At 60.4% G+C, this 53,988-nt stretch carries 49 protein-coding genes; 23 read left to right on the forward strand and 26 right to left on the reverse strand.

Annotation, left to right across the window (positions count from 1 at the left end):
- From purQ to Q4Q11_RS11090, 3 genes are all read left to right on the forward strand, one after another.
- Positions 1-643: phosphoribosylformylglycinamidine synthase subunit PurQ (gene purQ / locus Q4Q11_RS11080; RefSeq protein ID WP_498569512.1), on the forward strand; the 643-nt coding region annotated here is incomplete at its 5' end.
- 203 nt (positions 644-846) lie between these two features.
- Positions 847-1,254: a hypothetical protein gene (locus Q4Q11_RS11085; RefSeq protein WP_112510825.1), complete on the forward strand. Its 408-nt coding sequence runs from the start codon at positions 847-849 to the stop codon at positions 1,252-1,254.
- A gap of 80 nt (positions 1,255-1,334) precedes the next feature.
- Positions 1,335-1,868, forward strand: a complete 534-nt coding sequence (locus Q4Q11_RS11090) for an AAA family ATPase (protein ID WP_113214209.1) — start codon at positions 1,335-1,337, stop codon at positions 1,866-1,868.
- A gap of 13 nt (positions 1,869-1,881) precedes the next feature.
- Here the strand turns inward: Q4Q11_RS11090 and Q4Q11_RS11095 are convergent, their stop codons facing one another.
- Positions 1,882-2,190: a DUF1127 domain-containing protein gene (locus tag Q4Q11_RS11095; protein ID WP_498569513.1), complete on the reverse strand. Its 309-nt coding sequence runs from the start codon at positions 2,188-2,190 to the stop codon at positions 1,882-1,884.
- A gap of 42 nt (positions 2,191-2,232) precedes the next feature.
- Here Q4Q11_RS11095 and Q4Q11_RS11100 point away from each other — a divergent pair, with 42 nt between their 5' ends.
- The 4 genes from Q4Q11_RS11100 to Q4Q11_RS11115 all read left to right on the forward strand — a co-directional run bounded on the left by Q4Q11_RS11100 (position 2,233) and on the right by Q4Q11_RS11115 (position 7,007).
- The gene (locus Q4Q11_RS11100; protein WP_113223602.1) at positions 2,233-3,651 is read left to right on the forward strand and encodes an aminotransferase-like domain-containing protein; all 1,419 of its coding nucleotides are present in this window, start codon (positions 2,233-2,235) and stop codon (positions 3,649-3,651) included.
- 123 nt (positions 3,652-3,774) lie between these two features.
- Positions 3,775-4,377, forward strand: coding sequence for an acyloxyacyl hydrolase (locus tag Q4Q11_RS11105; protein WP_498569514.1), 603 nt, complete (start codon positions 3,775-3,777; stop codon positions 4,375-4,377).
- A gap of 149 nt (positions 4,378-4,526) precedes the next feature.
- Positions 4,527-6,758, forward strand: coding sequence for a phosphoribosylformylglycinamidine synthase subunit PurL (gene purL / locus Q4Q11_RS11110; protein WP_498569515.1), 2,232 nt, complete (start codon positions 4,527-4,529; stop codon positions 6,756-6,758).
- Positions 6,759-6,773: 15 nt separating this feature from the next.
- Positions 6,774-7,007 carry a BolA family protein gene (locus tag Q4Q11_RS11115; RefSeq protein ID WP_004108912.1) on the forward strand — a complete coding sequence of 78 codons (234 nt, stop codon included), beginning with the start codon at positions 6,774-6,776 and terminating at the stop codon, positions 7,005-7,007.
- On the opposite strand, the gene Q4Q11_RS11120 is transcribed toward Q4Q11_RS11115, so the two are convergent.
- Entirely contained in the window at positions 6,993-8,192 is a 1,200-nt protein-coding gene (locus tag Q4Q11_RS11120) for a hypothetical protein (protein WP_498569516.1), read from the reverse strand. The two genes, Q4Q11_RS11115 and Q4Q11_RS11120, sit on opposite strands and share 15 nt — an antisense overlap.
- A 185-nt stretch (positions 8,193-8,377) precedes the next feature.
- A complete protein-coding gene (locus Q4Q11_RS11125; RefSeq protein ID WP_112510815.1) occupies positions 8,378-8,680 on the reverse strand; it encodes a hypothetical protein in 303 nt (100 codons plus the stop codon).
- A 380-nt stretch (positions 8,681-9,060) separates the two neighbouring features.
- Here Q4Q11_RS11125 and grxD point away from each other — a divergent pair, with 380 nt between their 5' ends.
- The 3 genes from grxD (at position 9,061) to Q4Q11_RS11140 (ending at position 12,101) form a co-directional block, all read left to right on the forward strand.
- Entirely contained in the window at positions 9,061-9,396 is a 336-nt protein-coding gene (grxD, locus tag Q4Q11_RS11130; RefSeq protein ID WP_498569517.1) for a Grx4 family monothiol glutaredoxin, read from the forward strand.
- A 139-nt stretch (positions 9,397-9,535) separates the two neighbouring features.
- The gene (locus Q4Q11_RS11135; protein ID WP_498569530.1) at positions 9,536-10,768 is read left to right on the forward strand and encodes a multidrug effflux MFS transporter; all 1,233 of its coding nucleotides are present in this window, start codon (positions 9,536-9,538) and stop codon (positions 10,766-10,768) included.
- Positions 10,769-10,781: 13 nt separating this feature from the next.
- On the forward strand, positions 10,782-12,101 hold the full coding sequence (locus Q4Q11_RS11140; protein ID WP_498569518.1) for a multidrug effflux MFS transporter: 1,320 nt from the start codon (positions 10,782-10,784) through the stop codon (positions 12,099-12,101).
- Positions 12,102-12,179: 78 nt separating this feature from the next.
- Here the strand turns inward: Q4Q11_RS11140 and Q4Q11_RS11145 are convergent, their stop codons facing one another.
- The 6 genes from Q4Q11_RS11145 to rpsD form a co-directional block, all read right to left on the reverse strand.
- Positions 12,180-13,124, reverse strand: a complete 945-nt coding sequence (locus tag Q4Q11_RS11145) for an adenylate/guanylate cyclase domain-containing protein (RefSeq protein ID WP_112510807.1) — start codon at positions 13,122-13,124, stop codon at positions 12,180-12,182.
- Between the two features lie 115 nt (positions 13,125-13,239).
- Positions 13,240-14,064: an inositol monophosphatase family protein gene (locus Q4Q11_RS11150; RefSeq protein WP_113214203.1), complete on the reverse strand. Its 825-nt coding sequence runs from the start codon at positions 14,062-14,064 to the stop codon at positions 13,240-13,242.
- Positions 14,065-14,079: 15 nt separating this feature from the next.
- Positions 14,080-14,907: an inositol monophosphatase family protein gene (locus Q4Q11_RS11155; protein WP_498569519.1), complete on the reverse strand. Its 828-nt coding sequence runs from the start codon at positions 14,905-14,907 to the stop codon at positions 14,080-14,082.
- 68 nt (positions 14,908-14,975) lie between these two features.
- Positions 14,976-15,872, reverse strand: a complete 897-nt coding sequence (ttcA, locus tag Q4Q11_RS11160) for a tRNA 2-thiocytidine(32) synthetase TtcA (RefSeq protein WP_498569520.1) — start codon at positions 15,870-15,872, stop codon at positions 14,976-14,978.
- 60 nt (positions 15,873-15,932) lie between these two features.
- Positions 15,933-16,862 carry a glutaminase gene (locus Q4Q11_RS11165; protein WP_112510799.1) on the reverse strand — a complete coding sequence of 310 codons (930 nt, stop codon included), beginning with the start codon at positions 16,860-16,862 and terminating at the stop codon, positions 15,933-15,935.
- Positions 16,863-16,933: 71 nt separating this feature from the next.
- On the reverse strand, positions 16,934-17,551 hold the full coding sequence (rpsD, locus tag Q4Q11_RS11170) for a 30S ribosomal protein S4 (protein ID WP_112510797.1): 618 nt from the start codon (positions 17,549-17,551) through the stop codon (positions 16,934-16,936).
- A gap of 281 nt (positions 17,552-17,832) precedes the next feature.
- Between rpsD and Q4Q11_RS11175 the strand changes: the two genes are divergently transcribed.
- Both Q4Q11_RS11175 and Q4Q11_RS11180 read left to right on the forward strand, forming a co-directional pair.
- Positions 17,833-18,060 carry a ribbon-helix-helix domain-containing protein gene (locus Q4Q11_RS11175; protein ID WP_113214224.1) on the forward strand — a complete coding sequence of 76 codons (228 nt, stop codon included), beginning with the start codon at positions 17,833-17,835 and terminating at the stop codon, positions 18,058-18,060.
- A complete protein-coding gene (locus Q4Q11_RS11180; RefSeq protein WP_113214199.1) occupies positions 18,057-18,497 on the forward strand; it encodes a TA system VapC family ribonuclease toxin in 441 nt (146 codons plus the stop codon). Before Q4Q11_RS11175 ends, Q4Q11_RS11180 begins: the two co-directional genes overlap by 4 nt.
- Positions 18,498-18,504: 7 nt before the next feature.
- On the opposite strand, the gene Q4Q11_RS11185 is transcribed toward Q4Q11_RS11180, so the two are convergent.
- The 6 genes from Q4Q11_RS11185 to Q4Q11_RS11210 form a co-directional block, all read right to left on the reverse strand.
- Positions 18,505-20,010, reverse strand: coding sequence for a helicase HerA domain-containing protein (locus tag Q4Q11_RS11185; protein WP_498569521.1), 1,506 nt, complete (start codon positions 20,008-20,010; stop codon positions 18,505-18,507).
- 129 nt (positions 20,011-20,139) lie between these two features.
- The gene (locus Q4Q11_RS11190) at positions 20,140-21,285 is read right to left on the reverse strand and encodes an alpha-hydroxy acid oxidase (protein ID WP_498569522.1); all 1,146 of its coding nucleotides are present in this window, start codon (positions 21,283-21,285) and stop codon (positions 20,140-20,142) included.
- 85 nt (positions 21,286-21,370) lie between these two features.
- Complete coding sequence (locus Q4Q11_RS11195) at positions 21,371-21,835, reverse strand: GNAT family N-acetyltransferase (RefSeq protein ID WP_112510913.1); 465 nt, start codon at positions 21,833-21,835, stop codon at positions 21,371-21,373.
- Between the two features lie 2 nt (positions 21,836-21,837).
- Entirely contained in the window at positions 21,838-22,638 is an 801-nt protein-coding gene (gene murI, locus Q4Q11_RS11200) for a glutamate racemase (protein WP_112510790.1), read from the reverse strand.
- Positions 22,619-23,461, reverse strand: a complete 843-nt coding sequence (locus Q4Q11_RS11205) for an RNA methyltransferase (RefSeq protein ID WP_112510911.1) — start codon at positions 23,459-23,461, stop codon at positions 22,619-22,621. The genes murI and Q4Q11_RS11205 overlap by 20 nt, the downstream gene beginning before the upstream one ends.
- A gap of 174 nt (positions 23,462-23,635) precedes the next feature.
- The gene (locus Q4Q11_RS11210; protein ID WP_112510909.1) at positions 23,636-24,241 is read right to left on the reverse strand and encodes a hypothetical protein; all 606 of its coding nucleotides are present in this window, start codon (positions 24,239-24,241) and stop codon (positions 23,636-23,638) included.
- Positions 24,242-24,463: 222 nt separating this feature from the next.
- Here Q4Q11_RS11210 and Q4Q11_RS11215 point away from each other — a divergent pair, with 222 nt between their 5' ends.
- Positions 24,464-25,678 (forward strand): NADP-dependent isocitrate dehydrogenase, encoded by a 1,215-nt coding sequence (locus tag Q4Q11_RS11215; RefSeq protein ID WP_004108975.1) that lies wholly within the window; start codon positions 24,464-24,466, stop codon positions 25,676-25,678.
- A gap of 119 nt (positions 25,679-25,797) precedes the next feature.
- Positions 25,798-26,424, forward strand: coding sequence for a glutathione S-transferase family protein (locus Q4Q11_RS11220; protein WP_498569523.1), 627 nt, complete (start codon positions 25,798-25,800; stop codon positions 26,422-26,424).
- A 46-nt stretch (positions 26,425-26,470) separates the two neighbouring features.
- Here the strand turns inward: Q4Q11_RS11220 and Q4Q11_RS11225 are convergent, their stop codons facing one another.
- The 3 genes from Q4Q11_RS11225 to recA form a co-directional block, all read right to left on the reverse strand.
- Positions 26,471-27,322, reverse strand: a complete 852-nt coding sequence (locus tag Q4Q11_RS11225) for an AraC family transcriptional regulator (protein ID WP_113337427.1) — start codon at positions 27,320-27,322, stop codon at positions 26,471-26,473.
- 137 nt (positions 27,323-27,459) lie between these two features.
- A complete protein-coding gene (gene alaS, locus Q4Q11_RS11230; protein WP_498569524.1) occupies positions 27,460-30,120 on the reverse strand; it encodes an alanine--tRNA ligase in 2,661 nt (886 codons plus the stop codon).
- A gap of 172 nt (positions 30,121-30,292) precedes the next feature.
- On the reverse strand, positions 30,293-31,381 hold the full coding sequence (gene recA / locus Q4Q11_RS11235; protein WP_112510782.1) for a recombinase RecA: 1,089 nt from the start codon (positions 31,379-31,381) through the stop codon (positions 30,293-30,295).
- A gap of 239 nt (positions 31,382-31,620) precedes the next feature.
- Between recA and Q4Q11_RS11240 the strand changes: the two genes are divergently transcribed.
- Both Q4Q11_RS11240 and Q4Q11_RS11245 read left to right on the forward strand, forming a co-directional pair.
- The gene (locus tag Q4Q11_RS11240) at positions 31,621-32,565 is read left to right on the forward strand and encodes a carbohydrate kinase family protein (RefSeq protein ID WP_498569525.1); all 945 of its coding nucleotides are present in this window, start codon (positions 31,621-31,623) and stop codon (positions 32,563-32,565) included.
- Positions 32,566-32,611: 46 nt separating this feature from the next.
- The gene (locus Q4Q11_RS11245; protein ID WP_112510779.1) at positions 32,612-33,538 is read left to right on the forward strand and encodes a pseudouridine-5'-phosphate glycosidase; all 927 of its coding nucleotides are present in this window, start codon (positions 32,612-32,614) and stop codon (positions 33,536-33,538) included.
- A 101-nt stretch (positions 33,539-33,639) separates the two neighbouring features.
- Here the strand turns inward: Q4Q11_RS11245 and trpS are convergent, their stop codons facing one another.
- Positions 33,640-34,659 (reverse strand): tryptophan--tRNA ligase, encoded by a 1,020-nt coding sequence (trpS, locus tag Q4Q11_RS11250; protein ID WP_113214192.1) that lies wholly within the window; start codon positions 34,657-34,659, stop codon positions 33,640-33,642.
- A gap of 233 nt (positions 34,660-34,892) precedes the next feature.
- Entirely contained in the window at positions 34,893-37,508 is a 2,616-nt protein-coding gene (cckA, locus tag Q4Q11_RS11255; RefSeq protein ID WP_113214191.1) for a cell cycle histidine kinase CckA, read from the reverse strand.
- A gap of 289 nt (positions 37,509-37,797) precedes the next feature.
- On the opposite strand from cckA, the gene Q4Q11_RS11260 reads away from it, so the two are divergent.
- Positions 37,798-38,727: a flagellar biosynthetic protein FliO gene (locus tag Q4Q11_RS11260; RefSeq protein ID WP_498569526.1), complete on the forward strand. Its 930-nt coding sequence runs from the start codon at positions 37,798-37,800 to the stop codon at positions 38,725-38,727.
- A 100-nt stretch (positions 38,728-38,827) separates the two neighbouring features.
- Here Q4Q11_RS11260 and dksA read toward each other — a convergent pair whose 3' ends face one another.
- Positions 38,828-39,247 (reverse strand): RNA polymerase-binding protein DksA, encoded by a 420-nt coding sequence (gene dksA, locus Q4Q11_RS11265; protein ID WP_004109001.1) that lies wholly within the window; start codon positions 39,245-39,247, stop codon positions 38,828-38,830.
- A gap of 280 nt (positions 39,248-39,527) precedes the next feature.
- On the opposite strand from dksA, the gene Q4Q11_RS11270 reads away from it, so the two are divergent.
- The 4 genes from Q4Q11_RS11270 to Q4Q11_RS11285 all read left to right on the forward strand — a co-directional run bounded on the left by Q4Q11_RS11270 (position 39,528) and on the right by Q4Q11_RS11285 (position 43,361).
- Positions 39,528-40,019: a SixA phosphatase family protein gene (locus Q4Q11_RS11270; RefSeq protein WP_113214189.1), complete on the forward strand. Its 492-nt coding sequence runs from the start codon at positions 39,528-39,530 to the stop codon at positions 40,017-40,019.
- A 122-nt stretch (positions 40,020-40,141) separates the two neighbouring features.
- Positions 40,142-41,617 (forward strand): YcjX family protein, encoded by a 1,476-nt coding sequence (locus tag Q4Q11_RS11275; protein ID WP_112510769.1) that lies wholly within the window; start codon positions 40,142-40,144, stop codon positions 41,615-41,617.
- Positions 41,614-42,705 carry a YcjF family protein gene (locus tag Q4Q11_RS11280; protein ID WP_498569527.1) on the forward strand — a complete coding sequence of 364 codons (1,092 nt, stop codon included), beginning with the start codon at positions 41,614-41,616 and terminating at the stop codon, positions 42,703-42,705. Before Q4Q11_RS11275 ends, Q4Q11_RS11280 begins: the two co-directional genes overlap by 4 nt.
- A 104-nt stretch (positions 42,706-42,809) precedes the next feature.
- On the forward strand, positions 42,810-43,361 hold the full coding sequence (locus tag Q4Q11_RS11285) for a hypothetical protein (protein ID WP_112510765.1): 552 nt from the start codon (positions 42,810-42,812) through the stop codon (positions 43,359-43,361).
- A 76-nt stretch (positions 43,362-43,437) separates the two neighbouring features.
- On the opposite strand, the gene folK is transcribed toward Q4Q11_RS11285, so the two are convergent.
- From folK to folP, 3 genes are all read right to left on the reverse strand, one after another.
- On the reverse strand, positions 43,438-43,956 hold the full coding sequence (gene folK / locus Q4Q11_RS11290) for a 2-amino-4-hydroxy-6-hydroxymethyldihydropteridine diphosphokinase (protein ID WP_498569531.1): 519 nt from the start codon (positions 43,954-43,956) through the stop codon (positions 43,438-43,440).
- Positions 43,949-44,320: a dihydroneopterin aldolase gene (gene folB, locus Q4Q11_RS11295; RefSeq protein WP_075850666.1), complete on the reverse strand. Its 372-nt coding sequence runs from the start codon at positions 44,318-44,320 to the stop codon at positions 43,949-43,951. Before folB ends, folK begins: the two co-directional genes overlap by 8 nt.
- Positions 44,321-44,381: 61 nt before the next feature.
- Positions 44,382-45,251, reverse strand: a complete 870-nt coding sequence (gene folP / locus Q4Q11_RS11300) for a dihydropteroate synthase (RefSeq protein ID WP_498569528.1) — start codon at positions 45,249-45,251, stop codon at positions 44,382-44,384.
- 92 nt (positions 45,252-45,343) lie between these two features.
- Here folP and Q4Q11_RS11305 point away from each other — a divergent pair, with 92 nt between their 5' ends.
- On the forward strand, positions 45,344-45,967 hold the full coding sequence (locus Q4Q11_RS11305; protein ID WP_113337417.1) for a DUF922 domain-containing protein: 624 nt from the start codon (positions 45,344-45,346) through the stop codon (positions 45,965-45,967).
- A 507-nt stretch (positions 45,968-46,474) separates the two neighbouring features.
- On the opposite strand, the gene Q4Q11_RS11310 is transcribed toward Q4Q11_RS11305, so the two are convergent.
- Together Q4Q11_RS11310 and Q4Q11_RS11315 are read right to left on the reverse strand one after the other, a co-directional pair.
- The gene (locus Q4Q11_RS11310; RefSeq protein ID WP_112510756.1) at positions 46,475-46,795 is read right to left on the reverse strand and encodes a 2Fe-2S iron-sulfur cluster-binding protein; all 321 of its coding nucleotides are present in this window, start codon (positions 46,793-46,795) and stop codon (positions 46,475-46,477) included.
- A 148-nt stretch (positions 46,796-46,943) separates the two neighbouring features.
- Positions 46,944-47,312: an Hpt domain-containing protein gene (locus Q4Q11_RS11315; RefSeq protein ID WP_113214183.1), complete on the reverse strand. Its 369-nt coding sequence runs from the start codon at positions 47,310-47,312 to the stop codon at positions 46,944-46,946.
- A 492-nt stretch (positions 47,313-47,804) separates the two neighbouring features.
- Here Q4Q11_RS11315 and Q4Q11_RS11320 point away from each other — a divergent pair.
- A partial coding sequence (locus Q4Q11_RS11320) for an apolipoprotein A-IV repeat region-like domain-containing protein (RefSeq protein WP_498569529.1) occupies positions 47,805-53,988 on the forward strand: 6,184 nt, incomplete at its 3' end.

Below are 53,988 nucleotides of genomic sequence, written 5' to 3' on the forward strand. Positions count from 1 at the left end.
CCTTAATCGCGACCGTGACATGATCGCGGCGCTGACCAAGATTTCCGGCCATGCGCCCGTAACGGTCTGGCAGACGGAGACGGAGATTCCGGATGTCGATCTGATCGTCATTCCCGGCGGCTTCTCCTACGGCGATTATCTGCGCTGCGGCGCGATCGCAGCCCGCATGCCGATCATGCAGGCGATCAAGGAGAAGGCTGACAAGGGCGTCAAGGTTTTGGGCGTCTGCAACGGTTTCCAGATCCTGCTCGAAGCCGGCATGCTGCCGGGCGCGCTGATGCGCAATGCCTCTCTGAAGTTCGTCTGCCGCGAAGTGAAGCTGGAAGTCGTCAATGCCGAGACGGACTTTACGGCCGCTTACGCCAAGGGCCAGGTCATCCGCAGCCCCGTGGCGCATCACGACGGCAACTATTTTGCCGATGCCAACACGCTGAAGGCGATCGAAGACAACGGTCAGGTGGTCTTCCGCTATGCCGAAGGCACCAATCCGAACGGCTCGGTCAACGACATTGCCGGCGTGATCAATGCCAAGGGCAACGTGCTGGGCATGATGCCGCACCCCGAAAACCTGATCGAGGCCGCCCATGGCGGCAGCGACGGGCGCGGCCTCTTCGCCTCTGCACTCGGCGTCGTCGCGGCCTGATAACTGGCCAATCCGAGACCGGACCATAAAATCGGCGTCTTTGCATCAAACAGCAGGGCGCGGAACGCGATCTGATAAATTTCGCCAGACCAGCCGTAGGGCCGAAATCCGGATCCGCTCCAGAATCAAATAAGTAGAGCATGATGTTCGCCCGAAAACCAATCACGGCATCATGCTCTAAACGCTTCATTGGAAAGAGATTGATGCGCACTCGCCTCCTGACAGGAACTTATTCCGCCGCCACCTTCGCGGTGCTCGGACTGCTGGTCACCTCGTGCGGCCCACGCCCGCCGAGTATCAACGCGACGGATCGCAGCGCCCTGTCGACGATGGAACGCATCATGCTCAATGCCAATGCCTGCTGGTTCAAATCGTCTGACCCGGCCTTTGCCGGTTATCAGCTGTCTCCGGAGCTCAACTCCTTCACCGGTCGCCCGCGCATCCTCGTGGTCGACAGGAAACATCCGACCGGCCGGCCGTCGCTCGTCGTGCAAGCGGAAGGCAATCCCGCACAGATGCAGGCCTTCGGTCCGATGATGTCAGGCGCCTCCGGCGGCCGCATTACGGGCGACGTCAATCGCTGGGCTGGAGGCTCGAAGGCGTGCAGCTGACGCTGCGGGCCTGAGATCTCCGTTTCCACGGCAATCCGCAGCCGGTGCATGACGTGCCCTCAATCTCAGGGATCATTGTCATGGACAAATTCGTCATTCTTTCGGGCTGCTCCGGCGGCGGCAAATCCACATTGTTGGAGGCGCTCAAGCGTCGCGGCCATCACACCGTCGAAGAGCCTGGGCGGCGCATCGTCATCGAGGAATTGCAGGGCGACGGTGCGGCCTTACCCTGGATCGACGCACCGGCATTTGCGCGCCGGGCGATCGCCCTATCGCTCGCCGATCGAGAGGCTGCAGCGGCAATTCCAGGCACCGTCTTCTTCGATAGGGGATTGATCGATGCCGCATCGGCCCTCGAGCATCTGACGGGCGAGCCGGTCCTAGCCTCGCTCGCCCGATTGCATCGCTATAACAGACATGTCTTCCTGACGCCGCCCTGGCCGGAGATCTATACCGGGGATCGCGAGCGGAGGCATGATTTTACGGCAGCGGTCGTGGAATACGATCGGCTAAGCGCCGTTTATCCAGCGCTCGGCTACGAAGTCCACGTGCTGCCGAAAATCGGCGTGGAGGAACGCGCCGATTCGGTATGTTCCGTTCTGAAGCTCGATTAGCTTGCCTGCCCGTTCAATCCCAAAAAAACGACTTCTTTGCTTCCGCTGCTGCTTGGCGCCGGGTCAGGCCGATGTCGTTCAGCTGATCGTCCGTCAAACCTCGAAGAACCCAGCGGCTCTCACGCTTCTCCAGCCAGTGCAGATAAACGGCCCAAAACCGACGCAACGGATGCGGCTTTGGCGGCGCCGTCCGGACCTTTGTGCTTGCCAAGGGCGCAGCTTGCGCCTCAGCTGTGCAGATTGTATCTATTGTGCTCATCTTCATTCTCTCAGGATGGTGACAATTTTCAAGTATCGAGCCAAACGATACAAATTGACTCATAATCTTGACTCGAAGACAGAGACAATCTAGGAAATTGTCATTATGACAAATTGGCTTCCTGACATCTCCAGCGGAACCGGCCCGGTCTATATCCGCGTTGCCGACGCCATCGAGAACGCGATTACGCATGGCGTCCTGCCGCCAGGCACCAAGCTGCCGCCGCAGCGAAATCTTGCTTATGATATAGGTGTGACCATCGGCACCGTGAGCAGAGCCTATGCCCTTGTGCATGAGCGCGGTCTAGTGGCCGGCGAAGTCGGCCGCGGCACCTATGTGCTGGAACGCTCGAACGGCAAGCAGATCGAACTCGTCGATCCGATCACGCAGGCGCTTGCCGGCACCCGAGGCCTGAATACTCCGGACGCCAAGATCCGCTTCGACACGACCGCCGCACCCGATATCGGCCAGGGTCAGATTATCGGCAAGCTCTTTGCCGACATCAGCAACGAGCACCAGACGGAAATCTCCTCCTATTCGCGGAATTTCCCGGCGAGCTGGTTCGAGGCCGGGCAAATATGGCTCGCCCGAAACGGGTGGCAGCCGGCAATCGAGACGATCGTGCCGACGCTCGGCGCCCATGCCGCCGCCATCGCGGTCATTTCAGCCGTTACCTCGCCGGGCGACAAGATCGTTTTCGAGAACCTCACCTATACGCAGATCAGCCGCGCGGCTCGCCTGCTCGGCCGCCGGACGATCCTGGTGGATTCCGATGAGCACGGCATGATCCCCGAGGATTTCGAGCGTCTCTGCCAGCAGCAGCATCCGCGCCTCGCCTTTCTGATGCCGACCGCTCATAATCCCACGCTCGTGACAATGCCCGAGGCGCGACGCCGGGCAATCGCCGCCATAGCACGCCGGCACAGCGTCTGGCTGATCGAAGATGATCTCTACGGCGGCATGACCGGCGACCAGAACCCGCTCATGGCAGCAATCGCGCCGGAGCGGACTTTCGTCGTCAGCAGCCTGTCGAAATCCGTAACGGCCGGCGTGCGCGGCGGCTGGGTCGCCTGCCCGCCGCATTTCGCCCAGCGCATCAAAGTCACGCACAAGATGACGACGGGCGGCCTACCCTTCATTCTGGCTGAAACCTGCGCCCGGCTCGTGCTGGGCGGCCATGCCCTGGAACTGCGCCGCCGGTCGGTGGAAGAAATCAAGGCCCGTGAGCAGTTGGCGCGCGAGGCCCTGTCGGGATTCGAGTTCAATTCACATCCGCATCTGCCGTTCCTGTGGCTGAAGCTGCCCGAGCCCTGGCTCTCGGGGACGTTCAAAAACGCCGCCCTCGCCGAGGGGGTGTTGATCGACGACGAAGATGAATTCAAGGCAGCCCGAATCGAAAGGGTCTATCACCGCGTTCGCGTCGCCTTTTCGTCGCCGCCACAGCGAAAAGATGTTGCAGCAGGCTTCATGACGTTACGCAGGTTGTTGGAAAACGGCTCCTCGGGATACGATAGTCACATTTAAGCAAGCCTTATTAATTTATCGACAGACATCTTGCGCAAATGCGACTTTGTCGTCTCGACTCTTAGCACGCTACCATTCTATCAATGCAAAGTGAAAATTCGCCCGCCATACCAGGGGGAGTGCATGGCTATTGCAGGCTTTGTAAGCAAGCGTCTAGTTCCGAGTTTTCTGGCAATCAGTTGCGTATTCATCGCAGGCCATTCGGCCGCCATCGCCGCGGACCAGGTGACGGCCGTCTCCAACACCAAGGTTTTCGACGAGCTGCGTTTCGGAGCGAGCGGCTCCATCCAGAACGGCAACGAGCACGAAAATGGCGTGTTTCCCGAAATCCAGGTGCTCTTCAATCCGTTCGGCTACAATCCGACTGCGGACTGGAAGGACCAGCTTGCCCATCCGCGCATCCATTTGGGAACGTCGATCGGCACGGCAGGCTCTGCGACCCAGGTCTATGGCGGCCTTTCCTGGACGCTTACGCACAGCAACGGCATCTTCACCGAACTTGGCTTCGGCGGCACGGTGCATACGGGCAATCTGGACGATTGGAGAGAACACGGGCCGATGCTCGGCTGTCGTCTTCTCTTCCACGAATATGCCGGTCTCGGCTATAATTTCGACAGCCACTGGAACATGATGGCCCAGATTGCACATTCGTCCCACGCCAATCTTTGCGACGGCCCGAATGGCGGCATGACACGCGTCGGCCTGATGGTCGGCTATAAATTCTGATCGCTGGAACGGCGACTTGACGATTGGAAATACCGGCCTGTTGTGAACGCCGGTATTTTCCTGTCGCACGACAGGGAGACTTGCGCTAAAGAGACCCCGATCCCTGACCGGCCTTCAAACCTTTTACAGGCAAGGACACTCGAGCGCCCATGACCATTTCCAATTCGATCCAGATCACCCCCGAACTGATTGCCGCCCACGGCCTCAAGCCGGATGAGTATCAGCGCATTCTGGATCTGATCGGTCGCGAGCCTTCTTTCACCGAGCTCGGTATCTTCTCGGCCATGTGGAACGAGCACTGCTCGTACAAATCTTCGAAGAAGTGGCTCCGCACGCTGCCGACCAAGGGGCCGCGCGTCATTCAAGGTCCCGGCGAGAATGCCGGCGTTGTCGATATCGATGACGGCGATTGCGTCGTCTTCAAGATGGAAAGCCACAACCACCCGTCCTACATCGAGCCTTACCAAGGTGCTGCCACAGGCGTCGGCGGTATCCTGCGCGACGTGTTCACCATGGGCGCCCGTCCCATCGCTGCCATGAACGCCCTGCGCTTCGGCGAGCCGGATCATCCGAAGACCCGCCATCTCGTTTCCGGCGTCGTTGCCGGCGTCGGCGGCTACGGCAATTCCTTCGGCGTCCCGACTGTCGGCGGTGAAGTCGAATTCGATGCCCGTTACAACGGCAATATCCTAGTCAACGCCTTTGCGGCCGGCCTTGCCAAGTCCAATGCCATATTCCTGTCGGAAGCCAAGGGTGTCGGCCTGCCGGTGGTCTATCTCGGTGCCAAGACCGGCCGTGACGGCGTCGGCGGCGCGACCATGGCTTCGGCCGAATTCGACGAATCGATCGAGGAAAAGCGCCCTACCGTTCAAGTCGGTGACCCCTTTACCGAAAAGTGCCTGCTCGAAGCCTGCCTGGAACTGATGCAGACCGGCGCGGTCATCGCCATCCAGGACATGGGTGCCGCCGGCCTCACCTGTTCTGCCGTCGAAATGGGCGCCAAGGGCGACCTCGGCATCGAGCTCGATCTCGACAAGGTGCCGGTACGCGAAGAGCAGATGACGGCTTACGAAATGATGCTGTCGGAAAGCCAGGAGCGCATGCTCATGGTGCTGCAGCCGGAAAAGGAAGCCGTTGCCAAGGCGATCTTCGTCAAGTGGGGCCTGGATTTTGCCATCGTCGGCAAAACGACCGACGATCTTCGTTTCCGCGTCATCCATCAGGGCGAAGAAGTCGCAAACCTGCCGATCAAGGATCTCGGCGACCAGGCTCCGGAATATGATCGCCCGTGGCGGGAATCCGACAAGCGCGCCGCCCTGCCCGCCGATCTGGTAGCCGCGCCGGAAGATTACGGTCAGACCCTGCTGAAGCTGGTCGGCTCCCCCAACCAGTCCAGCCGCCGCTGGGTCTACGAACAGTACGACACTCTGATCCAGGGTAATTCTCTGCAGCTTCCCGGTGGCGACGCCGGCGTCGTCCGCGTCGAGGGCCATGCCACCAAGGCGCTGGCCTTCTCCTCCGACGTCACCCCGCGCTATGTCGAAGCCGATCCGTTTGAGGGCGGGAAGCAGGCCGTGGCCGAATGCTGGCGCAACATCACGGCGACAGGTGCCGAACCGCTGGCCGCGACCGACAACCTGAACTTCGGCAACCCGGAAAAGCCAGAGATCATGGGCCAGTTCGTCGGCGCGATCAAAGGCATCGGCGAAGCCTGCCGCGCACTGGATTTCCCGATCGTTTCCGGCAACGTCTCGCTCTACAACGAAACCAATGGCATCGCAATCCTGCCGACCCCCACCATTGCCGGCGTCGGCCTGCTGCCGGACTGGAAGACGATGGCCCGCATCGGCTCGGCTTCCGAAGGCGATCACGTCGTGATGATCGGTGTCGACGGCAGCCATCTCGGCTCCTCGATCTATCTGCGTGATATCATCGGTTCGACGGATGGCCCTGCCCCGGAAGTCGATCTCTTCGCCGAACGCCGCAACGGTGATTTCGTGCGCTCCGCCATCCGCAACGCTCAGGTCACGGCCTGCCACGACATCTCCTCCGGCGGCCTGGCTCTCGCACTTGCCGAAATGGCGATGGCTTCCGGCAAGGGGCTGCGCATCGATCTCGGCGAATGCAGAACCCTGCCGCATGCAGCCCTCTTCGGTGAAGATCAGGCCCGCTACGTCATCACCGTCCCTGCCGATGTCGCCGATTTCGTCTGCATCAACGCGGAAAGCGCCGGCGTGCCCTTCCGCCGTCTCGGAACCGTCGGAGGCGATGCGCTGGCCATCGACGGCCTGTTAACGCTTCCGGTTGGACAGTTGCGCGAGGCGTATGAATCGTGGTTTCCTGCCTTCATGGACAGCGGCGCACTCGCTGCCGCTGAATAGATCGAGGTACCACTCATGCCAATGAACCCCGGCGATATCGAAGACATGATCAAGGCCGGCATTCCCGGCGCCAAGGTGACGATTCGCGACCTGGCTGGGGATGGTGATCACTATGCTGCAGAAGTTGTCGCGGAAGCCTTCCGCGGCAAGAGCCGCGTGCAGCAGCACCAGATGGTCTATGATGCCCTGAAGGGCAATATGGGCGGCGTGCTGCACGCCCTTGCGCTGCAGACCTCAGCGCCCGATTGAGAGCGCCTGGGCTTCCTCGCCGGAGTTGAACGTCAGCTCCGGCAGCTTTTGGAACGAGAATCCGGCGAAATCCGAGGCCGGCAGCGGACCGGCAGTCATCAGCGTAAAATCGAAAAAGGCCCTCACATCGGGACCGAGCACATATTGCCGGTGGACGCGGAGAAAATCGCGCTTGATCTTGGCATAATGCTTCGCCGTCAGCATCTGCTTGAAGCGCACGAACAGGATCGACGCCTGCTCGGCATCCGGATGACCGCAGACAGCTGCAACCTTCGCCTTATAGAAATGGATCGCGTCGGTCAGACAGTGCACGTCGAGCCAGGAGATATCCTGGCAGCGGGCGATCAGTCCGACACGTGAGCGCAGCACCGAGGCCGGCCGCAAGAGCGCGCATTGAAGGATGGCGCTGCCAAGTGTGGTGAAAATCACGCGCTTGCCCTGCAGCAGCTCCGGCTCTCGCTCGAGCAGCAGGCCGACGACATGGGCGGCGACGGACGAACCCATGCTGTGCGAGGAGATGACGAATTCGTCGGCATCGGGATCATCCAGCGCCTGACGCGTGCTGATCGCACTCGCCTCCAGCCATTGTTCGACGCCGAGCCCATTCAGCCCCGCCATCGCCACCGCCATTTCCCAGTCGGAAAAGAGATGCAACGTATGCAGTTTCTCGGCCTGCGGCAGAAAGACATAAACGAAGAAGGCGACGGCCAACGCGATGCTGCCGATATGGCTCCAGGCCGGCAGCCCGAACAGGAACGGCGCAAACGCGATCGATAGGCTGATCAGCAGCCCCCCTAGCATCAGCAAAAAGGGAAAGATGAAGAACAGGCCGAAGCGCCAGGCATGACGAAAGTAGCCAATCATGCCGCCCGCAGCAGCGACCTGCGCGGCCGCACGATAGCCCAGCAGCAGTCGCGTGAAGAACGGTCTGCCATTCAGAGCGCCAACCAGATCGTTGTGATCGACGATATGAACGCGGTTTTGCGTGTGCCAATCCGCACCCGTCGCAGCCACATCGAAATAAGGAGCCCGGCCAAAATTGTTGAGTTCACCGATTTCGGCGGAAAAATCCCAGACGCCGCCGCTCTGCCGTGCGGAACGCTCGTAACGCGCGCGATGCGCAGCAGCATCCAACGGTTCGAAGCCAGGGAAGTGGAGAACCACCCTCTTCTTGATGTTACCCATATTGTAGTCTGTCCCCGGGGCGCATTTACATATACGTCCAAGCGCCAAGATCATGAGCTGCGGGCTTTTTCAAGGCAGCTCATCGCAAAAGCGGGCGGACACCTAAATAGAAAATCGGAGCCGTGGGCCGTGTCGGCAGATAGCACGAAGGCGACGACAGATGTCACCTGCCCGACTCAAGGCAATCAGCATTCCCGCCTGGGATATGGCGAGACATCGGCGCAAGGATCCGTTGGCGGACCGGTCATGATCTTCTCGACGATTGGAATAGACGCCGGCTGCTGTTTCGGCGCGGTCGAGGCGCGATAGCCGAAAGCAATACTCAGAATAACAACGATAGCCGTCACCGTGACGGTGCTGTTCAATATCGATGCGCGCGGGGTGCGCACATGCTCATAATACTCCCGCTCGCCTTCGCTCGTATCTTCCGAGCCATAAAATTCCCGCTCTTCACCAACCTGCCCGTCTGAATAGTGATGGTGGCTCATGGTGTCCGCTCCCTCAAAAGTCCGAATGCAATGTTCACAAGGGACCGATACGTGCCAAATCGCATCAATCGACAAACTCTAACAAACATACCGACCGCTTGTAAATTAAGTAGCAGCCTAATATTAATCATCCCTTGCTTTAAATATATGTGTGTTGTTCAGGAGCGAAGTTGAAGTGGCGTTTCCAAAACGCACTGTTCAGAAAAGCCAGCCAATTCGCAGATTTCATCACAGCCTCGATAGCTCACGAAGGAACCCATTCATGCGATGAAAAAAACGGCGCCGACGTTTTGCGGCTGGAAATCGCGCCGGACGCTTGCTATTTAAGGAGCAGATGTAACGCTGCGGATCTTGACCCCGCATGTGAAAGGAACTGGACAATGAGCGGCATTCAGGAATTCATCGCCCACGAAGTTAAGAACAACGACGTCGTTCTTTTCATGAAGGGCACGCCCCAGTTCCCGCAGTGTGGTTTCTCCGGTCAGGTGGTTCAGATTCTCGACTATATCGGCGTCGACTACAAGGGCATCAACGTCCTTGCCGACGCTGAAATCCGTCAGGGAATCAAGGACTATTCCAACTGGCCGACCATACCGCAGCTTTACGTAAAGGGCGAATTCATCGGCGGCTGCGATATCGTGCGCGAAATGTTCCAGGCGGGCGAATTGCAGCAGCACCTCCAGGAAAACGGCATCAGCGTTCGCGGCGCCGCCTGACCGGGCACCGGGCTATCCGTCCGGTTTCCATAGTTAAATTCGATCGATAAGGCGCTGCCACCGGGCGGCGCCTTGACATGTTTATGGGAATAAAACCGTGACGACTACATCCCAGGCCATGACCCATGGGCAATTGCCCATGGGCAAGCGCGAGTTTATCGCACTCGCGGCCTTCCTGATGGCGACCAATTCGCTTGCAATTGACATCATGCTTCCCGCTCTCCAGCAGATCGGCTCGAGCCTTGGTGTGATGAACGAGAATCATCGGCAATATGTGGTGACGGCCTACCTGATCGGTTTCGGTTCGGCGCAGCTCATCTACGGTCCCCTGTCGGATCGATTCGGCCGTCGTATGCCCCTCTTGATCGGCATCACCGTCTACGTCGTCTCGGCATTCGGCATTGCACTCATTCCGTCCTTTGCCGGCCTTCTCACCCTGCGTTTCATACAGGGCCTTGGCTCGGCGGCGACCCGTGTCATCACCGTGTCCATCGTCCGCGACGTCTTCGGCGGTCGCCTGATGGCCGAAGTCATGTCGCTCATCATGATGGTCTTCATGATCGTTCCGGTCATCGCGCCGGGAAGCGGCCAGATCATCATGCTCGTCAGCACCTGGCACATGATCTTCGTTTTCATCGGCACCATGGCGACGCTGGTCGGTCTCTGGATGTATTTCCGGCTTCCTGAGACGCTGAAGCCTGAAAATGTCCGTCCCCTGACGATCCAATCGATCGCCTCCGGCTTCAAGATCGTTCTGAAGAACCGCGTAGCCCTCTGTTATACCCTTGCCAGCACGTTCCTGTTCGGGGCGCTGTTCGGCTTCATCAATTCGGCGCAGCAGATCTACAGCGGCATTTACGGACTTGGCGTGTATACGCCGGTCGCCTTTGGTGGCGTGGCGCTGTTCATGGCGCTGTCCTCCTTCATCAACTCGCAGTTGGTCGGCCGTTTCGGCATGCGACGGCTATCGCACGCCGCACTGCTCGGCTTCTCCCTCATTACCTCCGTTTGGCTGATGGTGCAGCTCTATGGCCCGGCGCCGATGCCTTTCCCGTTGTTCATGGTGTTTTTCGCTATGGCGATGTTCCAGTTCGGCTGGATCGGCTCGAATTTCAACTCGCTCGCCATGGAGCCGCTTGGCCATGTCGCCGGCACCGCTTCGTCGGTGCTCGGTTTCATGAGCACGGTCGGCGGCGCATCGATCGGCGCCGGTATCGGTCAATATTTCGACGGCACGGCGACGCCGATGGTCATCGGCTACTTCACCGTCTCCCTCATCGGCATCGTCTTCGTCTTGATCGCCGAAAAAGGAAAGCTGTTTCGCCCGCACAACGCACCACCTCCGGCTGACCAGTCGCTCGCTTTACATTGACAGGCATATCCGAATGACAACCCAGCCTCAGTCCCAGCAGCCGGCCCAGCAGCCGGCCCAGCAGCCGACCCAGCAGCCGACCCAGTCCGGCTCCAGCCGTATCGGCCTCGGCATTGTGGAATTCATTCTCACGATCGCTCTGATGACGGCCAGTATTTCCATGGGCATCGACAGCATGCTGCCTGCGCTGCCGAATATCGGCCAGTCGCTTCACGTCGCCAATCCGAACGACACCCAGCTCGTCATCGGCGTCTATTTCCTCGGTTTCGGCATTTGCCAGCTTTTCTTCGGCAGCCTGTCGGATACCTATGGCCGGCGGTACATCCTGCTCGGCGGTCTTGCATTCTATACGGTGACCCTGTTCGCAGCGGCCTGGAGCGGCAGCCTCTTTGCGCTGCTGACAATGCGCTTTGCGCAGGGTGTGGGCGCAGCAGCAGTCCGCATCACCACGCTTGCCATCGTCCGCGATTGCTTCGGCGGCCGCGAAATGGCCCGCGTCATGTCCTATGTGATGATCGTCTTCATGATCATGCCGATGGTCGCGCCCTTCGTCGGCCAGATGATCGTCGCCTATTCGAACTGGCAATGGATCTTCATTCTGCTCGGCATCGTCAGCGCCGGCCTTTTCCTCGTCGCCTTCTTCCGCATGAAGGAGACGCTGCCCGTCGAAGAGCGCCTGCCGCTCTCGGTCGCTTCGGTTCTTTCCGGCTTCAAGACGGTGCTGACCAACCGCATCACCTGCGGCTACATGATCGGCCTGACGCTCTATACCGGCGTCATCTGCGCCTACATCGTCTCCGTGCAGCAGGTTTTCGGCGAAGTCTACGGTCTCGGAGAAACGTTCCCGATCGCCTTTGCGGCAACGGCAGCCGGCACGGCCGTCGCGCAGTTTGCCAATGGCTATTTCGTCCGAAGCTTCGGCATGCGCCGTATTTCTCACGCCGCTATGATCGTTTTCACCGTTTTGGGTGCGGTGGGCTACGTGGTCGGCATGTTCGGTCAGCCGAGCTTCACGTTCATTTACGTGCTGATCTCGATCATGCTGATGATGTTCGCCGTCATCACCACCAACTGCATGGCGATCAGTCTTGAGCCGATGGGGCATCTGGCGGGCACTGCCGCCGCCATCACCAGCTCGGTCTCCACGACAGTGGGCGTTCTCATAGGCGGAGTCGTCGGCCAGATGTTCGATGGGACCGCGCAGCCCCTGCTCGCCGGTTTCACTGTATTCGGTGTGCTGTCGATCCTGGCGACGCTCTGGGCGGAGCGCGGCAAGCTCTTCACCCATCCAGGCGATACACCGGCCCTGGAAGCGGGCATGGGGCACGTTTAGTGCAATTCCAGGAAAAGTGACAAGCGGTTTTCCGTCCGGAATTGCATGACGACAACGACTCTAGGCGACGTGCGCTCCTCAGACGCCGCCGCGCGGACGGCTGACCCAGCGTACCGCCGCAGCGATCGCGAGGCCGAATAGCGGCCACATCGCCCATGGCGTTCCATGCCAGGTGAAGAGGTTGATCGCGACGATGCCGACGCCGGTGATGACAAAGCCGGCGATGGCCATATCGATCTGCCTGCTACTGCGCATAACGCGATATGCCGTAACCCACAGAATGATGAGTATCGGCCATTTCGCCCAGAACTCGCCATCCCAAGTCAGTCCGTTGAGCAAGGCAAGGCCGGCGCACACGACCAGTGGCGGACCATAGCTACGCCGCCAATCCAGCATCACAAGTTCTCTCGCCGCGATCTCGGGCGACCATGCCGGCTCTGGCTTCGGATTAGGGTTTGACTTCGGCTGGTAGGCGGAGGCGGCGGTATCGAGTACCTGCACGCCAGCGATCCGCAGCGCATAGCTCGGCACACCGCCCTCGATGTTCTTGACATCGAGCTGCCCAAGAAAATCGAAACCGACGGCAACCTTATTGCGGACCTGATCATAGACTGTGTTGGAAATGACGATGCCGCCAGGAACTGCCCGCGATTGCAGCCGGGCGGCGATGTTGACGCCATCGCCATAGAGGTCGTTGCCATCGGCGATGACGTCGCCGAGGTTAAGGCCGATGCGGAAGAGCATCTGCTTTTCGGGATCGATGGCGGCATTATAACCCGCCAATTCGTTCTGGATGTCGATGGCCGCCCGCACGGCTTCTACGACGCTCGGAAATTCGGCAAAGACGCCATCACCCCAGGTGTTGATCACCCTGCCGCCATGAGCCTCGATCAGCCGTGTCATCGCATCGCGGTAGCGTCGGAGGGTTTCAAGCGTGCCCTCTTCGTCCTTCCCCATAAGACGCGAATAGTCCTGCACATCGGCGCAGAAGATGGTAGTCAGCTTGCGGCTTGTCTCGGACATCGACCTCATCTCCGCGGCAGGCGCCCACCAAGGCTCCCGCCTGTTGCAAAAAAGATAGCTTTCCAGACGCCACTTTCCAAGTAGCAGCGACGATTATCAGGTCGATCCGCTCACCTTAGATGGTGAAGACCTCGCGCCGCAGCAATTCCCAGCTATCCTTGTCCACTGTAACCAGCAGTCCGCCATCGAGATGATGCGGCAAATAGGGCGAGCCGTCGAAACGACGGACATAGGCGCCGGCTTCGGCCGAGATCAGCGATCCGGCCAGATGATCCCAGGGCATCAGCTTGTTGTACATGAGGTAATGCACATAGCCGCCCGCGAGCGTACGGTATTCATGCGCCGCACAGCGATAGCAGGTCGTATAGCGCACCTTGGCGAGATTGCCCATGATTTCGGCGCGTTTTTCCTTGGGTAGATAACCCGTGGCTGCCATGCCGACCAGTTCGTCCAGCGGGACGGATGGAGCAACGTTGAGACGCAGCATCTCGCCATCGGGCCGGCGCAGCCACGCGCCGCTGCCGCGTTCCGCCAGCACCCAGTCGTCGCCCATCGGATCGAAGATGATGCCGGCAACAGTCTCGCCCTTCGAGACTACCGAAGCCATGACGCCGTAGGCCGGGATGCCGGCGGCGAAATTGAATGTCCCATCGACGGGATCGACGATGATGGCGAGATCGGCATTCTGCAGCTTCGTCAGCAGGTCCGGGTCGGCCGCGACCGATTCCTCGCCGACAAACAAGGCCTCGGGCCAGAGCCGGGCAACCTCGGCCTTGATCATGCGCTCGGCCCGCTCGTCGGCCTCCGTCACCAGATCCGTCGCCTCGCTCTTGGCGCGGATATCGTCGCTGCCGAGCCTGCGAAAGCGCGGCAGGATCTCCGTCTGCGCCGCGCGCCGCAGCACATGAGCAAGCGTGGTAACGTCAACGAGCGATGTCATGTTTTTCCTTTCGCGTCAGGCGCCGATGATCTCGCGGCGGATTATCCGCCAGCTTTCTTCATCCGGCGCAGAAATGATGCCGCCCGTCGTTTCGCCGGGCTTGTAGGGCGTACCATCGAATTTGGCTGTATAGCCACCGGCTTCCTGGTGCGCCAGCACGCCGGCAAGATGATCCCAAGGCATCAGCTTGGAATGGCCGATGAAATGCCACTTGCCAGACGCCACCATCCAATATTCGTAAGCCGAACAATTCAAGGAGAAAGCCATGCGTGTCTTCGACAGACTGCCGCAGATGCGCGACCGATCAGGCTCATCCATATGACCCCAGGATATGGCGCCCGTCATGGAGCTCAAGGGAGCGGAAGCGGCAACGGCAAGCCGCCTCGCCTGCCCGGTTTGCCGGCGAAGGAAAGTGCCGCCGCCCTTCATGGCAGTCAGGGTGTCACCAAGCACGGGATCATGGATGATGCTCGCGATCGTCTCGCCATTGGCAACAACGGCCACTATCGTCCCGAAGACCGGCAATCCCGCTGCGAAATTGAACGTGCCGTCGACCGGGTCAATGGTGAAAGCCAGCTCAGCATGAGCCAGCGCCGGCACGACGGACTTGTCAGCCTCATAGGCCTCCTCGCCTACGATCACGGCCATTGGAAAACGTGTCCTCAGCGCTGCTGTAATGTGCCGCTCGGCCAGAAGATCGGCCTCGGTCACAAGGTCGATAGCAGACGTCTTTTCCGATATGTCGCCATCATCCAGATTGCGGAAGCGCAGCATGATTTCCTTTGACGCCGCTTCGGCAACGATCGTCATTACATAGTCGAAATCTGCATCGGAAAAAGTCATCGGAAGCCTCTGTTCTGAAAGGGCTTCCTCTTATGCCCGATTCGATGACGGCGGTGTGGCAAAACCACTTAATCGGCGTCGGATCGTCCCGCCGAATGTCCGCCGGCCGTCAAGCCAGCAAAATCGAACAATTTCGGATCGAGCAGATGCGACGGATTCACATGCGCCAGCGCCCGCAGCATCGTATCCTTGCGCCCCGGCATGCGCCGCTCGATATCGGCAAGCATGTCCTTCATGGCATTGCGCTGCAGCCCGTCCTGCGAGCCGCAGAGGTCGCAAGGGATGATCGGAAACTGCATGGCGGCGGCGAACTTGGCGAGATCGTCCTCGGCCGCATAGGCGAGCGGACGCAGCACCATCAGATCCCCTTCATCATTCAGAAGCTTTGCCGGCATGGAGGCCAGCCGGCCGCCATGGAAGAAGTTCATGAAGAAGGTTTCGAGAATATCCTCACGATGATGGCCGAGCACCAGCGCATCGCAGCCTTCCTCGCGCGCAATGCGGTAGAGATTGCCGCGGCGCAGGCGCGAACAGAGCGAGCAATAGGTCGCCCCCTCCGGCACCTTTTCCTTCACAATTGAATAGGTGTCGCGATATTCGATGCGATGCTCAACGCCAATTTTCGTGAGGTATTCGGGCAGAATATGCTTCGGGAAATTCGGCTGGCCCTGATCGAGATTGCATGCGACCAACTCCACCGGCAGCAGGCCGCGCCATTTCAGATCAAGCAGCAGCGTCAGCAGGCCGTAGGAATCCTTGCCGCCGGAAAGGCCGACGAGCCAGCGCTTCTGGCCCTTCAGCATCTGGAAATCGTCCATCGCCTGGCGCACCTGCCGCAGCAGGCGCTTGCGAAGCTTGTTGAAGGAGACGGATCGCGGCGCATCGGAAAACATCGGATGCGCGGCAGAACCGCCATCTTCAGCCTCGGTATCGATGTCGTCTTTCACCGTGGTCGCGATATTCATTCCGTCGTTCCTTGCATCTCAACCCGCTGATAGCAGAAAGCAGGACGAGAAGACACCGTATCAATCGCCGAACACCGACCAGCCCGTGCGTGCCGCCAGCATTTCCAGCGCAACCGCACCGAGCTGCGAATTGCCGACCTTATTCAATCCTGGCGACCAGACGGCAATGGAGCCGATGCCCGGGGCTACGGCCAGAATGCCGCCGCCGACGCCGCTCTTGCCCGGCAGGCCGACATGATAAGCGAAGTCGCCGGAACCGTCATAATGCCCGCAGGTCAGCATCAGCGCATTGATACGCCGCGCCCGCTTCGGCGAAACGACAGAATGGCCAGTGATCGGATTGCTACCGCGCGCGGCGAGATAGAGCCCCGCCTTGGCAAGCTGCTGGCAGCTCATCGCGAGCGCGCATTGATGGAAATAGACGCCAAGCACGTGCTCGACCGGGTGATGGATATTGCCGTATGCCCGCATGAAATTGGCGAGCGCGAAATTGCGATAGCCGGTCTGCGTCTCCGAACGCGCCACCTTGTCATCGATGCTGATCGTCTCGTCGTCGGCCACATAGCGCACGAAGCGTAGCAGTTCGCCGATTGCCTCGCGCGGCTCGTGCCCAGCCAATACAACATCGCTGACGGCGATGGCACCCGCATTGACGAAGGGATTACGGGGAATACCCTCTTCCCGCTCGAGCTGGACGATGGAATTGAACGCGGTACCGGACGGCTCGCGCCCGACGCGCTTCCAGAGGCTCTCGCCTACCTTGCCGAGCGCCAGCGTCAGCATGAAGACCTTGGAGATGCTCTGGATGGAGAAGGGAACTGCGGCATCGCCGATGCTGTAGACATCGCCGTTGACCGCGGCGATCGCCATGCCGAACTGCTTCGGATCGACCTTCGCCAGTTCAGGAATGTAATCGGCAACCTTGCCTTCGCCGATGCGTGGCGAAAGCTCCGCATGAATGCCGTCGAGAATGGCCTGCAAATCCGTCATGAGGCGCTCCAAAGACAAAAAAGCCGCTCGAACCGAGCGGCTTTTCATTCATCAAGAAAGTTATCCGCTTATTAACGCGAATAGAATTCGACGACCAGCTGCGGTTCCATGACGACGGCGTAAGGCACATCGGCAAGAGTCGGGACGCGAGCGAAGGTCGCAACCATCTTGTTATGGTCGGCTTCGATATAGTCCGGAACGTCACGCTCAGCGAGACCAATCGATTCCAGAACGATCACGAGCTGCTTGGACTTTTCGCGAACTTCGATAACGTCTCCAGCCTTGCAGCGGTACGAACCGATGTTGACGCGAACGCCGTTGACCGTGACGTGACCGTGGTTGACGAACTGACGGGCAGCGAAGACCGTCGGAACGAACTTGGCGCGGTAGACGATCGCGTCGAGGCGCGATTCGAGCAGGCCGATCAGGTTTTCCGAAGTGTCGCCCTTGCGGCGGTTGGCTTCGTCGAAGATGGCGCGGAACTGCTTTTCACGCAGGTCGCCGTAATAGCCCTTCAGCTTCTGCTTGGCGCGCAGCTGCACACCGAAGTCGGAGAGCTTGCCCTTGCGGCGCTGGCCGTGCTGGCCCGGGCCGTATTCGCGGCGGTTGACCGGGGACTTCGGACGACCCCAGATGTTTTCGCCCATACGGCGGTCAATTTTGTACTTGGACGATTCGCGCTTGCTCATCGCATTTCCTTTCAAGTGTTATGGCGGCCCGTTGCCGAACCGCGAAGGAAACACGCCCTCCTCTGAACTCCGTTTTCGAGCTCTGACAGGCTTCTCACGTTAGCGAACGGACGAAGCCACGGGACATGTCAAATGAAACACCGGACATTTCTGCCCGGCGTTGGCGCGGTCTGTAAGGGGTCGTCATGAAAATGTCAACAGCCCACGCGGTGGCTGTTGAGAACGAAGCAACGAATGCTATATTTGATGCGTGATGACTGATGCTCAATCAAGGTGCAACGATGCGAACAACCCTGGCAATTGACGACGACGTGCTTGCCGCAGCAAAGGCGATGGCAGAACAACAGCGCCGCAGCATCGGCGATGTCATTTCCGACCTTGCTCGCCGATCGCTGAACCGTGCACAGCCGGCAAAGGAGCGGAATGGTATTCCGCTGCTCACGCCCAAGACGGGCAATCCCCCTGTTACGCTTGATCTTGTCAACAAACTTCGCGACGAACTTCCGTGACATTTCTGTTGGACGTCAACGTTCTAATCGCTTTATTCGACCCTAGCCATGTGTCGCATGATATCGCCCATGAGTGGTTTCACTCCCTAGCCGGGGATAATTGGGCAACATGCCCTTTAACGGAAAATGGCGTTGTCCGAATTCTCAGTCAACCGAGCTATCCCAACTCTCCAGGTCCACCGTCGACGGCCGCGCTTCTTGTTGCCCAACTTCGCGGCTTGCCGGGTCACCAATTCTGGGCCGACGATATCAGTCTGCTGGACGATACTTTGGTAGATTCGACACGCATTCTGACTCCTGGACAAATCACCGACACCTACCTGTTGGCATTGGCGAAATTCCATGGGGGTCAACTGGCAACGCTCGACCGGCGCCTATCGATTTCGGCCGTCAAGGACGGCAAAGCCGCACTCCACATCATCGGCAGCAATTCGTAACCGGAAGCTATTCCGCCGCAGCCTGCTCGCCGCTGTCGATATCGGGCGCATTGGCATCGCCGGGCGCGGTCTGCGAGCCCATATCCGGGAAGGCGACGATGCGCTTGCCGGAGAAATCCGTATGGACGACGACGCTGCCCTGCTCCTCGAAATAGCTCAATAGTCGCCGCGCGCGTCTGGCCGAATGGGTGCCATAGGCGCGGGCGATGCGGGCATCGGACGGGCACGGCTCGCCGCTGATCGCTGCCTTCGCCAGCATCAGAAAGACGCCCTGCAGGTCATCGGTGACGCCGGCAGAGAGCGACAGCGCCGTCGCCCACTGGTCCGTCGCCATGACCTCCTCGTCCGCACCGGAGCGCGCGATCGCCACACGACGGCGGAATTCCGACAGGCTCATGGGTGCGCCGGGAACACGACGCATACGCAGCCGTACGAGAAACTCCTGATAAAGCACCGAATCCGTGCGGAAGCCTGAGGCCGGGTCATCGAGAATTTCGGAGAGCACGGCACTCACCCTCGCCTCCCGATCCTCGCTCGATAGTTCCGGCTGGATGACCTTCGGCTCCGCCGGCGCCGGTACGGAGCGGGAAAGCTCTGCCAGGATATCGGTCGTCGGCCGCGGCGCCGGCGTGGTGCGGCGAACAACGGGACGCGTGAACTCTTCCGGGTCCGGCGTGAAAATCAGATCTTCGACATCCTGCGGTGCGTCCGGCAGCGGCATCAATTTAGGGCTGGAGGAGCGCGCCGAGGTTTCCACCGTGCCGATGGTGATCGGCAGCGGCCGACGCGAAAGTGCCGGCCCAAGCGCGACGAAATTGCCGCGCTTCAGGTCGCGGAACATCTCCGCTTGCCTGCGATCCATGCCAAGCAGATCGGCGGCACGCGCCATGTCGATATCGAGGAAGGTGCGGCCCATCAGGAAGTTGGAGGCTTCGGCCGCCACGTTCTTGGCGAGCTTCGCCAGACGCTGCGTGGCGATGACCCCGGCAAGGCCGCGCTTACGGCCACGGCACATCAGATTGGTCATGGCGCCGAGCGACATCTTGCGCGCATCTTCCGAGACGTCGCCGCCAACCGAGGGCGCAAACATCTGCGCCTCGTCCACTACGACAAGCACCGGATACCAGAATTCGCGGTCGGCATCGAACATGCCATTGAGAAAGGCAGCGGCAGCGCGCATCTGCTGCTCGATATCGAGCCCCTCCAGCGTCAGCACGCAGGAGACGCGATGCTGGCGGATACGATTGGCGATACCGGCAAGCTCGGCCTCCGTGCGCTCACCATCCACGACCACATGCCCGAATTTGTCGGCCAGCGTGACGAAATCGCCTTCGGGATCGATGATGACCTGCTGCACCCATTGCGCCGACTGTTCGAGCAGCCGCCGCAGGAGGTGCGATTTCCCCGAGCCGGAATTGCCCTGCACCAAAAGACGCGTTGCCAGCAGCTCCTCGATATCGAGCTGGGCGCTGGTCCCGCCGGACGCCGTTCCCATGTCGATGCCGACCTGCAATGCACTTCCCCTACGAGCAAGAATCAAACGTGGATGCGTCCCATCTTTCTGAAAGGACGCGCTTCCGTCTAGCAAAGATTTCCGGGCTTCGCGCCCGCGGATTGAAAAAACCCACAGGCGATTGCGATGTCAGCGAAACCGTAAGTTTGCCCGCGACAACTGACTGACCGAGGTGCAGCCCATCAGCTTCATATCGCGCTCGACTTCGGTGCGGAGATGCCGGAGCGCGCGCTCCACGCCCGCCTGACCGGCAGCGGCCAGCGGATAGAGATAGAAGCGGCCGAGACCGACGGCCTTGGCGCCGAGCGAAAGAGCCTTCAGCACATGCGTGCCGCGCTGGATGCCTCCGTCCATCATCACGTCGATGCGGTGGCCGACGGCATCGACGATTTCGGCCAGCTGATCGAATGCGGAGCGCGAGCCGTCGAGCTGCCGGCCGCCATGGTTCGAAAGCACGATGCCGGTGCATCCGATATCGACGGCACGTTTGGCGTCCTCGACCGACATGATGCCCTTCAGGCAAAACTGCCCGTTCCAGTGCTTCACCATTTCGGCGACGTCGTTCCAGTTCATCGACGGATCAAGCATTTCGGTGAAATATTTGCCGATCGACATGGCGCCACCGCTCATGTCCACATGCTCGTCAAGCTGCGGCAGGCGGAATTTTTCGTGCATGACATAGTTCAGCGCCCAGGCCGGCTTGATGGCGAATTGGGTAAGACCGGCCAGGTTGAGCTTGAACGGAATGGAAAATCCGGTGCGGAGATCGCGCTCGCGATTGCCGCCGGTAATGCTGTCGACCGTCAGCATCATGACGTTGACGCCGGCTTCCTTGGCCCGCTCCATCATCGCGCGGTTCAAGCCGCGGTCCTTATGGAAATAAAACTGATAGACCTGCGGCCCTTGATGCTTCTTACGGATCTCCTCAAGGCTGACGGTGCCGAGCGAGGAGACGCCGAACATAGTACCGAGCGAAGATGCCGCAGCAGCAACCGCATTCTCACCCTGGTGATGGAACAGCCGCTGCAGCGCCGTCGGCGAGCAATAGAAGGGCGTCGCGAGCTTTTGTCCCATGACGGTGACAGACATGTCGATCTCGCTGACCCCGCGCAGAACGTTGGGCACGAGATCGCAACTTTCGAAGCTCGACGTATTCCGCCGCAGCGTCACTTCGTCGTCGGCTGCGCCGTCGATATAGTTGAAAATGGGGCCGGGAAGGCGCTTTTTCGCAAGAAGGCGGAAATCATGGAAGTTGTGGCATTCACGCAGACGCATGGCTTGCCTCGACAACACTGCTATCATTCCCAAAAGACATCAAATATCGACCTCCCAATATCCTGCCGCTCAATCCGATCGTAAATTACAGCCGGTGCAAGCGCGCTTCCCATTTGTAAAGCACATCCGGCTCCTTTTCCTCATTGCCTGCCCCGTCCGACTCGTCAACCACGAAGAAGCCGTGCTTTTCGTAAAAACGGCGCGCCGGCTCGTTTCTCTGGAATGTCCAGAGCGACAGCGCCGGATAGACCGACTTGGCGATGTCGAGCAGACGGCTGCCGATGCCACGCCCCTGCGCCTCGGGCAGAACGTAGAGCTGGTCGATCCAATCCTCGAGAAAGGCAATGACACCGACGAGGCGGCCGCCCTCTTCCGCGCCCCAGATCTGACAATCCTTGAACACGACGGCGCTCCAGAAGCCGACATCTTCTTCCGGCGTATGAAGTCCGGCAAGCATCGGCAGCCGCTCGTTGAAAGAGGCCCGATGGACGGCGGCAGCAGCCGGCATGTCCGTCAGATCGAGTTTACGCAGCAAAACCTTGTCTTTCATCATCAAGCCTTGAGTCCAAAGCCCTGCATCAGCCGGCGGGTGGGAAAATCCGGCGCACCGGAGGTAAAGACCGCAAAGTCGAGATTGTCGGGATGGACGGCATCGGCCACCTGCGGCACCAGGCTGCGGGCACGCCTTGCGATCGCCTCGGCCGGATCGAGCCAGTCGACCGGCCAAGGCGCGAGCCGGCGGAAGATATTGGCCATGAAGGGATAATGCGTGCAGGCAAGCACGACGATATCGGTCTTGCGGCCGTCCATCTCGACAAAGCACTGGCCGATCTCGGTCATGACAGCTTCGTCCTCGACGACATCGCCGCGAATATAGGCCTCGGCGAGACGAGCAAGGTTCTGCGATCCGACAAGCCGGACATGGCATTGCGTGGCGAAGGACTGGATCAGATCGCGCGTATAGGCGCGCTTGACCGTGCCCGGCGTCGCCAGCACCGAAACGAGGCCGGAACGTGTGCGCTCTGCAGCCGGCTTGATCGCCGGCACGGTACCCACGAACGTCATCTGCGGAAAAGCTGCGCGCAGGTCGGCTCCTGCCAGCGTGAAAGCCGTGTTGCAGGCGATGATGCAGACTTCCGGATCATATTGAGCGAGCAGCTTTGCGAAAAGACCGACGATGCGCTCCTTCAGCGCTGCTTCTTCCCAACTGCCATAGGGAAAGCCTGCATCGTCGGCGATATAGATGAAACCGCGCTCCGGCATCAGCACACGCGCCTCGCGCAGCACGGTCAAACCGCCGATCCCAGAATCGAAGACGAGGACCGGTTTCAGCTCATTCGCCGCTGCTGTCATCGCTTGGGGCTTCCTTCGGTGCTTTCGAGGATCGGGGATGCGAGCCGCTGCCACGCGGGGACTTGCGTGAGAAGCGGTCGAGAGACGAGATCACTCCACGAAGGACGCTGATTTCCTGTTCCGTAAACGCCCGGCGCGAGAGGACAGCCCGGAGATTGTCGACCATTTTCGGCTTTTTCCCGGCAGGATGGAAATAATTGCGCGCATCCAGCGCCTCCTCGAGCTGTTCGAAGAGACCGAAGAGCTGCTCCTTGGTCGAGGGCCGCTGCTCGATCGCTTGGAACGGCACGGCGCCAAGATCCTCCATGCCCGATTTCATCCATTCATAGGACATCAAGAGCACGGCCTGCGCGATGTTCAGTGATGCAAACGCCGGATTGACGGGGAAAGTCACGATTTCATCGGCCAACGCCACCTCCTCGTTCGTGAGCCCCCAGCGCTCGCGCCCGAAGAGAATACCTGTGCCCTCGCCGGCTTTGAACTTCGTGCGAAGGGTTTCGGCCGCAACGACAGGCGAACGCACCGGCTTGTAACCGTCTCGTTCTCTCGCAGTGGTCGCATAGATGAAATTGAGGTCAGCGATCGCCTGCTCCAGCGTCTCGTAGACCTTGGTCGCCTCGATGATGTGATCCGCCTTGGAGGCCGTCGCTTGCGCCCTCTCGTTCGGCCAGCCATCGCGCGGATTGACCAGGCGCAGCTCGAAAAGCCCGAAATTCGCCATGGCACGCGCCACCATGCCGATATTCTCGCCCATCTGCGGCTCGACCAGGATGATGGCCGGCCCTTCGGCCAGAAGTTGACGCTCGCTATTCGTGCCTGCCATGCTGTTTAAATCTCCGCGCGTGCCCAGCCGCGCCAGTTCGAGCATGATGCCGAAAAGTGTTAGCGGCTTTCGGACGACATCGTGCTCTATTTCCTGAATCCGGAGCCGCAATAGCGAGACAGGCGGCGATCGGCAAGGTTTTTACGCACGGACGCGGCGATGCATCCTGCCCGACTACTGCGGATTGGCCGGCTTCGCCTTGTCCGAAGGTTGCTGCTGCTGATCGACCGGCTGTTGCTGCTGCTGTTTGACAAGATCCAGCATCACGCTTTTGAGCGAGCTTGGATTGCCGTTGTCGTCGTTCGTGACGATATCGTCGACCACAGGCCGTCCGCCCTCCTGGATCACCTCGAAGCGAACCGTAGTCGTTTTCTGATAATCGGCATCGGAGCCCATGCAGGTGGACTTCTTGAAAGTCGCCAATACCTCCGTGACATTGTTCTTCGGCGGCTGGGCGGCGATCTTCACGTCTTCCAGCGGACAAGCATCCTGCGCATTGACGATGACATCGTAGTCGAACGGCGAGATCCCATCTTCGTCCGCAGCGGGAAATTGCGCTGCCGCCTGGTATTTTGCGGCGAAATCCTTGCTGTAGACATCCTTCAGCTTGTCCTCGCCGAAAATATCCTGCCAGTCGCTGTCGCCGCCCGCCCAGTTCGAGACGGTCGCATCCATGATGACCTTGACCGGCGTCGTCGCATCGGCAGCCAGCGCCATATGCGCGCCGAGCGAAAACTGGAACAGCGTGAAAACAAGCGCGGATGCGGCAAATTTTTGCATGATATGATTCCGTTGCAACAGGCAAAGCATGCGCGACATTAGCTCCATCGACCGCTTTGGCAATGGCCCGATCGCAAAAAGCGGGTGATGTCACGAATGATCAAAAACGCGCCGCCAGCGGTTCTATCGGCTTTGCGTTCCGTACTTGCGGTGCTATAGCCCTCGGGACTTCCCATTACTCACAGGACCATCCGGTCCCATCAGCTTAAACGAGGCAGAAGCATGAAGAAGATCAAGGTCGCTAACCCCGTTGCCGATCTCGATGGCGACGAAATGACTCGCATCATCTGGCAGCTCATCAAAGAAAAACTGATCTTCCCCTACCTCGATATCGATATCGACTATTACGACCTCTCTGTCGAAAACCGCGACGCCACCAACGACCAGGTTACCGTCGACGCCGCCAACGCCATCAAGAAGTACGGCGTCGGCATCAAGTGCGCCACGATCACGCCGGACGAAGCACGCGTGAAGGAATTCAACCTCAAGGAAATGTGGAAGAGCCCGAACGGCACGATCCGCAACATCCTCGGCGGCGTCATCTTCCGCGAGCCGATCATCTGCAAGAACGTCCCGCGCCTGGTTCCGGGCTGGACGCAGCCGATCGTCGTCGGCCGTCACGCTTTCGGCGACCAGTACCGCGCCACCGACTTCAAGTTCCCCGGCAAGGGCAAGCTGACCATCAAGTTCGTCGGCGAAGATGGCACGGTCATCGAGAAGGAAGTCTTCAACGCTCCGGGTGCAGGCGTTGCCATGGCCATGTACAACCTCGACGAGTCGATCCGCGAATTCGCCCGCGCTTCGATGATGTACGGCCTGATGCGCAAGTGGCCGGTCTACCTGTCGACCAAGAACACAATCCTCAAGGCCTATGACGGCCGCTTCAAGGACATCTTCGAAGAAGTCTACCAGAACGAGTTCAAGGCTCAGTTCGACGAAGCCGGCATCACCTATGAGCACCGCCTGATCGACGACATGGTCGCCTCCGCCCTCAAGTGGTCCGGCGGCTACGTCTGGGCCTGCAAGAACTACGACGGCGACGTCCAGTCCGACACGGTTGCCCAGGGCTTCGGCTCGCTCGGCCTGATGACCTCGGTTCTCCTGACACCGGACGGCAAGACGGTCGAAGCCGAAGCTGCGCACGGCACGGTCACCCGCCACTACCGCCAGCACCAGAAGGGCCAGGAAACCTCGACGAACTCGATCGCTTCGATCTTCGCCTGGACCCGCGGCCTCGCGCACCGCGCCAAGCTCGACGACAATGCCGAACTCGCGAAGTTCGCTTCCACGTTGGAAAAGGTCTGCGTCGATACCGTCGAAGCCGGCTACATGACCAAGGATCTGGCGCTGCTGATCGGCCCCGATCAGCCCTGGCTCTCGACCACCGCCTTCCTCGACAAGATCGATGAGAACCTCAAGAAGGCCATGGCTGCCTGAGCCTTGCCGCCATCTGGATATGCGAAAACCCGGCCTCGGCGCCGGGTTTTCTTTTGCCCGAAATCTTGCCGCCGGGGCTAACCAGTGGCAACAATGCGCGCAACAAAAGGGAGAGGCAGATGGCTGAAGAACTCGTTTTCTATACCAACCCGATGTCGCGTGGACGCATTGCCCGCTGGATGCTGGAGGAGATCGGCCAGCCCTATCGCACCGAATATCTCGACTTCGGCACGACGATGAAATCGCCTGAATACCTGTCGGTGAATCCCATGGGCAAGGTACCGGCCATCAAGCACGGCAATACCGTCGTCACCGAAGGGGCGGCCATTTGCGCCTATCTGGCCGAAACCTTTCCGCAGGCAGGTCTTGCTCCGACGGCGGCCGAGCGCGGCCGCTATTTCCGCTGGATGTTCTTTGCCGCAGGACCTATGGAGATGGCGGTAACCAACCGTGCACTTGGCTTCGAAATCCCTGCTGAACGTCTGCGCATGGCGGGCTGCGGCAGCTTGAATCATGTCTTCGACACCCTGGAGCAGGCCGTTACCGCTTCGCCGTTCATCGCCGGCGACCGATTTACGGCCGCCGATGTCTATGTAGGTTCCCATGTCGGCTGGGGTCTCAATTTCGGCACCATCGAAAAGCGGCCGGCTTTCGTCGACTACTGGAGCCGCGTCAGCGACCGCGACGCCTATCGCCGCGGCAACGAGATCGACAATGCCGCCCTGCCGAAGCCGGCTAATGCCTGAAAATACAAGCTATTGAGAGGAAATCCTCGATCGCGATCCTATGCCGCTATTTCAGGGGCATATAGATATCCGTCAGCAATTCTGTCGGCGGGACGTCGCGCGGATTGTTGATATACTCCTCGAACATGAGCGTATCGCGCAGCTGCCGGCCGGAAGCCGGCAGCCATTGTGCATAAAGCCACTGATAAGCCTTGTGCATGTTTGCATAGGGACCCTTGTGGCGCAGCACTGCATATGCACCGCCCTCGATCGCGCGACGCTCCAATGGGGCATCGACGGCCACAGTCTCGCCCGCGGTGACGCAAGCGTAGGAGCGCAGCTTGTCCGCTTCCACGACATCGGGATCGTCGAGATAGATGCCGATCATGCGCATATTGGGACCTGCAAGGCCGCGGGCAAAGATCGTGCCGAAGAGTGTTTCAAAGGCCCGGCCGATCTGCATATAGGAGCCGCGATGGGCGACACCGATCAGTGACATCGGGGAGATGGTGCGAAGCGTAACGTCGAACATGACCGTAATCCTTCCTTGGCTACTGGGTTCGAAGATCGTGTGGCTTCCCTCATTCCGATATCGCGCGGGCGGCATGCCGTAGACGGACCTGAAGATGCGGTTGAACGACTGGAGGTTGGGATAGCCCGACCGCTTTGCAATGTCGCTGACGGATAGACGGCTGTTGACGAGATCGCCCGCGGCACGATGCAGCCGAAGCCGCTTGACGGTCGCCGCCGCCGTCTCGCCATAGATCGCCCGATAGATCCTGTGCCAGTGATAGCAGGACATGCAGGCGATTTCGGCGAGCTTTTCCATGTCGAGTTCATCGTCCAGATGCTCATGGATATAGGCCGAAACCCGCCGCAACCGGGTCTCGTAAAGCGTCCACGCCGTTCCGCCACTCATGTCAACTCCCTTACAAATCGATCGGCCCGACAAGAGCATAACCCGATTTGACAAATCCTGCGGAGTTGTCTGGACAAAAGAAAATGGCAGACACCGAAGCATCCGCCATTCTTGATTATCAATCGGAAATCAGTGTCTTAGCCAGCAAGCGCCGCAGCAATCGCCTCGATCGCTTCGTCGGCCTTGGCCCCATCCGGACCACCCGCCTGGGCCATGTCGGGACGGCCGCCGCCGCCCTTGCCGCCGAGTGCAGCTGACGCGACGCGGACGAGATCGACGGCGCTGAAGCGGCCGACCAGATCTTCAGTGACAGCGACGACAGCGCTAGCCTTGCCGTCATCCGAAACGCCGATCAGCGCAACGATGCCAGAACCGAGACCTGCCTTGGCTTCATCCGCCATGCCCTTGAGATCCTTGGGGTCGACACCGGAAACGGGCTTGCCGAGGAACTTGACGCCGTTAACTTCACGGACCGCATCGGAAGAACCGCCCTGGCCACCGCCCATGGCAAGCTTGCGCTTGGCATCGGCCAATTCGCGCTCGAGCTTGCGGCGCTCATCCATGAGCGCTTCAACGCGCGAGACGACATCGGCCGGCTGGACCTTCAGCGTCGAGGCAAGGCTCTTCACGCGGTCGTCCTGTTCGGCGAGATAATCACGCGCGGATTCACCTGTCACGGCTTCGATGCGGCGCACGCCGGCACCGACGGCGCTTTCGCCGAGAATGCGGACAAGGCCGATCTGGCCGGTAGCGGAAACATGCGTGCCGCCGCAAAGCTCGACCGAGTAAGGCTTACCGGACTTTGCACCGCGAACACCCTGCCCCATCGACACGACGCGGACTTCGTCGCCATACTTCTCGCCGAACAGCGCCATCGCACCCTCCGCGATGGCATCATCGACGCTCATCAGGCGGGTCGTAACCGGCGAGTTCTGCAAGATGATCTCGTTGGCCATCTCTTCGACGACCTTCAGCTCCTCAGCCGACATGGGCTTCGGATGCGAAACGTCGAAACGCAGGCGCTCCGGCGCGACCAGCGAGCCTTTCTGCGCTACGTGGGTGCCGAGTACTTCGCGAAGTGCCTCGTGCAGCAGATGGGTCGCGGAGTGATTGGCGCGCAGGCGCGAGCGCCTGTTGTGATCGACGGTCAGGACGACGGCGTCGCCAACCGTGATCTTGCCTTCCGAAACTTCGGAGCTGTGAACGAAGAGGCCCTCGCCCTTCTTCTGCGTATCGCCAACCACAAGCTTGCCGTGGTCGCTCGAAATCACGCCGGTATCACCCATTTGGCCACCGGATTCGCCGTAGAAAGGCGTCTGGTTGACCACGATCTGCACCTTGTCGCCGGCAGAGGCGCTGTCGACGGCGACACCGTCCTTGACGATCGCCTGGATCACACCCTCGGCGGCCTCCGTGTCATAACCCAGGAATTCGGTCGCGCCGTTCTTTTCCTTGAGCTCAAACCAAATGGTCTCGGTCGCCTTGTCGCCGGAGCCGGTCCAATGCGAGCGCGCCTCGGCTTTCTGACGCTCCATGGCATCGGTAAAGCTGGAAATATCGACGCCGATGCCACGAGCACGCAGCGCGTCCTGCGTCAGATCGAGCGGGAAGCCGTAGGTGTCGTAGAGCTTGAAGGCGGTTTCGCCGTCCAGGCTGTCGCCCTTGTGCAAGTCCGAAGTGGCGTCGTTGAGCAGCGACAGGCCGCGTTCGAGCGTCTTGCGGAAACGGGTTTCTTCGAGCTTCAGCGTCTCGGAGGTCAGCGCTTCGGCGCGCACCAGCTCCGGATAGGCGCGGCCCATCTGCTGGATCAGCGCCGGCAGCAGCTTCCACATCAACGGCTCCTTGGCACCGAGGAGCTGTGCGTGACGCATGGCGCGGCGCATGATACGGCGAAGCACATAACCGCGGCCCTCATTCGAGGGCAGCACGCCATCGGCGATCAGGAACGCGGACGAGCGCAGATGGTCGGCGATGACGCGGTGGCTGGCACGATGCTCGCCTTCAGCCTTGACGCCAGTTGCCTCTTCCGAGGCTTCGATGAGTGCGCGGAACAGGTCGATGTCGTAATTGTCATGCTGACCCTGCAGCACAGCGGCAACGCGCTCGAGACCCATGCCCGTGTCGATCGACGGACGCGGCAGATCGACGCGCTGTTCCTTGGTGATCTGCTCGAACTGCATGAAGACGAGATTCCATATCTCGATGAAGCGATCGCCGTCTTCTTCTGGAGAACCGGGAGGGCCGCCCCAAATATGGTCGCCGTGATCGTAGAAGATTTCCGAACAGGGGCCGCAAGGGCCGGTATCGCCCATCGCCCAGAAATTGTCGCTGGTGGCGATGCGGATGATCTTGTCGTCGGAAAGACCGGCGATCTTCTTCCACAGGTTAAAGGCGTCGTCGTCGGTATGATACACCGTGACCAGCAGACGCTTGGCGTCGAGGCCGAATTCCTTGGTGATCAGGTTCCAGGCAAGCTCGATGGCGCGCTCCTTGAAATAATCGCCAAAGGAGAAGTTGCCGAGCATCTCGAAGAAAGTGTGATGGCGGGCAGTATAGCCGACATTGTCGAGGTCGTTGTGCTTGCCGCCGGCGCGAACGCATTTCTGCGCCGTCGAGGCTGTCGTATAGGAACGCTGCTCCAGGCCGGTAAATACGTTCTTGAACTGCACCATGCCGGCATTGGTAAACATCAACGTCGGATCGTTGCGCGGCACCAGCGGGCTCGACGGCACGATCTCGTGGCCGTTTTTCTTAAAATAGTCGAGAAAAGTCGACCGGATTTCATTCACACCGCTCATATGAGGCCCTTCAGTCCTGCGCTCAGCAACTTGCGTCAAAGTCAGAGGCTTTTATCGTTCGCTCCGAGCGCTGTCCAGCCGCACGAACAAAACCGGCCGCACATCCCTTGGATGATGCGGCCGGCTGCAGCATTTAGTCTTGTCTTATGCCGGGAATTGCTCCCGAAATTCCTTATTCGCCGCCGGCGTCGCCCTCGTCGCCGGAATCGGGACCGCCATTCTGCAGGAAGCGGTCGGCAATCAGGCCGGCATTCTGGCGCAGCGACAGCTCGATCTCGCGGGCGAGATCCGGATTGTCGCGCAAGAAGATCTTCGCGTTCTCGCGGCCCTGGCCGAGGCGCTGGCTGTTATAGGAGAACCATGCGCCCGACTTCTCGACGATGCCTGCCTTGACGCCAAGATCGACCAACTCGCCGGTCTTGGAAACACCTTCGCCATACATGATGTCGAACTCGACCTGCTTGAAGGGAGGTGCCATCTTGTTCTTGACGACCTTGACGCGGGTCTGGTTGCCGATCACCTCTTCGCGCTCCTTGACGGCGCCGATGCGGCGGATATCGAGACGCACTGAGGCATAGAACTTCAGCGCGTTACCGCCGGTCGTCGTTTCCGGTGAGCCGAACATGACGCCGATCTTCATACGGATCTGGTTGATGAAGATCACCATGCAATTCGACTTCGAGATCGAAGCTGTGAGCTTGCGCAGTGCCTGGCTCATTAGGCGAGCCTGAAGACCCGGCAGGCTGTCGCCCATTTCACCTTCGATTTCGGCACGCGGCGTCAATGCCGCGACGGAGTCGACGACGAGAACGTCGATCGCGCCGGAGCGCACCAGCGTATCGGTGATTTCGAGCGCCTGTTCGCCGGTATCGGGCTGCGAGATCAGGAGGTTCTGCAGGTCGACACCGAGCTTGCGGGCATAAACCGGATCAAGCGCATGTTCCGCATCCACGAAGGCGCAGATACCGCCCTTCTTCTGGGCCTCTGCAATGGTCTGCAGCGCCAGCGTCGTCTTACCCGAACTTTCCGGCCCGTAGATTTCGATGATACGCCCCTTCGGCAAGCCGCCAATGCCGAGAGCGATATCGAGGCTCAGAGAGCCAGTGGAAACCGTTTCGATTTCGACCACATTCTCGTTCGAGCCGAGTTTCATGATCGAGCCCTTGCCGAACGACCGCTCAATTTGAGAGAGTGCCGCTTCAAGTGCCTTGCTTTTATCCACCGATTTGTCCTCTACAAGCCGCAAAGAATTCTGAGACATCCGATCCACCTTTAGGTTATTGAAGCCGCTCTAGCAATGTCGCCGCCGATGAGAATTCTGTACTCTATTTGTTCTCTTATCGCAAGAGCACAACAAGCAATTGAAAGAAAAAGGTAAAATGAATTTCGTTCTATTTTTGTTTTCCTCTTTCTTCCCAGGCACTTACATGCCCGAAGCGGTGAATTGCGACATGTTTGCGGCTCGCTCGATTCGCCTTTTCGGCTGCTGAGGATAACCCTATGGCGAAAAAGATTCTCGTTCTCGGCGGAGCCCATATCGACCGGCGCGGCCGTATCTTCGGCGACACGGCGCCCGGCGCCAGCAACCCCGGCGCATGGTTCGAAGAGCCCGGCGGCGGCGGCTTCAACGCGGCGCGCAATCTCGCCCGCCTCGGTTTCGACGTAAAGCTGATCTCGCCGCGCGGCGGCGATCCTTCGGGTGAGATGGTCGCGGAGGCCGCCAGCCACGCCGGCATCGACGACAAGCCCTTCGTCTTCCTCGATCGCAAAACGCCGAGCTATACCGCGATCCTTGAGAATGACGGCAATCTCGTCATCGCGCTCGCCGACATGGAGCTCTACAAGCTGTTCGTGCCGCGACGGCTGGCGATTCGCGCCGTTCGCGACGCGTTTGACGAGACGGACCTCATTCTTTGCGACGCCAATCTGCCCGCCGAGACCCTGGCGGCCATCGCGGCAAGAGCCGTCGTTTGTGGTAAGCCTGTTGCCGCCATCGCCATTTCGCCGGCAAAGGTGGTGCGGTTGAAGCCAAGCCTTGCCGGCATCGACCACCTGTTTCTCAACGAGGCCGAAGCCGCGGCGCTGACCGAAATCCGTCCGGAGGATCCGCGCGAATGGGTGAGCGCTTTGCGCGCGCTCGGCCTGCGCAACGGCGTCATCACCCACGGCAAGCGCCCGCTGATTGCCTTTTCTCGCGATACCGTCATCAGCCTGCAGCCGCCTGTCATCGAAGAGGTGGCGGATGTCACCGGTGCGGGAGATTCGCTTGCTTCCGGCGTTCTTTCGGCGCTGATGGCCGGCTATGATCTCGCAGAAGCTGTCCGTCATGGAGCGGCAGCGGCGGCAATCACCGTCCAGTCCCCCTATGCAACGGCAGAAAATCTCTCTCCGGAGCTTTTGAAGGTGATGTTGGCCCTTGTTCCCAAGGCCGAAACTCTGTCATGAAGCCTGCTCAAAACGCGTATACTGTTTCAGTGAATTGGAAACGACAATGACCCAGCCTATCTCGCCCCTGCTTCCGATTTCCTATTCAAAGGAAGTCGCCGCCGCTAAGCTGCGCGGTGCGCCGATCGTCGCCTTGGAATCGACCATCATCACCCACGGCATGCCCTATCCGGGCAATATCGAGATGGCCCGCAGCGTCGAGGCGATCATCCGGCAGGAAGGCGCTGTTCCGGCGACCATCGCCGTCATCCACGGCACCTTGCACATCGGCCTTGAGCCGGAAGAGCTGGAGGCATTGGCCAAGACGGAAGGTGCGATGAAGGTCTCGCGCGCCGATATCGCCTTTGCGATCGCCGAACGCCGCACTGGCGCGACTACGGTTGCGGCCACGATGATTGCCGCAGCCCGCGCCGGCATCAAGGTATTTGCCACCGGCGGCATCGGCGGCGTGCATCGCGGTGCGGAAGAAAGCTTCGATATTTCGGCCGATCTGGAAGAACTGTCCCGTACCGGCGTCATCGTCGTCTGCGCCGGCGCGAAGGCGATTCTCGATATTCCGAAGACGCTGGAAGTGCTGGAAACCCGCGGCGTTCCGGTCGTGACCTACGACAGTACTGAGTTCCCGGCCTTTTGGTCGCGTTCCTCCGGCCTGGCGAGCCCGCTGACGCTGAACAGCCCCGCGGCAATCGCAAACTTCCAGTCCACGCGCGAGCAGCTTGGCATCGATGGCGGCATGCTGATCGCCAATCCGGTTCCGGAAGCCGACGAAATCCCGCGCGAAGAAATGGAAATCTATATCGAGCGCGCCCTCGACAGCGCCGAGCGCGACGAGATCACCGGCAAGGCGGTTACGCCTTATCTGCTGAGCACGATCTTCGACATTACCGAAGGCCGCAGCCTCAAGACGAACATCGCGCTTGTCGAAAACAATGCGCGCCTGGCCGCAGAAATCGCCGTCGCTTTGGCTGAATAATCGGAGCTCTGGTCCATAGTGCGGCCTGTCGTTTCACCGAAACGGCAGGCCGTTTTCTTTCGTGGTTCCGAGAGGAAAGGTTGCGCACCTTCCGGGATAGCTCAGGCCAGAGTAAATAGGCCCAGGGCGGCACGTAATTCGCCAAGCGTTGCCTCCGTCCGCTCTCTCGCTCTCCACGTACCCTCGCGCAGGATCCCCATCACATAATCCGGTTCGGCAGCGTAGCGCGCGCGGCGCTCGCGGATCGGCGCGAGCAGCGCTTGCAAAATGTCTTCCAAGCATCTCTTCAAGGTGACGTCGCCGAGCCCGCCGCGACGATAATGCGCCTTGAGGCCATCGACCAATTGCCGATCGCCACAGAAGGCATCGAGATAGGTGAAGACGACGTTTCCTTCCACCTTTCCGGGGTCGCTGACGCGCAGGTGATCCGGATCGGTATACATGCGCCGTATCACATCTCGGATTTCGTCTGATGATGCCGAAAGTGGAATGGCGTTGCCCTGCGATTTGCTCATTTTGGCCTTGCCGTCGATACCGGGCAGACGTCCAACGGTCGGCACCATGGCCGCAGCCTCGACAAGGATATCGCGGCCGATCTGCCGGTTGATGCGGCGAACGATCTCATTGGCCTGCTCGATCAACGGCGCCTGATCCTCGCCGACGGGAACAACCGATGCCTTGAAGGCGGTGATATCGGCCGCTTGAGAAACCGGATAGCAGAGAAAGCCGGCAGGTACGTCGCGTTCGAAACCGCGCAGCTGGATCTCCGTCTTGATCGTCGGATTGCGCTCCAGGCGGCTGACCGTGACGAAATTGAGGTAGAGCATCGTCAGTTCCGCCAGTGCGGGCAAGGCAGATTGAACGCAGATCGTCGTCAGCGTCGGATCGATGCCGACGGCGAGATAGTCGATCGCGACTTCCAGAACATTGCGGCGGACCTTTTCGGGATCGCCGGAATTGTCGGTCAGCGCCTGCATATCCGCCAGCAGCAGGAATTGCCGATGGCTGTGCTGAAGCGCAACGCGGCTCTTCAGCGACCCGACATAGTGGCCGAGATGGAGTGGACCGGTGGTTCGGTCGCCGGTCAGAATGACGGGACGGGTGTCGATAGGGGAAAACATTTCGTTGCTCCGCAAAAGGAGCCGCCGCAATCGGGAAGGAAAACAGAAATAGACCAATGCCCGCCGGATCGCGGCGGCAGGGTCGATCTCAAGATATGACGACTGCCGCTCCTACAAGGAGCGCCACCAGAAACGGCAAATGGGCTTGGCAAGGTCGATCATATGCAGGCTGATAGCATCTTTGCGCCGTAAGGAGAAGCAAAACCGCTTGCACACGGTTGAGCGATATACGGCTACTTCTTGTCCAGCGTCTCCCGCACGACGACGGCAAGCTGCTTCAGCGAAAACGGCTTGGGCAGGAAACCGAATTGCGCGTCCGCCGGCAGATTACGGGCAAACGCATCCTCGGCATAGCCGGAGACGAAGATGAACTTCAGATCCGGATATTTCTTGCGCAGCTCACGCAGCAGTGACGGACCATCCATTTCGGGCATGACGACGTCGGAAACGACGATATCGACCTGCCCGTCGAGCTCGTCCATGATGTCGAGCGCCTCGACGCCGGAGCCCGCCTCGTAGACGGTATAGCCGCGCGTCTCGAGCATCCGCTTGCCGCCGCGACGCACCGCCTCTTCATCCTCGACCAGCAGAACGACGGCGGACTTGCCTGTCAGGTCCGCCGGCTCTTCCGCTGGCGCAAAGGCCGCAACGCTTTGATCCATGGCTGCGACATCACGGCTTTCCGGCGCTCTGGCTTCGGTTACGGAAGGCATTTCGACAATGTGCCGCGGCAGGAAGATGCGGAAGGTCGTTCCCTTGCCTACTTCCGATTCCGGCTGAATGTAACCGCCGGACTGCTTGATGATGCCGTAGACCATCGCGAGGCCGAGGCCGGTGCCCTTGCCCACTTCTTTCGTCGTAAAGAATGGCTCGAAGATCTTATCCATGATCTCGGGCGCGATACCCGTACCGGTATCGCTGACTTCGACGAGAACCATGTCCTCATGCGGCAAAAAGGGATAGTTGAAGGCGCTGACATCGGCCGCGAGCAGATTGCGGGTACGCAGCGTCAGCATGCCGCCGCCCGGCATGGCGTCGCGCGCATTGACGCAGAGATTGATCAGCACCTGCTCGAACTGCGAAAGATCCGTCTTCACCGGCCAGAGATCACGTCCGTAGTCGACATCCAGCTTGACGTGCGTGCCCGACAGCAGTCTGTCCACCAGCATGCGCAGATCACCGATCACATCGGTCAGGTTGAGGATCGTCGGCCGCATGGTCTGCTTGCGCGAGAAGGCAAGCAGCTGCCGCACCAGCACCGCCGCGCGATTGGCGTTGCGCTTGATTTCCATCAGATCCGCAAAGCTGGCATCGGAAGGCCGCGCCTGCAGCAGCAGATGGTCGGAAGACAGAAGGATCGCGGTCAGAACATTGTTGAAGTCATGCGCAATGCCGCCAGCAAGCGTGCCCACGGCATTGAGCTTCTGTGTCTGCGCCATCTGCGTTTCGAGCGCCTTCTGCTCCGTTACTTCGACAGCATAGACGATGGCAGCTTCCTCCGGCGCCTCGTCGGTCTGATCGATGACGGCGTTGATATAGAAACGGAAATGCCGTGTCTCGTCTTTCGGATTGCGGGAATCGATCGGCGGAATATCGCCCTGCCGGTCCTTGGCCGCCGCCAGCGCCTGCTGCAGCTGCGGCCGATCGCTTTCATTGACCACGGTTTCGAGGGCAGCGCCACGCTCGATATCGTCGCGCGATACCAGCTCGGAGAAGAGTTTCAGGAACGGCGCATTCGTCCGCAGAATACGGCCATTGCCATCGACGGACGCGATCGCCATGGGTGTATTGTTGAAGAATCGGCTGAAGCGCATCGCCGCGGCGGAAGCCGATTGCTCGGTCTCCCCGCCGTTCTGCCGGGTCAATACGATGGTACGGCTCTCGCCCGGAGCGCCGTCGCGCATCGACGTGACGCTGTGAACGATCTGCACCGGCAGACTTTGACCGTTGGAACGGCGCAGATCGAGATCGAGCGTCACCGTCTTCTTCAATCCCGGCTCGGCCTGGACCGACTGAATGAGCGCCAGCCCCTCGCCGGCCACCAGATCGCCTATCGTCATCGAGCCAGGCACGAACTTCGTCAGATCGAAGCCCAGCCATTCGGCGAGCGTTGCATTGAGATAGAAGATCTCGCCCTTGCGGCCGGCGGAGAAAAAACCGGCCGGCGCATGATCGAGATAGTCGATCGCGTTCTGTAATTCCTTGAAGAATCGTTCCTGGTCATCGCGTTCGGAGGTGATGTCGGTGACCTGCCAGATATGCAGCGCCTTGCCGCTCTGCTCAGGCGGCAGCACGCGCGCTTTCAGCCGATACCAATGTGCCCCGTTACCGCTTCCATCCGTGGGACCGAGCGGCTTCAGCAGGCGGAACTCTTCCGATCCCTCCTTGCCGTCGCGCAGACCGTTGGCGAGACGGTAGAGAGCCTCGTTGGACTCGCGGTTGCGCGACAGGAGCATCTCCAGCGACTGCACTTCCGTCGCCTTGGTGGCGCCGGTCAGACGGCCATAGGCGGCATTGGCGTAGACAATGCGCCCCTTCTCGTCGGTAATCAGCGTCCCATCCGGGTGACTGTTGAGAAACGAGCGCGCCAGGCTGTCGGACTGCGGCTGCGGCATGACCTCGACGAAACCGATGATCGAGGAAACGAGGAAGAAGATGCCGACCATGGCAAGAATGCCGAGGCCACCGAGGACGGCTTCATTGTCGAGCTGGTTCTTGAAGACGACGAAGGCTGCGGCGGCAGCCACGAGAACGAGCGCAAGCAGAATGATGCGCAGCACAGTTCCCGAACGAACTCCGCGATCCACCAGCGGCACGCTATACTCGTCGGACGGACGCTGTTTCGTCATAAACCCCTCGTATCAGCCGTTCTCCTTGCGATATGTCATACACGTTAGGGATCGCCGGAGTCGGACCTTTCGAATCTTCTTTATCAATTTGCGTCATCGGCAAAAAGCTTTGCCGGTTCAGAAAGGCTTGAATTCACAGGCAATAGAGCACAACGGGCCGCAATCGCATCTTGTCTCTGGCGCGATCCTGTTCATATGATCGCCGTATAGAAGGGCCAAGGTCAAAGTATCTACCCGCCGCAGTTGCGTTTGAAGCGCGACATCGGGGACAATTACGGAGTATCTCGACATGTGGGACGACATCGCCGGAGCCTATGGCAGCCGTTTCTTTCTTGCAGCCGGCGGGGTCGGAATTGCCCTCCTCGTATTGATCGGCATTCTGTGGGTCGTACGCAACCGCGCACCCTCGCCCTTCGTGCGCGGCGGCAAGAACCGCCAGCCCCGCCTGCAGGTGCTGGATGCAGCCGCCGTCGACGCTCGCCGCCGCCTCGTGCTCGTGCGGCGCGATGGCATCGAGCATCTGATCATGATCGGCGGCCCCACGGACATCGTCATCGAGTCGGGCATTTCCAATCCCACGCGCGCAGGCTCCGCGCCGGGGCCGGCCGAAATCCCTTTGGCATATGAGAAGCTGCAGCAGCCGCAGCAGAAACCGGCCGAGCTCGATGCTCCTCCGGCAGCACTTCCGCAGCGCCAGCAATCCACTGAGGACAAGATCGAAGCCTATCTGCGTTCCGAACCGACGGCTGTATCAGCTCCGCAGTCCGCGCCGGTGCCGGCCACAGCGGAACGTCCGCAGCCCGCTCCCGTAAAACCGCCGCAGCATGTCCTTCAACCCGCTCCGGCCATCAGCCGGGCCGAAGCCGCCGACATATTGGACGCGGCCCGCCAAGTTGTGCTGCCCCAACAACAATCTGCATCCGCGCGCCCGGCGCCCGTCGAGCCCGTCCTCGCAGCTCCTCGCCCCGCCGAGCCTGGCAACGATTTCCAGCGTGTGCTGGAAGCTGAAATGTCAAAGAACCTGACCGCCGAGCGGATCATTCCAAATGCGCCGCCGCTCCGGCAGGCCCAGCAGCAACCCATGCCCGCACCGGCACAAACATCGAATCCCGCACAGCGGGTCGAACCGGAACTCGCGCCGCTGACCGGCGCCGACAGCGCTCTTCAGAAGGAAGTAGCGCGTATCTTCGGCGAAATGAGCGTCAGCCGCGACAAATAATCCCCCAGAATTCGCGCTAAAAGCCTGAAAATAAAAAGGCACGACCGAGATATCCGTCGTGCCTTTTGCGCTTCAAACCCGGCCGAAACCGGTTGTTTCACTACTCGTCGCGATAAACCTTTTCGCGGCGCTCGTGGCGTTCCTGCGCTTCGATCGACAGGGTGGCGATCGGACGAGCATCGAGACGCTTCAGGCCGATCGGCTCGCCGGTTTCTTCACAATAACCGTAAGTCCCATCTTCGATCCGCTGCAATGCCGCATCGATCTTGGAGATAAGCTTGCGCTGGCGATCACGAGCCCGAAGTTCGATGGCTCTGTCTGTTTCCGAGGAAGCCCGATCGGCCAGATCAGGATGGTTTGCGCTTTCTTCTGCCAGATGATCCAGAGTCTCGCGCGCTTCTCTAAGGATATCGTTTTTCCAGGCAATCAGCTTCGCTCGAAAATAAGCCCGCTGATTCAGATTCATGAACTCCTCGTCTTCCGAGGGAACATAATTGCTAAGATCGATCTTCTCACTCAACGCGATTCTCCTGAAGAACATCTCATATGGCTGGGCTGTATATCCCAACCAATAGTGCCGGTTCAAGCCAAATAGATGCTGTCAACCGATTTTTAAATTTGTCATAAAATTCAGCTAAGTGTATATTTTTTCACCACTTCTTTCGAGCGACCGGATTCGCCGCACTCGTAACCTTCCCGTGAAGGCGGGGCATTTCGCTCTCTGAAGGATCGCGTCGCAGTTGACGGCGCGCACGAACAGACGCTACCTCATTAGAGAAATCGAGCTTCGGAATTTCGCCATGATCAGAATTTCGCCGCCTCCCTCCAGGATCTATCTTCTGCGTCACGCCGAGGCCCGGCAGGCTGCACACGGCCAAAAGGATTTCGACCGTCCCTTGAGCGACACTGGCTACGCGGCAGCCGAGATTGTTGCCGACGAGGCAGCCGACAAAGGCTATAAACCGGACCTCGTCATTTCTTCCACCGCCCTGCGTTGCCGCCAGACCGCGGAGGCCATGCGTCGCGTCGTCACGCCGTCGACGGAATTCCGCTTTGTCGACGATCTCTATAACGGCTCACCGGATGTCTACCTGTCGCTCATCGCTGCGCAGACCAATCAGGACTCGGTCATGCTGGTCGCGCACAACCCGGTCATCGAACTGACGCTTGCGGCCTTGATCGGGCGCGAGGCTCTGGCTGGCGCGCTTCCGCGCGGCTTTCCGACGGCCGGCCTTGCCGTTGTCGATTCGACGCCGTCGGGCTGGATGCTGGCCGACTTTGTCACCGAATAGAGACTTTTCCGGGCTGGCCGCAAGCGTCGGCGCTGCTGATTGCAGGCACATATCCGCTCATCTTTTCGGCGCAAGTTTCCGTCCCTATATTCACGGTCACGCTGTCATCCAGGGATCCCGCCTTGCCCCCAAGCCTGACCTCTTTTACCGACGACGCCCTCATTGCCCTTGACAATCTTGCCGATCGCGCAGCCGGCCTCGTCAATCCGACAATTCGTCTGGGCGTAACAGGCCTCTCCCGTTCGGGCAAGACCGTCTTCATTTCGTCTCTGGTGCACAATCTCCTGAACGGTGGGCGCCTGCCGCTGTTCGAGCCGGTGCAGTCCGGCCGCGTCTCCGCCGTTCGCCTCGAACCCCAGCCGGATGATGCGGTGCCGCGCTTTCAATATGAGGATCATATCCACGCACTCGTCAAAGACCGCATCTGGCCGGATTCGACGCGGGCGATCTCCGAGCTGCGCATAACGCTGGACTACCAAAGCGCCAGCGGCTGGAACCGCCTGTTTTCGCCCGGACGTCTCTCGATCGATATCGTCGATTACCCCGGCGAATGGCTGCTGGACCTGCCGTTGCTCGCCAAGGATTTCCGCACCTTCAGCGACGAAACACTGGCGCTGGCCAATACCGGTATTCGCGCCGAGCTGTCGCGTCGCTGGCTGGCGGCAACAGACGCGGCCGATGTCACCGAAACCGCGGATGAAATGAAGGCTCGCGACCTCGCCACGGCCTTCGCTGACTACCTGAAAGCCTGCAAATCCGACGAACGCTCGCTCTCGACGCTGCCGCCCGGCCGTTTCTTGCTGCCAGGCGACCTCGATGGTTCGCCTGCCCTCACCTTCGCGCCGCTGAAGCTGCCTGCCGGAGGCAGCGCGCCGAAAGGGTCGCTGTGGGCGATGATGGAGCGCCGCTACGAGGCCTACAAGGCGGTCGTCGTCAAACCTTTCTTTCGCGAGCATTTTGCCCGTCTCGACCGGCAGATCGTTCTTGTCGACGCACTGCAGGCCATCAATCGCGGCCCTGAAGCGGTGCAGGATCTCGAACGGGCGCTGACGGACGTGCTAGCATGCTTCCGTCCCGGCACGAACTCGCTCCTGTCGTCTCTGCTTGGCCGCCGCATCGATCGCGTGCTGGTCGCCGCGACCAAGGCCGACCACCTTCATCATGAAAGCCATGACCGGCTGGAGGTATTGACTCGCCGCCTCGTCGATCGCGCCATAGAGCGCATCGGCATGGCCGGCGCCGGCATAGAGGTCATGGCGATCGCCTCCGTGCGCGCAACCCGCGAAGCGACCGTAACCCGCGATGGGCAAACGCTTCCCGTCATCGTCGGCACGCCGATGGACAGGGAAACCATTGCCGGCGAGACCTTCGACGGCAATCGCAAGACGGCGGTATTCCCCGGCGATCTCCCTGAAAATCCGCGCTGGCTGTTCGAAGTCCTTGAAGCGGATAAGGCAAAGGTCCATCTGCCCGAGGTGAATGTCGTGCGGTTCCGCCCGCCCGAGCTGGAAAAAACCGGTGAGGGCATCAAGCTTTCGGTGCCGCATATCCGCCTCGACCGCGCCATGCAGTTCCTGTTCGGAGACCGTCTCGCATGACGAAATCGACCGAAAACGAGCCGAACGGCAACCGTCGCCCAGCCGCCTTTGCATTGGAACCGGAGGTATCGGGAACAGGGCCGGACAACAGGGCCACTCCGCCAGCGGTGCGCAAGCCGCAAAGCTTCGATACCGACGTCGTGCTCACGCCCGATGCGGAAGATCCATTCATCAATCCGGCCCTCGGCGCTGATTCGGATGCGAATGCCGTCGCCAAGCCCCGTCGCAAGGGATTTTCCTTCGGCAAGGTGGCGCTGGGTGCGCTCGGCATTCTGGTGTCGCTTGCCTTCGGCCTCTGGACCGATCAGCTCATCCGTGACCTGTTCAGCCGGGCAGATTGGCTCGGCTATACCGCCCTTGCGGCCGTTAGCGTCGGCATTCTGGCCGTTCTTGCCATCGTCATCCGCGAGGCGGCCGGCATGATGCGGCTCGCCGCCGTTCAGACCATCAAGGCCGAGGCGGAGGCCGCCATCGTCGAGACCCGGCCTGCCCGTGCCAAAGCTTTGGTCAAGCGTCTCTGCGCCATTCTGGAAGCCAATCCGGACACGGCAAGGGGCCGCGCGACCCTGAAGGCAGCCGAAGACGACATCATCGATGCGCCGCAGCTGATCGATCTTGCCGAGCGCGAGCTGCTCGGCCCGCTGGACCGCCGCGCCCGGGGGCTGATTCTCGGCACCTCGAAACGCGTATCGGTGGTAACTGCCGTCAGCCCCCGTGCGCTCGTCGATATTCTCTACGTTCTTTACGAAGCGGCAAAGCTGGTCCGCGCCATGGCGGAACTCTATGGAGGCAGGCCGGGGACGCTCGGCATGCTCAGGCTGATGCGCGATGTGATCGCCCATCTGGCCGTCACGGGCTCCATCGCCGTCGGCGACAGCATCGTCCAGCAACTGATCGGCCATGGCTTGGCATCGAAACTCTCCGCCCGTCTTGGCGAAGGCGTCGTCAACGGCATGATGACGGCGAGGATCGGAATAGCGGCGATGGATCTCTGCCGGCCGCTCCCCTTCAGGGCACTCAAGCGCCCGGGCATTGCCGATTTCGCCGGCGACCTCACGCCGAACGTCACCGGCCGCAATCCGGCGTGATGACCCGCAAATTAGGGACTTTGGCGCTCTGGAAACCAAGCATTAACCATTCTGAGGCAAAAGTGAGCCTCAGTTTCACGGTTTCGCCTCGCTAGGGAATGTCCATGTTTTCGCGTCGATTTCTTCTTGTAAGCAGCCTTGCCGCCGCAGCCATCTCCACCGGCGTCTGGGTGCAATCAGCCGACGCGGCTCCCCGCGATAAGGCCTTCTTCCAGTCGATCTCCGGCACCTGGAGCGGCCCCGGCGAAATCGTTGCGGGCAAATACAAAGGTACGAAGTTCACCTGTAACCTCACGGGTAAGCCGTCCGACAGCAACACTGCCGGCGTCAAGCTCGACGGCACCTGCCGCGTCGGTGTCTTCCAGCAGCCGATGTCGGCGGAAATTACGCAGAGCGGCGGTTCCTACAGCGGAAAGTTCCTGGATGGCGCAGCCGGCAAGGGCCTTGACGTCACGTCGGGCACCGTCAACGACAATACCGTCGTTCTCGGATTGAACCGCCAAAAGCTGAACGGCGCCATGATCGCCCGCGTTCCGGACAGCAAGTCGATGAATGTTACCATCTCGGTGAAGGTCGGCGAACAGATGGTCCCGGTCATCGGCGTCACGCTGAAGCGCGCCGACATCGATCAGATGGCCGTCGGATCGATCCAATAGGCATTGGACACCAATTCACAAAGAGAAAGGCCGGCAACATGCCGGCCTTTCTCTTTACAACGGATATATTGTTCATTTAGGCGGCGCGCCACCAGTCGCGGCTTTCATCCGCAACCTCGATGCCTTCGACATCGACGTCTCGCAACCAGTCGCCGACCGTTCGGCCGTTTACGACGAGATCGGGAGCAAAATCGGCAAGCGGCATCAGCACGAAACCGCGTTCGACCATTCGCGGATGCGGAATGGTGAGCAGCGGTTCGGCCTGTTTCAGATTTCCATAGGTCAGCACATCGATATCGATCGTCCGCGGCCCCCAGCGCTCGGCCCGCACCCGCTTCATCTGCCGCTCTATGTCGAGGCATACGTCGAGCAGGGCTTCAGGCGCCAGCGTCGTACTGACGGCCGCGCAGGAATTGTAGAAGAATGATTGGTCCGTCTTGCCCCAGGGCGGCGTGCGGTAAAGCCGCGACACCGAAATCACCCGGCAATCGGCGCGCGCATTCAGCATGCGCAGGGCGAGCGCCATGGCATGGACCGGATTGTCCAGATTGCCGCCCAAACCGAGCGTCGTCCGCACTGCTACAGCTTCAGGCAAAATGCTCAATGCTCACCTGCACATAATCGAGAACGCCCGGAACCGGAGCATTGGGCTTGCGTACCGTGATTTTGGCCCGGCGGATACTCGGAAAACGACGGCATAGTTCTTTAGCTACATCCAGCGCCAGAGCCTCGATCAGATAGCGCCGGCGGCCGGTCACGATTTCCTCGATGACGCTGAATGCAATGCCGTAATTGACAGTGTCGTCGATCGAATCGCGCTCCAGCGCGTCACCGGCTTCGACATCGAGCTCGGCGTCGACGAAGAAGCGCTGGCCGAGGAACTCCTCCTCATCGTGCACGCCGTGTCGGGCAAAGAAGGCGCAATTCTGCAGAGTAATGGTGTATGTCACAGCGCTCATGGCGTCTCTCCGTTTCGAACAGGCACGATCGGGTCCGAAAACCGCTCCCTTGCGTCGAGCATTATGTTTTAAGTCTCGCGCGCGTCCTGAGAATAGCATCCGCAACCGCCAGCGCGTCCCTGTTGATTGCGACATTGTGTACGCGGAATATCGCAGCCCCCTGCAACCGTAGAATCGCGCTGGTTGCGGCGGTGCCGACATCGCGATCAGCCGCGTCGCGACCCGTTATAGTGCCGACGAACCGCTTGCGCGAGGTGCCGACCAGCAGCGGCAGCTCGAAGCGCAGCAATGCGTTGAAACGCGCCATCAGCTCCAGATTTTCCTCGGCGTTCTCCTTGGCAAAGCCGAAACCCGGATCGAGAGCGATGGTCCGCCTATCGACGCCGGCTGCAGCGGCAATCTCCAGCGAGCGATTGAGAAAGAGAAGCTGATCGTCGATCACGTCGGGCAGCTTCTGCCGGTCACGTCCCGTATGCATGATGCAAAGCCCGGCGCCTGTCTGCGCCGCGATCGTGGCAATGTCGGGCTCGCGCTGCAGGCCGAAGACATCGTTGACGATATGCGCGCCGGCCCCGATCGCCAGCCGCGCGGTATCGGCACGATAAGTATCGACCGAGATCAGCGCGTCGGTCCTGCTGCGCAGGGCTTCGATGACAGGCAGCACCCGTCCCTGCTCCTCGCTGGCATTGACGGCGGCAGCACCCGGCTTGGTCGATTCCCCGCCGATATCGATGATGGCAGCGCCATCCTCGACGCAAGCCAGCGCATGGGCAACAGCCTCATCGACGGCCTCATAGTGTCCGCCGTCGGAAAAGGAATCCGGCGTCACGTTGACGATCGCCATGATAACGCTCTGCCGGCCGACGTCGAGGCTGCGGCCATGCGCGACATGCCAGGTTTGGCTGCGAAGCTCGGTCACGAACCATCCCATCCCATTGAAATTGAAAAAACCTTGCGCTTGATATTGCGCTCACAGTGGCTATGCCGCAAGGTTTACGGAAGTTCAACATGGTAGCGACACGAATGCCGCTTGCATCCCATAAGTTCAGTCTTTCGTGTGCCCTGCTGCTCGCGTTCTGCATGCCCGGCGTGGCCGATGCCGAGGTCATCGCCCGCAAATCGATTTCCTATTTCGACATCAAAGGCAACACCCCCGACGAGCTCGACACCGCATTGAACGAGCGGGGACCGCTCGCCATGGGATCCAGCAGCCACCACCCCGGCGCGACGAAAATCCGCTTCGGCGGCAATGCGACCTATAGCGAAGCGAGCGGGCGCTGCTACATTTCCGGCGTCAAGGTCACGGTCGATACGGAAATCATCCTGCCGCGCTGGCGTGACCGGCGACATGCGAACAAGCAGCTTTCCCTGATCTGGGACGCACTGGAAGCAGACATTCGCCGCCACGAAAACCGTCACGTCGAGATCGCACGTCAGCACGCCAGGCAAATGGAGCGGCAGATACTGTCTCTGCCGTCCGCCGGCAATTGCGACGCGCTTCAGGAGAAGGCGAACGCGATCACGGAGCGGGAAACCGAACGCCACGATGCCGATCAGGCGCGCTTCGATCGCATCGAAGCAATCAACTTCCCGAGCCGGATTCAAAGGCTGCTTGACTACCGAAACCGGAAAAACAGCCGGCAATAGGTCGATCCGCACCATCATCTCCGGGAAATTGCCCCTCGGATGCGCCAACTACGGGAAAACAGACACTATATCTGTGAATTGTCGAGCCGCGACGCTCTTTGAACTTTACGGGAATCTGAAATAGGTTTTTCCTATCAATTATAGAGATAAACGCATCGGTTGATTCGAAAATACCGGGCGGAGCTCTCGGAAAGATCGATTGAGAGTGCCTGCGTTGGCGGGTTTGTTCGCTCTTCGGCGCAGTCGGCGTTTGCCTTTTAAAGCATGCGCTACATGTTCTCCTGGCGCGTCCTCAAGCCGCAGGTGTTTCCTCCCTTGCCTGCCGGTGATGCGCCCGCCTCGCCTCGCTCGCTACTTCGGCTGAGCGGGGCATCTTTTTGGGCGCTGGCAGTCGGCGTTCATCCCATCGTCTCCACGCAAATCCGAACGGAGAATTGCCGCGCATTTTTCCGGATGTTGCTCCACCATGGCAACGAACCGAGCGGCGGGGACGCGGAAAGCCAGGCGTCAGGCCTGGCGTTCCGGCACATGTACGACGAGCCCGTCGAGGGCGCTCGTCATCTTGATTTGGCAGGAAAGCCGCGAGGTCGGCCGCACGTCGAAGGCAAAATCCAGCATGTCTTCTTCCATGGCTTCGGGACTGCCGACCTTTTCGGCCCATTCCTCGTCGACATAGACATGACAGGTCGCACAGGCGCATGCACCGCCGCATTCGGCTTCGATGCCGGGGACGGAGTTGCGCACGGCATTTTCCATCACGGTAGAGCCCTCGTCGACATTGAGGTCAAAGCGCGTGCCGTCGAAGGCGACGATGGTTAATTTGGTCATGTGGATGAATTCCGATATTCGTGAATGAAGGACGATCGGAATTTTACTTCCAACAAATTGCCGGGGCAGTCAACATTTGCGCCGCCGAAACGGTCGGGACCATCCGGCGGCGCAAGACATGCATTTCGTCTGTCTTCGAGACAACGCTTTAGCGTGACAGCTTCAAAATGAAGTTCTCCGCCTCGATGACGCACGTGGTGACGGCCGCCATGCGTGCCGCATCCCGGCCCTCGGCCTCGAGCGCGGCTGCCGCATCGGCGACGCGGAAGGCGCCGACGGCGCTGGCCGCACCCTTCAGCTTGTGCGATGCCGCCTCGATGCGCTTGGGGTCGCCGCTGCCGATCTCCTGCAGGCAGGAGCGAGCCTGCCTTGCAAACATCTGCAGCACCTCGACTTCCAGCGCCTTGTCGCCCATGGTCTGCTTTCCAAGGTGGACGAGGTCGATCGCCCGCTCCCGGGAGGGCGCCGCCCCCCGCGAATTATCCGGAGATTCAAACGCAATGTTCAACGCTGCCATTTGCCAATGCTCCCGTCTTTTATCTATGACTGTTTTAGGGACGTGCCGCATGCTTGCGGTCTGAACATGGCCATCCAGTTAAATTTTGGCACATTGAGGGCGCAAAACTCCAGACATGGTTAACGCGCGTTAAACATGCTCAAAATCTTGGGTTTTCATGGCGTTGAACGAACAAGCAGGGTTAACGACGCCTTAATGATCCACTGCCTTTAAGGTGGAATTAATTGTCATACCTAGGGGAATGTGTCACTACGATACTAGTAAATTCGGCTTATGGCACATGCCTTTGCCCAGGAAGTGGATGATGGTAATGTTTTCATAACATCCGTTTGAAAAACCAGTATCCACTCTGAAATGTAATGGGAAATCCATCCTCGATTTTGATCGGAGACGGAGTCCCCCACGGGAGGCAAGGTTCGTCTTTTCCGCGCGCGGCGGAATTAGCGGAAAAGACACGGCAGGCCCGATTGAGTTGTAACGAGGCGTAACCGCATGGCGAACAAAAAGTACATCGAATCGGTCGAGGACAAGGCCTTTCAGGCATTGGACGAAGCTCTGCAGATCGATTTCAGTGACGAGAGCTTGGAGTCTCGCAGCGCCCCTACGCCCGATGTCCCGGAGCGAAAAGTGTCTGAGCCGCCCAAACAGCCGATCAAGCAGAGCAGAGATGACGCAGCCCGCAATACCGGCGGCACGCGCAGCACGGCCAACCAGGCAGCAGCACCACGCTCTGCCGAGGCGCCGAGGAATCCGAACCTTGCGGCGGCCAACGACGGCAGCCGGGCAAGTTCCGCCAGCATTCTCAAGGCGCTGGACGCCGGCTCTCAGAGCCATGCGGTACGCAATGCCACGATCTTCTCGCTCTTCTGGATCATCGGCGGCGTCGGCCTCGCCTTCCTTCTCTATGGCGAGCAGATCCGAAACATCCATTCGCTTGCAGATCTGGTTGCCCTGCCCGGCGTTATCGCCTGCATCGTCGGCATTATCGTCCCGGTCCTCCTCTTCTACGCATTCGGCATGATGATCTCGCGCGCGCATGACATGCGCAACGCTGCCCGCTCTATGGCCGAGGTCGCTCTGCGCCTCGTCGAGCCGGAAACCGTGGCATCCGAACGCATCATGACTGTCGGCCAGGCCGTACGTCGCGAAGTCTCCGCGATGAATGAAGGCATCGAGCGCACCATTGCGCGCGCTACCGAACTCGAAACCCTCGTCCATACCGAAGTCAACGCCCTGGAGCGCAGCTACGCCGACAATGAATTGCGCGTGCGCGGCCTGGTCCACGAACTGGGTGCCGAACGCGACGCCATCGTCAATCACGCCGAACGCATCCGTTCGTCGATCTCCGGTGTGCACGATCAGATCAAGGAAGACCTGTCGCTGGCGACCGAAGAGATTGCCGTGCGCCTCTCCACGTCGGGCGAAGCCTTCGCATCGATGATCGATACGCGCGCCGCCGCCTTGATGGAGAAGTCGGATTCGGCCGTCCAGGCCCTTGGCACCCTGCTGTCCGCCAAGACCGACAGCCTGCTGCAAAATCTGAATGCTTCGGGCCTCGCCCTCGGCCATGAATTCGATACTCGCCTGGAATCCCTGTCGTCGACGCTTGCCGAACGCGGCAACGCGCTTCTCGGCCAGTTCGAAACGCGCGCCTCGACGCTCGATGCGAACACGGAAAAATTGAACTCGGCACTCAACGACCGTGCACGCCAGCTCAATGAAACGCTGGTCGCCCGTACGAGAGAGATCAGCGAAAGCCTCAGCGGCGGCGAGCGGTCCATTACCGGCACGCTGGACAATGTCCTGTCCCGCCTCAACACGGCCCTTGATGAAAAGGGCGCCAGCTTCCGTCAAAGCCTGCAATCGACGGCCGATGACGCCATCATGGACATCGACCTGCGCTCCGGCTTCTTCGAGGAACGCTTCCAGTCGACCATTGCACAGCTATCGACGACGTTCGATGAACGCGTATCGGAATTCACCTCGGCCTTCGACAAGCGTGCCGGTACGCTGGACACCAAGCTTTCGGAAAGCCTTACCCGCATCAATCAGTCCCTCGGCAGCAATTCGGACGCGCTGGAAGGGATACTGACCTCCAGCATCGAGCGCCTGGGCTCGCACCTCACCGACCAGTCTTTCGCGCTGGCAACTACCCTTGCCACGGGCCAGGAAGTGCTGGAAAGCGCGATCGGCTCCAAGGCAAACGAGATCACCGCCGCGCTTCAAAACGCCACGACGGGCATTTCGTCCGCCCTCGCTTCCGGCACGGGCGATCTCAACAGCACGCTTGCCTCGCATGCCGGCGCTTTCACATCGGCCGTGCAGGGCGTCACGCGGGACGTCTCGGCCGCTCTGCAAAGCGGCACCGAAGAACTCACCTCCGCGTTCACCGGCCGCGCCAACGACATCAACAACACTCTTTCCGCTCACACCAGCGAGATCACCCAGGCGCTGGGTTCCGCCCATGAGCGCATCGACGCTGTCATGGCCGCCCGCAGCAACGCCCTGTTCGGCGCGCTGAGCGATAATCAGTCCCGCTTCGAGCAGACACTTGCCGAACGTTCCGAGGCAATTACGAGCGCCGTCAGCGGCTCTCATGAACACCTGACAGCCGCCCTCGACGAGCGCACCTCGATGCTGGCGATCTCGCTTGCGGAAAGCCAGCTTCGCCTTGAAAACACCTTGGCCAGCCGTACCGATACCATCGCCAGCACGATTGCCGACACGCATGGCAAACTCGCCGATACGCTCGACGACAAGACGATGGCGCTCGCCATCGCGCTTTCCGAGAGTCAATCCCGGCTGGAAGACACCGTTTCCGGCCACGCGGAATATGTTGCCGGCACGCTGGATGCCAAGACGAGGGAACTCGCCCGTACGCTTGCCGAAGGCCAGGCCCGCCTCGAAAGCACTGTTTCGGGCCACGCCGAAAGCGTCACCAATGCGCTTGACGACAGGACCATGGCGCTCGCCATTGCCCTCTCCGAAAGCCAGGCGCGGTTGGAAGACACGGTTTCGGGTCATGCGGAACGTGTCGCCGATACGCTCGAAGGCAAGACCAATGCTCTTGCATCGGCCTTGACCAGCGGCCAGGCCCGCCTCGAGGAGACCCTTGCCAACCGGGCCGAGGCGATCGTCAAGGCATTTGCAGGCAATCACAATGCCTTGGCCGACGCATTGGACGACAGAACGATGGCGCTCGCCATTGCTCTCTCCGAAAGCCAGGCGCGCCTGGAAAGCACGATTGCCGGGCACATGGAAAGCGTTGCCAGCACTTTGGACGACAAGACGATGGCATTGGCCATTGCCCTCTCCGAAAGCCAGGCCCGTCTCGAGAACGCAGTCTCCGGACACGCGGAAAGCGTTTCCAGTACCCTGGACGACAAGACGATGGCGCTCGCCATTGCGCTGTCGGAAGCCCAGGCGCGCCTGGAGGATACCGTATCCGGCCATGCTGACCGCGTTGCCGATACGCTCGAAGGCAAGACGCGAGCTCTTTCCGATGCGCTGACCTCGGGCCAGTCGCGCCTGGAAGCGACGCTTGCCAATCGCGCGGAGGCGATCACCAACGCCTTTACCGGCAACTATGCCACCCTTTCGGACGCCTTGGACGATAAGGCGATGGCGCTTGCCATTTCGCTTTCCGACACCCAGTCTCGCCTCGAGGACGCGGTATCACACCGATTGGACGCACTCTCCGAAACCGTTGCCGGTACCCACGACAGGATCGTCAACAGCCTCGATGACCGGACGATGTCACTGGCGGCCGCCCTTTCGGAAGGCCATGCGAAGCTCGAAGAAACCCTGGCAAGCAGCGCCAAGGCCATCGCCCATACCGTTACCAGCGGCCATGAGGCGCTGACCAATACGCTCGACGACAAGAGCATGGCCTTCGCGATCTCGCTCGCCGAAAACCAGAACCGCTTCGAAAGCGCTCTAGAAGAGCGTGCCAACACCTTGCTCGACAGCGTCTCTGGTGCTGAAGCCCGGGTTGCGGGCGCCTTCGGCGACAAGGCGGACGCTATCCGCGCCGCCTATAGCGAGAACCAGGATCGCCTTGATCGCTCTCTGACCGCCCATGCGGACGCTCTTTCCGAAATGCTCGGCAGCAACAGCGATCGCGTCGAAACCGTTCTCGGCTCCACGACCCGCCATCTCGAAAATACGCTCGGCGCCGGCCTGTCGCAGATGGATCAGAACCTGGCTTCGGCTTACGAGCGCATGCGCTCCACGCTGGAAGACCGCAGCAATGCCATCAGCATTGCGCTGCGCGACGCCCATGCGCAGATCGACGAGACGCTGATGGAGCAGACCACCAATATCGGCACGTCGATCGCTACCAGCGCCAGCATGCTGGAAATGTCGCTCGAGGACCGTGAGGCCTCGCTGCGCCAGACCATCGACGCCAGCGCAAGAGCATTGGAAGAGCGCCTGAACGGTGGCGCAGGCGATATTGCCGGCCGCATCCAGCAAGCCGCCGGCGACATCGCACGCTCGGCCGAAACCTTCTCGTCCAACCTGAACCAGTCGATCGACGGCATGACGAACCGCTTCGCCGAGACCGGCTCTCGCGTCGAGGCCAGCCTTTCGGCTCTCGAAAATCGCATTAACGAAGGCGTCACTGGCGTTGCAGCCCAGGTCGACGCCGCCGGCAACCGCCTCTCGGATACGTTGGCGAGCGGCGCAGCAAGGATCGACGACAGCAGCGGCCACGCAGCTGCCCGCATCGAAGAGCGGCTTTCGACCATGGATCGCGCCCTCAACCTCGGCCTCGAAGCCGTCAACCGCACGATCGAGGGCAAGGCCGCCAATCTTGCGACGACGCTGCGCACGGCGGTTGCCGATGCCGCGCAAGGCATGGACACGGAAGCGACGCGCACCGCCGGCCTGCTTGCCGACACGGGACAGCAGTTCGCCGAGAATCTCGGCAGCCACAGCGATGCCTTCGCACGCGCCATGACGGAGCGTTCCAACGACCTCGTCAACCGCGTCTCGGAAACGCAGAACCGCTTGGCGAGCCAGGCCGCGGCCGTCGCCCAGACCTTCTCGGAAGCGGGCAATGCGATCGTCAACAAGGTTGCCGAAGCCGAAGGCCTTGTCAGCAATCAGGTCAATACGATCTCGCAGGCGCTCTCTTCGGCAGAACAGTCGCTGGAAGCCCGCGGCGCGGCCATCCGCAACACGCTGGCCGATGGCAGCGAGCAGATCGCCTCCACCATGGCGCAGGTCGAACGTGCCCTCGACGAGCGCGGCACTGCTATCCGCGCATCCTTGGAAGAGCGCACCCGCGAGATCAACAGCACGCTTGCCGATGTCGACAAGGCGCTGGAAGCACGCGGCTCGTCCATCCGCACCTCGCTCGACGAGCGCACCCGCGAGCTGAACTCCATGCTGGCAGGACGCTCCACCGAACTCTCGCGCCTGATCGACGAAAAGGCTCGGCCGATCGTCGATCGCTATGCGGCGACGGGTCAGGAGGCGGCAGCCCTCATTTCGGCTGCAGCCCAGGAAAGCACGGAGCGACTGCGCGCTGAAAATGCAGCCCTGATCAACGCGATCGCGTCGCGCACTGAACATGCGGTCAATACGGTCAGCGCGCTCGAAAACAACCTGCTCGCAAGCGTCAACGGCATCATCGCCCGCCTTGCCGAGAACAATTCTGCGATCGCCGGCCTGCTGACCAATGCCGCATCTGAATTCGCGAGCGTGGATGATCGTCTGACGGCGACCTCGACACGCTTCGCCGAATCCGCGGCGAAGGCCGGCGAGATGGTTTCGGCGTCCAGCCGCCTTCTCGAAGGCAAGGTCGACAAGCTCTCGGACATCACCGGCCAGACCTTGTCGCAGGTCGGCAACATCGTCGGCCGTTTCGACGATCACTCCAAGGTGCTGTCGCAAGCCTCGCAGCTTTTGGGCGCTGCCCAGTCGAACCTCGTGTCGACGCTGGAAGAACGCGAAACGGCATTGCAGAACCTGGCCGTCGGCCTCGTTCAGCGTTCGGAAGAGATCGAGAACACCATGCGCGCCCTCGGCTCGATGGTGGAAACCGCCTTCGACCGTGCGGAACAGAGGTCGAACCAGGTGACCGGCAATCTCCGCCAGAGCGTCCAGTCTTCCTTCGGCGATATCGGTCGCGTTCTCTCCGATGCCGAGAAGCGCGCCGAGGATGCGGCGGAAAACATGCGTATCGCATTGCAGAAGGCTGGCGAGGAAGCGAACCAGGCGGTCGAAAACACATTCGCCAATGCCGAGCGCCGTTCCAGCGATCTCACCAATCGCCTGCGCGGTGGCCTCACCGCCTCGCTGTCCGAGGTCGAGCAGATGCTGGCCGACGCCGGCAAGACCTCGGATACAGCTGCCCAGCAGCTGCGGGAGACCCTGCGTGTCGCTGTCGATGACGCAATCGGCCGCTTTGCCGGTGCGACGGACGAAATCCGCCGCTCGGCCGGCGATATCCGCCGGGAACTGGATCTCACCCGCAGCGAACTGAAGCGCGGTGCCTTCGACCTTCCGGAAGAGGCAAAGGAAAGCGCCGCAGCCATGCGCCGCGCCGTTGCCGAACAGATCAAGGCCCTCCAGGATATCTCGCAGATCGTCGGTCGCTCCACGCAGCAGCTGGAAATTTCCGAGCCCGCTGCCCGTGCCCTTGCGGATGCGCAGCCCACCCAGCGCCCGC

It is taken from the genome of Rhizobium sp. UFLA01-1127, from assembly GCF_059803845.1.

Coding starts and splice junctions, on each gene's coding strand:
- Q4Q11_RS11135 (WP_498569530.1), top strand. CDS start 9,536: ATGGGCAAGCGCGAGTTTATCGCACTCGCGGCCTTCCTGATGGCGACC.
- Q4Q11_RS11085 (WP_112510825.1), top strand. CDS start 847: ATGCGCACTCGCCTCCTGACAGGAACTTATTCCGCCGCCACCTTCGCG.
- Q4Q11_RS11140 (WP_498569518.1), top strand. CDS start 10,782: ATGACAACCCAGCCTCAGTCCCAGCAGCCGGCCCAGCAGCCGGCCCAG.
- Q4Q11_RS11120 (WP_498569516.1), bottom strand. CDS start 8,192: ATGGGTAACATCAAGAAGAGGGTGGTTCTCCACTTCCCTGGCTTCGAA.
- Q4Q11_RS11310 (WP_112510756.1), bottom strand. CDS start 46,795: ATGACCAAATTAACCATCGTCGCCTTCGACGGCACGCGCTTTGACCTC.
- Q4Q11_RS11315 (WP_113214183.1), bottom strand. CDS start 47,312: ATGGCAGCGTTGAACATTGCGTTTGAATCTCCGGATAATTCGCGGGGG.
- Q4Q11_RS11285 (WP_112510765.1), top strand. CDS start 42,810: ATGTTTTCGCGTCGATTTCTTCTTGTAAGCAGCCTTGCCGCCGCAGCC.
- Q4Q11_RS11215 (WP_004108975.1), top strand. CDS start 24,464: ATGAAGAAGATCAAGGTCGCTAACCCCGTTGCCGATCTCGATGGCGAC.
- purL (WP_498569515.1), top strand. CDS start 4,527: ATGACCATTTCCAATTCGATCCAGATCACCCCCGAACTGATTGCCGCC.
- folP (WP_498569528.1), bottom strand. CDS start 45,251: ATGGGATGGTTCGTGACCGAGCTTCGCAGCCAAACCTGGCATGTCGCG.
- Q4Q11_RS11115 (WP_004108912.1), top strand. CDS start 6,774: ATGCCAATGAACCCCGGCGATATCGAAGACATGATCAAGGCCGGCATT.
- rpsD (WP_112510797.1), bottom strand. CDS start 17,551: ATGAGCAAGCGCGAATCGTCCAAGTACAAAATTGACCGCCGTATGGGC.
- Q4Q11_RS11100 (WP_113223602.1), top strand. CDS start 2,233: ATGACAAATTGGCTTCCTGACATCTCCAGCGGAACCGGCCCGGTCTAT.
- Q4Q11_RS11155 (WP_498569519.1), bottom strand. CDS start 14,907: ATGACTTTTTCCGATGCAGATTTCGACTATGTAATGACGATCGTTGCC.
- Q4Q11_RS11205 (WP_112510911.1), bottom strand. CDS start 23,461: ATGGCAGGCACGAATAGCGAGCGTCAACTTCTGGCCGAAGGGCCGGCC.
- cckA (WP_113214191.1), bottom strand. CDS start 37,508: ATGACGAAACAGCGTCCGTCCGACGAGTATAGCGTGCCGCTGGTGGAT.
- Q4Q11_RS11305 (WP_113337417.1), top strand. CDS start 45,344: ATGCCGCTTGCATCCCATAAGTTCAGTCTTTCGTGTGCCCTGCTGCTC.
- folB (WP_075850666.1), bottom strand. CDS start 44,320: ATGAGCGCTGTGACATACACCATTACTCTGCAGAATTGCGCCTTCTTT.
- Q4Q11_RS11150 (WP_113214203.1), bottom strand. CDS start 14,064: ATGACATCGCTCGTTGACGTTACCACGCTTGCTCATGTGCTGCGGCGC.
- Q4Q11_RS11195 (WP_112510913.1), bottom strand. CDS start 21,835: ATGAAAGACAAGGTTTTGCTGCGTAAACTCGATCTGACGGACATGCCG.
- Q4Q11_RS11175 (WP_113214224.1), top strand. CDS start 17,833: ATGCGAACAACCCTGGCAATTGACGACGACGTGCTTGCCGCAGCAAAG.
- Q4Q11_RS11245 (WP_112510779.1), top strand. CDS start 32,612: ATGACCCAGCCTATCTCGCCCCTGCTTCCGATTTCCTATTCAAAGGAA.
- ttcA (WP_498569520.1), bottom strand. CDS start 15,872: ATGAATATCGCGACCACGGTGAAAGACGACATCGATACCGAGGCTGAA.
- Q4Q11_RS11105 (WP_498569514.1), top strand. CDS start 3,775: ATGGCTATTGCAGGCTTTGTAAGCAAGCGTCTAGTTCCGAGTTTTCTG.
- grxD (WP_498569517.1), top strand. CDS start 9,061: ATGAGCGGCATTCAGGAATTCATCGCCCACGAAGTTAAGAACAACGAC.
- Q4Q11_RS11095 (WP_498569513.1), bottom strand. CDS start 2,190: ATGAGTCAATTTGTATCGTTTGGCTCGATACTTGAAAATTGTCACCAT.
- Q4Q11_RS11210 (WP_112510909.1), bottom strand. CDS start 24,241: ATGCAAAAATTTGCCGCATCCGCGCTTGTTTTCACGCTGTTCCAGTTT.
- Q4Q11_RS11225 (WP_113337427.1), bottom strand. CDS start 27,322: ATGAGTGGCGGAACGGCGTGGACGCTTTACGAGACCCGGTTGCGGCGG.
- Q4Q11_RS11240 (WP_498569525.1), top strand. CDS start 31,621: ATGGCGAAAAAGATTCTCGTTCTCGGCGGAGCCCATATCGACCGGCGC.
- Q4Q11_RS11165 (WP_112510799.1), bottom strand. CDS start 16,862: ATGACGGATTTGCAGGCCATTCTCGACGGCATTCATGCGGAGCTTTCG.
- alaS (WP_498569524.1), bottom strand. CDS start 30,120: ATGAGCGGTGTGAATGAAATCCGGTCGACTTTTCTCGACTATTTTAAG.
- trpS (WP_113214192.1), bottom strand. CDS start 34,659: ATGTTTTCCCCTATCGACACCCGTCCCGTCATTCTGACCGGCGACCGA.
- Q4Q11_RS11260 (WP_498569526.1), top strand. CDS start 37,798: ATGTGGGACGACATCGCCGGAGCCTATGGCAGCCGTTTCTTTCTTGCA.
- recA (WP_112510782.1), bottom strand. CDS start 31,381: ATGTCTCAGAATTCTTTGCGGCTTGTAGAGGACAAATCGGTGGATAAA.
- Q4Q11_RS11145 (WP_112510807.1), bottom strand. CDS start 13,124: ATGTCCGAGACAAGCCGCAAGCTGACTACCATCTTCTGCGCCGATGTG.
- Q4Q11_RS11190 (WP_498569522.1), bottom strand. CDS start 21,285: ATGCGTCTGCGTGAATGCCACAACTTCCATGATTTCCGCCTTCTTGCG.
- Q4Q11_RS11090 (WP_113214209.1), top strand. CDS start 1,335: ATGGACAAATTCGTCATTCTTTCGGGCTGCTCCGGCGGCGGCAAATCC.
- Q4Q11_RS11220 (WP_498569523.1), top strand. CDS start 25,798: ATGGCTGAAGAACTCGTTTTCTATACCAACCCGATGTCGCGTGGACGC.
- Q4Q11_RS11270 (WP_113214189.1), top strand. CDS start 39,528: ATGATCAGAATTTCGCCGCCTCCCTCCAGGATCTATCTTCTGCGTCAC.
- murI (WP_112510790.1), bottom strand. CDS start 22,638: ATGACAGCAGCGGCGAATGAGCTGAAACCGGTCCTCGTCTTCGATTCT.
- Q4Q11_RS11125 (WP_112510815.1), bottom strand. CDS start 8,680: ATGAGCCACCATCACTATTCAGACGGGCAGGTTGGTGAAGAGCGGGAA.
- Q4Q11_RS11280 (WP_498569527.1), top strand. CDS start 41,614: ATGACGAAATCGACCGAAAACGAGCCGAACGGCAACCGTCGCCCAGCC.